Origin of the sequence: Paenibacillus sp. FSL H7-0690 (genome assembly GCF_037980415.1) — a bacterium.
Classification (GTDB): domain Bacteria; phylum Bacillota; class Bacilli; order Paenibacillales; family Paenibacillaceae; genus Paenibacillus_AQ; species Paenibacillus_AQ odorifer.
On record NZ_CP150281.1, the window covers coordinates 3344946 to 3402616 of the forward strand.

Genomic DNA, 57671 nt, shown 5'->3' on the forward strand with positions numbered 1-57671 from the left:
GGATCCGCGTTTCCGGCATATCGCCGCTGCGCATGCGGAAACGGTAGTTGAGCATTTTTTACGTCCGGATGGATCAAGTTATCATATTCTGGAGTTCAACCCGGAATCAGGCGAAAAAATCGGCGCTATGGCCGGCCAAGGTTATGCGGAAGAATCCGCTTGGGCACGGGGCAGCGCATGGATGATTTACGGTCTTACTTTGTCTTTTCACTATACCGGAGAGAATAAGTTTCTAACGGGAGCTAAAAGAGCTGCGCACTTCTTCTTAGCTAATCTTCCGGAGGATCATGTACCTCACTGGGATTTCAGGGCACCTGATGCAGGCGAAAAGCCGCGTGATACCTCTGCTGGTGCATGTGCGGCATGTGGCTTGATTGAGCTGGCAAAGATCGTACCACAGGCGGAAGCCTCTTTTTACCTGCGAGCCGCAGAACAAATCGTTCGCTCACTTTATGAGAATTATGGGACTTGGGACATTCCGGAAGAGGAGGGATTGATTCTTTCTGGAACATCCAATCTTCCAGGGGGTGTGCACATTGATACGCCACTAATCTATGGCGATTATTTCTTCGTCGAGGCTGTATCTAAACTCCGCGGAGCTGTTCTTCAGTTATGGTAAGGAACGGAAAAACAACAGAAAACCTTCTCGATGATCCGTATAGTATACAGTCGGTCGAAACTCCGATAGATAATGAGCAGGCTCGGCGTATGGAATGGTGGCAGGAAGCCAGGCTCGGCTTGTTTATTCACTGGGGCCCTTATGCCCTGCCTGCGGGTGAATGGAAGGGAAAAGAAATACAAGCTTCTTACAGTGAGCATATTATGCTACGCGCGAAGATCCCAGTGGCTGAATATGAGGAAATGGCCGCAGCGTTCAATCCATCAGCTTTTGATGCAATGAAGTGGGTACGGACTGCCAAGCGTGCTGGCCTAAAATATATCATCTTTACAGCTAAACATCACGACGGCTTCGCGATGTATGACTCAAGTGTATCCGAATATTCGATCGTCAAGCACACCTCATTGGGCCGTGATCCCCTTCGGGAACTAATGGAGGCATGTCGTGCGGAAAAAATGGTACTCGGAATTTACTACTCTCATGCGATGGATTGGCATGATCCAGACTCTCAAGGGAATACCTGGGATTATCCACTGAATATCGGCGCTTACGATGACGTTCAAACGTGGATAAATGATACCGATAAACGCACCCGCTTTGAACGATATTTGCACAGCAAATCAATCCCTCAAGTCCATGAGCTGCTGACGGACTACGGCAAAGTTGGTTTAATGTGGTTTGATTGCGGAGGCAAACTGACCCGTGAGCAAGGAGAAGCGTTTTTGGCGGCGGTTCATGCAATTCAGCCAGAATGTTTGGTCAATAGCAGAGTATGGAAAGCACCACTTGGAGATTATTCAAATACATCTGATAATCAACTTACGACTCGTAACCTTGGTAAGTACTGGGAGAATATTATTACGTTAAACGACTCATGGGGGTATAAGAGATCCGATCACCATTGGAAATCCCCTGTAACTATCATCCGCCAGATCATCGATGTTGTAAGTAAAAATGGAAATCTGGTAATCAATATCGGCCCAACAGCAACAGGGGAATGGGATCCGGTATCCGAATCCATTTTGCTTGATGTAGGAGATTGGTTAAATACCAATGGGGATAGCATTTACGGTGCTGGAGAATCGCCCACAGCCAAACCGTCATGGGGCAGATGCACTTTGAAAGGAAACACATTATATCTGCATGTTTTCGATCTTAAGAAGAGAAATAAGCTAATCGTCCCCGGTCTGAAGACCGCTGTTCAAAAGGTATTTGCTTTAGATGGAGGGGATGAGCTGATTTTCACAAAGCTATCTGAGCAGGATCTGGAAGTCGAACTCCCCAGCTTACCGAACTTTGCCGAAAATTCTAACAACATGCCGCTGGTCATCGCAATTGTCTGTGCAGAACCTGTAGAAGGTAATCCAGTCCGATTATTGGAATTTGGAGAAGATACCTTACAAGAATTAGGGGTATTTGAAAGTGAGATCGTTGGTCCAACCCTCCGTTACGATACAGGAAAAAAAGACCATGATAATCTGTTGGACTGGAAGGATAGAGAGGATACCGCAATTTGGCATGTCCGGACATTAGGTCCGGTAAGATTTCAGGTTAGTATCGAATATCGCAGCGAAGAAGGAGAGAATGGTGGTGGCGGAGTCTACCTCATCAAGGCAGCGGATCAAATTTTACAAGCTAAAGTTCATTCTACTGATGGGGTTAGTAATTTTCAAAGCTTTCAAGTAGGTGAGCTGTATTTCCCCACGGCAGGAGAATATACGATTCAATTGCAGGCAGAGGGTATTACAGGAGGTTATTTGATGCAGCCTAGATGTTTAAAACTACTGCAACTATGAGATTTTTATATTGAAATAATGCAAAAGAACTCAAATCACTTGGGTTCTTTTTTTTGTTGATTTAAGGAATGTTGTTGACATATTGCCCTCGGGTAAATATATTGTATATAAGAATAAAAGTTTACCTAAGGAAACAAATTGGATCAAAGGAATCATTGTTTCTATTGGGAAATAAATTAACAGGATGAACAGAACAGTGCTACATATGAACTTAACAGAGATAAGGAGTTTTTTTATGATTGAAATCAGAAACCTAAACGTAGATTATTTCGGTAATTCTGCACTAGAAAATGTAAATATTGATATCCCCTTTGGGTATACAATCGGAATTATCGGACCAAATGGTGCGGGAAAATCTACATTCATCAAGTCATTGTTAGAGGTGATAAAGAAGAGAACAGGATCAGTTATGGTGGAGGGAAAAGATATTTCTGAGTACAAACGGAAGATCGCATATGTGCCGCAAAAGAATGACATTGATCTTTCTTTTCCAATCACGGTAAGGGATACAGTGCTGACTGGAACTTACCCTAATTTGCGAATCTTCCAGCGTCCCGGAAAAACAGAGCGGCAAAGAGTCGAGGAATGTATGGCGATGGTGGATATAAGTGATCTTGCGAATAAACAAATCAGCAATCTGTCCGGGGGACAACTCCAAAGAGTTTTTATCGCCAGGGCACTTGCACAACAAGCAAATGTATTTTTTTTAGATGAACCTTTTGTAGGCATAGATTTAGTCAGTGAGAAAATCATTGTAAAGCTGCTAAAACAACTTCGCGAAGAAGGAAAAACCATACTCATCGTTCATCACGATTTGCATGAGGTCGAAGAATATTTTGACAAAGTCATCATTCTCAATAAGAAATTAATTGCTTTTGGTGACGTTAAAGACACCTTTACGCCAGAGAATATCCTCAGCGCCTATGGTGCCTCCTTAGGTAATCTGGTGATCAAAGGGATGGGGGCGACAGATCATGATTGATTATTTCTCAGGAGTATTAAACATTCCGATATATGCACTTAACGCGGGATTATCTGCTATCATTCTTGGAATTGTATCAGGGGTTTTAGGAAGCTTTATTGTACTTAGAAAGATGTCATTAATGGGAGATGCGTTATCACATGCGGTGTTACCCGGGGTGGCATTATCTTATATCTTAGGAATCAACATTCTTCTTGGAGCTTCACTATTTGGACTATTAGCAGCGGTTCTCATTCAATTTATTACAAGTCGCAGCAATATTAAAAGTGACACCTCTATCGGCATTATTCTCAGCTCATTTTTTGCGCTAGGTATCGTCCTAATTACTTTTGCCAAAAGCGGGCTTGATCTAACTCACATTCTGTTTGGTAATATTCTGGCCGTCCCACAGTCGGAGTTAATGCAATCCTTTATTATTATGATTGTTGTTATTGCCATCATTTCATTGCTGTATAAAGAGCTTTTAATGAGTTCGTTTGATCCGGTTGTTTCCAAAGCCTATGGGTTAAAAACAGGGTTCTATCATTATTTATTGATGATGCTCCTATCTGTGGTTACCGTATCTTCGTTATCTCAAGTAGGAATTGTGCTTGTGATTGCAATGCTGGTTATTCCGGCTGCTACATCCTATCTCTGGACGAATAAGCTGTTCCACATGATTATCCTGGCTTCTACAATTGGCGCTGTATCAGGGATTATAGGTGTAATTGTAAGCTTTAAATTCAATTTACCTACAAGTGCCACGATTGTTCTGGTCGGCGTAAGCATGTTCGGAATTTCATTTATAATCTCACCCAAAAATAATTTTTTCAGGAAAGGGTTGAAACAAGGATGAAGACCATAAAAATACTCTCTTTGACAATGTTTATCGTACTTCTTACCGCATGCTCAAAGGTTAGTGAAGGAGATGCAGACCATGATAAGCTGCAGATTGTTGCAACATACTCCATTATCGCTGATATGACCGAAAACATTGTAGGGGAGAAAGCTGAAGTTTACAGTATGGTACCCATCGGAACAGATCCGCATATGTACGATCCATTACCCAAGGATACAAGTAAGGTTTCTAGCGCAGATTTAGTGTTTTATAACGGTTTGAACCTAGAAACAGGTAAGGGATGGTTTCAAGATCTTCTAGATGTGACTAATAAAAAGGATGTTGCTTTTGCAGTCTCAGATGAAGTATCTCCGATGTACCTAACAGAAAAAGGCAAAGAAACTCAGGTAGATCCTCATGCCTGGCTGGATATACAGAATTCAATAAAATATGTAGATATCATCACAAAACGTGTAATCGAAAAAGATCCCGACAACAAAGAATTTTATCTTAATAATCAATCGGAATTTGTTAAGAAACTGAATGAATTGGATCAATATGCAAAAGAAGCAGTCGAAAAAATTCCACAAGAGAAACGTATCCTTGTTACCAGCGAAGGAGCATTCAAATATTTTTCTAAAGCTTACGGATTTGAATCAGCTTTTATCTGGGAGATCAATACGGATAGTCAAGGAACGCCTGAACAAATGAAAAACATAATTAAGATCATTGATGAAAATCAAGTGCCTGCATTATTTCTGGAAACTAGCGTAAATCCAAAAACAATGGAAACTATCGCAAATGAAACGGGAGTACCGATACACTCTAAGATTTTCACCGATTCTTTAGCTAAGAAAGGCGAAGAGGGCGACACATACATTAAGATGATCAAATGGAATATTGATAAAGTTATAGAAGGTTTATCACAATCCTAAATGCCGGCTCCAAGCCTATATTAACCGACCTAAGATTCAGTTTTTTAGCTGATTCTTATGTCGGTTTTTTATTGAATAAAATCTACATTCGAGCCTCGAAATAATACGTTTACGCCTTGGGATAACCTGCTACAGGAAATATCTTCTTGTCTACTTTTCAAAAAAATCTTGGTAAGGTAGAGGCTAACACTTAATAAGAGGTGAAGAGTTGTCATGATTAAGAAACACTGTTTGTTCTGTGATGAGATTGTTTCCATTGAACCAGAAGGCGATAACGATAGATATATAGGCTGTTCTTGTTCACCAGGCGGGTTTTATAGTCTACGTAGAGACAGCTACGAACCCATTAATTCGCTCCCGCATCAAAAGAAACGCGACATGCTTCATGTAGTATCTGCTTACATACGTGAGCTGACTGATTGTGATGAAAAGATCACTATATGTGCTGATGATTTAGAGTCCATTGTAAATTCACCCAAAATACCTGTGAGCATTGAAGATAAAGGAAACCGTCTACTGCAATATTTATATAGACATTCTGAAGGCCCGGGGGAAGCGGTTGTCATTCAACCCCTCTCTAGCAGCTATAACTTGACGTATTCTCCCAATCTGCAAGAGCTGGTATACATCATAGACAAGTTGATAAGTGATCAGCTTCTGATCAGGGAAGGCATGACCTTTAAGCTTACTGAAACCGGCTGGAATGAAGCTGCGGAAAGCGCTGGAGGTAAAAAACTAAAACCTTGTCTCGTGCTCGTGTCGGATGAAGAAAATTTGTCTACAACATGGCTGGAGAAGTTATTGCCCAAAATAGAACAGTGTGGTTTCCTGCCGCGCTTATTAACACATACGAAAACTCAAAACGGCGAAAAATACGAGTTGGATCAAATCGCAGAAAGCAAACTGATTATCGCAGATTTAACGGGGCAATCCCCAGAGGTGTATTTTTCAGCGGGATATGCACTTGGTTTAAACATACCCGTATTATGGACCGTAAACAGTATTGAGGCGGATAAACTTTTTGTACAGCTTAAGGATATTCGTCCTATTGTGTGGGATTCAGCAGAAGAGCTAGCAATTATACTGCAGCAGAAGTTGAGTTAACCCGCAAATTTCTTGCCATGACTCGTCAAACGAAGCTGAAATTTAAACAGGTGTCTTCTTAAATGAGGACGCCTGTTTCGTATGTTACTGTAAGAACACTATCAAATTTTCTTAGGAAGTGATATTGTAACCGATATAAAAAAATGAGCAAATGTATGTAAATGTATGCTTCAGTTAATATTAGCTCATATTCATACTCTGGTTAAGAAAGAGGGATACAATTGTTTTCAAAACGGCAAAAAGAAATACTTTTATACTTAATTAATTCCAATCAACCTGTCACAGCTGCATGGATTGCTAAAGAACTGAATGTTAGCGATCGAACGATCCGTAATGATTTGAAAGAGTTACAAAATATATCCGCCATAGTAGGACTAAAAATAGAGTTAATTCGTGGGAAGGGCTTCGTTGTAAGAGTCTTCGATAAAGATATATTTTCCCAAAAATTAAATGAGTTAACTAATGATAAAATCAATCCTTCTACAGTAGACTTTTCTGAACAAGATAATAGGGTTCTTTATTTGTTGAGTCGGTTTTTATTAGAAAATAAGTATATCAAGTTGGCCACTATTGAAGATGAGATGTTTGTATCTAAATCGACAATCCAAAACGATCTAAAAGAAGTGCGTAAGATACTGGAAAAATACAACCTGAATTTAGTTAATCGGCCTCATTATGGCCTGTTTATAGAGGGCGATGAATTTAAGAAACGAATTTGTTTGTCTAATTTTTTATACAAAAGAGAAGAAAACTCCGATCCAACTTTCGATAACTTTACTTTGTTTGACAAAGAGGTATACACGAAAATTAAAGAAATAATCATCGGCAAAGTAAATAAATACAAAATTGAGATTTCAGATATTTCCTTGGAAAACCTCGCTATTCACTTAATAATAGCTTGTAAACGTATCGAAGAGGGATTTTTAATCGAACAACCGTCGGTAAATCTTATGGAAGAGTATCCTTTTGAAAAAATTGTTGCCCATGAAATTGTTAAAGACATAGAAGAGTTCACAGATCTGCTCTTTTCCGATTCAGAGATTAATTATATTATCATCCATTTGGTTGGAACAAAATTGCTGCCGAAAGAAAATCTAACGGAGTACAGTAAGTTCGATGAAGTGGACTCCATTGTCAGCTGTATTTTAAAAAGTTTACAAACTGAGTTGAATTGGGATTTTGGCCATGACCATGAATTTATTCAAGCCCTGACCCTTCACATTAGGCCTGCGATGAATAGATTAAGATACAACATGAATTTTAGAAATCCTCTGTTAAATGATATTAAGACGAGTTTTCCAGCCGCATTCGAAGGAGCACTTATTGCGAGTAAATGTATTAACTACTATTTGGATTCAGAAGTTGGAGAACATGAAGTTGCTTACATTGCTTTGCACATTGGGGTTGCTTTAGAAAGAATGAAAAATAAAAACAAAAAAATAAAACGAGTTATTCTTGTATGTGCGTCTGGTGTTGGAAGTGCCAAATTACTTTATTACCGATTGATCAATTCATTTGAGAATCTATTGCAGATTGTAGACACAATTAGTTTTTACAAATTAGCAGAAACGGACCTCTCCTCGATTGATTTTATTATCAGTACAGTTCCGATCAATGAAGATATAGGTATTCCCGTCTATGTTGTAAATACCTTTCTAGAAGCTAAAGACCTCAAAAGAATCAAGGACGTCTTACTGTCTTCAGAACAGGTGGCAGAAACTCATTCTTACCTTGACGCATCTAGAGTATTCGTGAAAAAAGAATTTACCACAAAGGAGAGTGTGATTCATTTTTTAAGCAATGAGCTAACAAAACAAGGACTTGTACCAGAGCATTATGAATCCTTAGTAGTTGAAAGAGAGTCCTATGCACCCACTAGTTTTGGAAATCTTGTCGCTGTTCCACATCCTTCACTTCCTGTTACCTCGGAAACCTTTTGGACAATCTGTACGTTAAAACGTCCTATTCGTTGGAATGATAAGCAAATGGTGCAATTAATTTGTTTATTAAACATTAAAGAAGGAAACAATGTCGACCTAGATAAAATGTATAAAAAGCTAGGATCATTGATAGAGGATAAAGAGATTGTTGTGCAGATCCTTGCTAAGGACTCTGTGGAAGAAATTATACAATTACTAAACTAGAGTGAGTGAGAAATTAGGTACTGCCTTACTATTTGCAATGTAACCGTTTCCTGTTGATTTGGAAAAAGGTTAGCTTAAAAAGAAAGCGATTTAAGTTTACACTAAAGGTGTTCAATAAATGATAATTTTAGGGGGAAGTCAATATGAATACAATTATGTTAGTGTGTTCAGCAGGAATGAGTACAAGCCTTTTAGTAACAAAAATGCAGAAGGTTGTTGAAGAAAAAGGGTTGGATGTCGATGTTTTTGCTAAATCAGCATCTGAAATTGATATTACTTTGCAAGAGAAAAAGGTTGATGTCTTATTGTTAGGACCTCAGGTGAAATATATGAAAAAGCAATTAGAAACAAGATTAGCAGATAAAAACATTCCTATAGAAGCTATTGATATGTTGAATTACGGAATGATGAACGGTGAAAAAGTACTTGAACAAGCCTTGCAATTAATTGAAAGTAAATAGAGATAAGAGAGGAGTAGAGAGAAATGGTAGATGAAGTGAAAGAGGAATACTATACTGTGGCTTTTAACATTATCAGTAATGTAGGCGCAGCTAAAAGCTTAGTAATGGAGGCGCTTTACGCAGCCAAAGAGGGAGAATTTAAAGAGGCACAAGAAAAATTAGAAGAATCAAAGCAATTTTTTAGAGAAGGTCATAAAATGCATAAATCATTAATCAAAAGAGAAGCAAATGGCGAACAGCTTCAATTCTCACTGATCCTTATGCATGCTGAAGACCAACTAATGAGTGTAGAGACCATTTCTTTACTTGTTACGGAAATCATTGAACTTTATAAGCTTTCAAAATAGGATCAAAAAGAAGTGGCATCGCAATAAGAAAATACTTCTTCGGGAGCGTGCAAGAAACTATGGATAAAATAACGAAATTTTTAGAAGATAAGGTAATGCCAGTTGCAGGTAAAATCTCTGGTCAGCGGCATTTACAAGCGCTTCGCGATGCAATGGTTTTAACTATCCCGTTTATTATTATCGGTTCCATTTTTTTAATCTTAGCAAACCTGCCAATTCCAGCCTATTTAGATTTCTTGGTCGCCCATCCAAATATTAAAACAGCTTTACTATATCCGTACAATGGTACATTTAACCTTGTCGCATTAGTTGCAACATTTGCCGTGGGATATAGACTCGCAGAGAGCTATAAAGTGGATCCGCTTTCTTCAGGGGCTGTGGCATTATGTTCATATTTTGTAGTCACACCATCAACTTCTTTCACAGTAGATGATGTTGTCACAAAAGCAATGAACGTGAATTATTTTTCGAGTCAAGGTTTATTTGTAGGATTATTAACCGCAATCTTCGCAACAGAAATATATCGCAGAATCGTACAAAAAAATATAGTTATTAAAATGCCGGATGGTGTGCCGCCAACAGTTGCTAAATCCTTTACAGCGATTATTCCTGGTTTCTTTGTTATCGTGAGTGTCTGGGGAGTTCGCCTACTTGTTGAGAACTTTACTGGTTTTGATAACGTGCATACCATTGTTGCCAAGCTTCTTCAACAACCATTAACCACTGTTGGAACAAGCTTAGCGGGAACAATTGTTGTGTTCTTGTTAATCAACTTATTATGGGCAATCGGATTACATGGTTCCACCATTGTAGGTTCTGTCATGTTGCCTATCTGGTTGCAATTGACCTCAGAAAATGCTGCAGCCTACGCAGCGGGTTCACCCGTCCATAATATTGTTACAGCAGAATTCAGATATCTTATCTTTATCGGTGGATCTGGTGCAACTCTAGGACTAACGATTGCTATGTTATTCTTTGCGAAGAGCAAACAGCTGAAACAAATGGGTCGATTGACGATTGGACCAGGACTATTTAATATCAATGAGCCGTTAATCTTTGGGATGCCTATCGTATTAAACCCAATGATGTTAATCCCATTTCTTATAACACCGATTGTTACTGTTTTGATAACCTATCTCTCCATGGATTTTGGATTAGTAGCGTTGCCAATAGGTGTACTGCCTCCGGGAACAATGCCATTAATTATCGGCGGATATTTGATGACAGGTAGTATCTCGGGAATGATCTTACAAATTGTACTGTTTGCAGTAGCGTTTATTATTTACTATCCGTTCTTTAGAATAATGGATAATCAAAAATATAAAGAAGAACAAGATGCCCTTATCCAACAGGTTTAATCCATAGCATATGTTTTATTTAACAACAAGGAGGGTTTACACATGTTTGAATTGAAAACGACATTTCCAGAAAACTTTTTATGGGGAGGAGCAGCAGCTGCCAATCAACTAGAAGGAGCAAGTAAAGTTGGCGGTAAAGGGCTTTCTCTAGCAGATGTATATATTTTTGACGAAAACACCCCTAAAAAAAACTGGTCTGACCAGTGGCACCTCATGACTCATAAACAAATAGAAGAAGCACAAGATCCCGCAAGTGAAAAGTATTATCCCAAAAGACATGGGGTGGATTTTTATCACCACTATAAAGAAGATATTGCTTTATTGGCCGAAATGGGTTTTAAAGCCTTCCGTATGTCCATTGCTTGGACTCGTATTTTTCCAAATGGGGATGAATTAATCCCTAATGAAGAAGGTCTTGCATTTTATGATCGTGTGTTTGATGAATTGAACAAATATGGAATTGAGCCTATTGTTACTTTATCCCATTATGAAATGCCACTTCATCTAACAACTAAGTATGGAGGTTGGGTGAACCGGAAAGTTATAGATTTCTTTGTTCGCTATGCAACCACTGTAGCTGAAAGATACAAGCATAAAGTGAAATATTGGATGACTTTTAATGAAATTAACTGTGTAGTACACCACCAATATGTAAGTCTAGGGGTTATCGAAGAAAATCATCCGAATATTGAACAAGCAATGTTTCAAGGAGCGCATCATCAATTTGTCGCAAGTGCACTTGCAACCAAAGCCTGTAAAGAAAGTAATCCTCAAGCAATGGTTGGATGTATGGTTAGTTATCAACTTCTTGTTCCTTATAGCTGTGATCCTGACGACGTTCAAGCCACAGTTGATAAACAACGTACCTCTTTATTCTTTACTGATGTACAAGCGAGAGGTTACTATCCGGCTTATACCGCTCGAATGTTTGCAGAAAAAAATATAGTTCTGAAAACAGAGCCCGAGGATGAACAAATCATGAAAGACTATCCAGTGGATTATGTATCGTTTAGCTACTATATGTCTGGTGCAGTCAGTGCACATCCAGAAAAGATAGAAGGCGCAGAAGGGAATTTGCTTACAGGCGGAGTGAAAAATCCTTATTTACCATCGAGTGATTGGGGTTGGCAGATTGATCCTAAGGGTTTACGAACTGCAATAAACCAATTGTATGACCTCTATCAAAAGCCGGTACTTGTTGCAGAGAATGGCCTAGGTGCCTTAGACGTATTACAAGAAGGCGATGTTATAGAGGATGATTACCGAATTGATTATTTAAAAGAACATATTAAGCAAATAAAAGAAGCCATTGCAGATGGTGTAGATGTAATGGGCTACACAAGCTGGGGTTGCATAGATATGGTGAGTGCAGGAACAAATCAAATGTCCAAACGTTATGGTTACATTTATGTGGACCAAGATGATATGGGCAGAGGTACAAAACGTCGTATAAAGAAAAAATCATTTTATTGGTACAAAAATGTTATCGCTACTAATGGAGAACAATTAGATTAATTATTAAAGCGTACAACGAAATGATTTATCTGGAGGCATTATCAAAAGCAGTCCTAAGCTGGACTTGCTTTTGGTAATGCTTTTTTTACTGAATTGTTGACATGTGACCATTTGGTGTCTTATAATCAATTAGACACCAAATGGTGTCCTATTAGGTAATAATGATGGATACTAGGTGACATTACAGGAAATATTACGGAAAAGGTGGGGGTGGTTGTGAGCGACAATAGTCAAGTGAGGGATGTTTATGACGCTGTTGCGGATCCAACAAGACGAAAACTTCTTCAAATTCTGGCTGATGTTGATGAATTACCTCTGTATGAGATAACGATTCATTTTGAAATGGGTCGTACAGCCGTTTCGAAGCATTTAAATATACTTAAAGATGCTGGTCTCGTAATTGCTCGGAAGGTTGGCAGAGAGACGAGGTATCGGTTGAATGCCAATCCTTTGAAAGAAATTCAAGATTGGGTATCTTTTTATGAAGGATTCTGGAAACAAAGAATTGATAAATTAAAACTTATATTGGAGGAATAACTATGAAACCAGATGTATCATTAGATTTTCAATTTACAAGTTCGATCGAGAAGGTATGGAATGCTTTAACGGATTCGGATACGCTTGCGAAATGGATCTGGAGTAATGATTTTAAACCCGTCGTTGGTCATAAATTTCAATTCCGTGCTGAGCCAAATGAATGGTGGGATGGAATTGTAGATAGCGAAGTACTCGTCGTGGATGAGCCGCATACGTTATCTTATACTTGGAATAGTGCGGGAGAAAGTACTACTGTTACTTGGACTGTGAGTCAAGATTCAGAGGGGAAGGTTAACCTCCATCTAGATCAATCAGGATTTAGTGAGGAGACGAAAGCCCGCCAAGGAGCTATCGAAGGTGCTAAATATGCTTGGACAAATATGGGTGGTCAGCTCGAAAAGGCATTAGCAGAATTGTAATTTCAAGAATAGGGCGCTTTTCTGGAATAAGGAAAGTGCCCTTTTTAATGGAATAAATCATGGCAATACTAGATGAAGAGAATGGAGATGAGATGAGCTTACTATGAAAATAAATCAATTAATTGCGAACAATATTAACAGATTAGAAACGGTACTGCCAGTTGATGAGTCGTTAGGAATTGCTGGTTTGTCTGGATCTGGTAAAACAACTTTTTGTCAAACGATTGGGGAAGAATCAAAAAAACGTCTCGTTTCCTTACTGCCAAAAGCTGAATACCAGTATTTATTCCCCAATATTATGGAGACTAATTTCAGTGCGATCAAAATGGAAGCAATGCCACTTGTTCTTTTTCTTGGTAGATCATCCATATCTTCAAATCCTCGGTCAACCATTGGCACACATACAGGTGTGTTTACTGAAATCCGTGTCACTCTTGCTGAACAATATAATCTCTCTCCAGAGGTTTTTTCATTTAATAATGAGTTGGGTTGGTGTCCTGATTGTAAGGGTCGTGGAACTACAAAAAATGTCGAGTGTAAAAAGTGTCAGGGGAAACGCTATAATCAAGCAGCTGAACAATATAAAATTGAATTATTGGATCAAGCAAAGAGTATTTCTGATCTAAACGACTTAAGTATAGAGACCATTTTATCACAGGCAGATATTCTAAAAATAAGTGAAGGTAAACAACAAATTCTGAAAAATATAATCAATATGAATATTGGTTATTTAACATTAAATCGTATTATGGGTACATTATCAGGCGGAGAATTAACACGACTTTACCTGGCAGAATTCATGGCAACAAGTGAAAATACCGTGATTATCATTGATGAAATCTCCGTGGGTCTCGATCACCAAACGCTATTGAAGATTTTAGCGGAGATTAAACAATTGGGATATAAAAATCAAATTTGGCTCATTGACCATTCTGACACGGTGCTGGACACAGCGGATAAACACTTGTTCTTTGGACCTGGCAGTGGCAAATACGGCGGGAAAATAGTTGAGGAATCACCACGTCCTGAGCCCATCAATAGAGAACTAAATCAGGCAGCACCTGCAGAATATTATCAATTTCATGATCTTTATTGTCGTAATATTCAAATGGCCGAGATTCAGATTCCCCAGAATAGACTGGTAACTTTTACAGGTGAGTCCGGATGTGGTAAATCTACACTGGTTAATGAGTGTATGGTCAAAGATTTTCTAAAGCGTTATTCCAAAGATAAGCTGGTGATCGTAGGGCAAGATCGAAATCAGTCGATTACCAGTCGCTCGACCGTTGCCACTTTTCTTGATATTAAAAGGAAACTCACAAAGTACAGTGAGGATATTGATGATATTTTTGAGCGCTCGATTGAAGATATTATTGTTGAACTGCCAAATGAGGACATTGCTCATAAAAGACTAAGCTTATTGATCAAGCTTGGACTTGGTTATTTGACGTTGGAGCGAAAAACACAGTCCTTATCCACGGGTGAATTTCAATGTGTCCATTTAGTTTCTGAGCTGTTTGCGGGCTCAAGAAATCCACATACACTTTTTATTTTTGACGAGCCTTCCAAAGGTTTATCACAAAATATTTTAAATCAATTCATTGACAGCATTAGGGACATTCTGCAGGATGAATCTGTCTCCATAATCATGATTGAACATAATTCTTATATGTTAGAGAACTCTGATTTTATCGTTGATTTTGGCAAAAGACAGCTTGCACCTGTGGAGCATCTTGATGTTCTCAGTCATGATGATTATTATCGTCAACAAAATCCTGCTGATAGTGTGGCACCTGCGCACATTTCTTCAACACTCCAGCTACAAAATGGAATTGACTATTTAAAAGAAAGTCAGATCCCCTATTTTAAAAATGCAGAGAACATCTATAAAGGTGGCATCTTAAAAAGCTTATCCTCCATGGCCCGCCTGATTTATGGTGAATATGAATCGGATACGATTGCGCCTGTCATCGCCATTGATCTGGAACGACACTTGTATAGTCAGTTTACTTTCCTTTATGAAATGGGTGGCTTGATCAACCATATTGTGGCAGCGCATCCCACTAATAAAGATACAAAAAGCTTTGATTTCTATCAATCAGACAATCATTGTCCAAGCTGTAAGGGCCGCCGTGTGATTGAAGAATTTGATTTTGATATTGTACTTCAGGACAAGAACGTACCCTTTTGGGACGGCTCATTACATCCAGATGCGATGGAGATTCTGAAATTCTATCAATTGCCAAAAATAAAATTCATCTTTGATGAGTTAAAGAATGAGCTCGGACAGGATATTAGCAAAAGTTATAATGAGATGACAGAAGCTGAAAAACACACCTTTTTATACGGGTATTGGGAAAAGTCCTTCTATGATAAAGCAGCTAAAGCCTCGAGAACTTGGGAAGGCTTTAATACCATTATCGGGAACTATATGGTTATCTCGAAATCGATTATTAAAGAGCATATTAAAGCATCCAAAAAAATGATTACCTGTCCAATTTGTCAAGGAACGGTATTAAATCATCATAAAAAGCTTAAATACGGCGACACTGATATTCGTGAGATTATCGGGATGCCCCTTGATCAAGTTATTAGCACTGTTGGCGAATTACAGGTACTAGAAAAAATGAAAGCCATCGTGGGCGGCGATATGGTTTTGACAGAAGAGGTCTCTCTATTACCTAGGGAAACACAAGTCGCTCTAAAAATACTTGAACTAGAGTTAGGAAGTTTTGCGCAATATGAAATGGTGTTACAAAATGCCCTGCCATTCTGGGACAGCATTAGCGGCAGTATCGAAACCATCAGCATGAAAAACCGGATTACGATCTGTGATTTTGCCAATATCCACGAAACAAGAGAAAATATCATAGATAAGTATTTCACTAATGGAAAATATAAAAAGCTGACTTATGTCTATGAAGCGTTTGGTTACAAAAAAATCGTCACCTTAATTAATAAGGTTAAAGCAAGCCATCCCTGTCCATTCTGTAAAGGAAAAAAAGTTATCTCGGAAGATGGACTTCATGATGGTGTATATAAATTAACTATTCCCTGTGTGAGTTGTTATGCGAGTGGAATCAATGATGAAGGACGTAAGGAAGTCGTTGAAGGTATAGATGTTCAAACTTGGCTAACGGGTAAAGTAAGTGACGTTATTTCTGAAAGCTTAAATATTGAAGCTGTTGCTGAGATTCCAATTTTCAATCGTATTCGTGAGTTGAATAAACAAGAGATGATGGCAGTTTACCAATTTCTTGAGCAATAAAGTTTAGTTTTCTTAAAAAGACGATATAGAAAAGAAACGCATCGAGTCTATAGACTCGATGCGTTTTTTTATAATTGATTATAAAGCTCATCATCAACAGGTTCTAACCATTCTGTTTCTCCGGGTGAAATGGCTAAGTGGACAAACCAACTGTCTTTTGTAGCACCATGCCAATGTTTTACGTTCGCTGGAATATTCACAACATCCCCGCTTTGGAGGAATTGAGCTGGTTTGCCTTTTTCTTGATACCAACCCTCACCACCGGTAACTAATAATACTTGTCCGATTTTATGGAAGTGCCAGTTATTGCGAGCTCCCGGGGCAAAGGTTACGTTCCCAATAGGCGCATTCAAAGGTGTCGCATCAGTATAAATCATCTGCAAGTATGCATCACCTATAAAATTAGCTTCAACCTTTTGTCCGAGTGGAAAGATAGTACTGTTGCTTAGTTGCTCATTAGCCATAATAAAAAAACCTCTTTCGTTTAATTTTTATAAATTTCTTTGGCAATATTAAATGCCGACCAAGCTTTAGGCCACCCTATATAAAACGAAAGGTGCGTGATGATTTCCGCTACTTCATCTTTTGTGACTCCGTTTGCCTTTGCTTTATGCAGATGTGGAGTTAATTGTTCAAAGTTTCCTCCTGATATTAATGCTGAAACTGTAATCATGCTGCGGTCACGTGCAGATAATTCTTTCTCTCTTGACCACACTTCACCGAATAAGATATCATCGTTCAGTTCAGCAAATTTCGGAGCGAATTCTCCTAACAAGTCTCGTCCTGCTGTTTGTTTTTCAGCCATATAAGAACATCCCTTTCATCGATGATTAACTGCTTTAAAATGAAGTATAGACCTTAAAGTACACTTTAAGGCAAGCCATAAAAATGGATTCATACTCCGACATTTGGTTTTTTATTAATTTAAGTATATCCTTTGAATAGAAACAAAATTAGAAATGGAGGTGGGGATCATGCCTTATTCCATTGGAGAATTTGCAGAAATCGTCGGTGTTAACAAGAGCACGCTTAGATATTATGAAATGGAAGGCTTACTTACTCCACATCGAAGTGACAATAATTTACGCGAATATACAGATCAGGATATAGGTTGGGTTCAATTTTTGCTTCATTTAAAAGATTCAGGAATGACGATGGCAGAATTGAAGCAATATACCGAGTGGCGGGCTATGGGGGACGAGACAATTCCTGAACGGAAAAATTTACTTGAACAGCGTAAGCAACAAGTGGAACAAGAAATTAAGGCGTTGCAACAAAACTTAGATATACTGAACCGTAAAATTGTATTTTATAATGATCAACTAACGGGGAATAAATACGAATTCGTCCTTTATCACAATGAAAAGAAATCACATCAAGAAGAAAAAGTAGATTCCTAACAAGTTAAGAGGCAGATGAACAACTTTTGATTATCAAAGGTTGTTCATCTGCCTCTTCTAATTTCAAAACTTGAAATCGAAGATGAGAGTCTATTTGTGTAATCATATTGCATGATCCGGTCGAGATATTACATTCTCATTTATCCGTTTATTAATTATATTGAAGCTGTATTCGTTTAAAAAAACCAGAGTAAAGGAGAAATTACTTTTGAGAAGAGAACTGAGGAAGGTTTTGTCTTTTTTGTTGGTTTTAGTGACAGTGGTTGGCACAGGGATTAGCTTTGACGGCGATATTGTAAACGCTTTCGGTCCTAATGTCTTATATGTACCACCAGCAGATTCACCATCCTATGGGGCTTTATCACCTAGGGCAATCCAGCTTAAATATAGTGGCATCAACAATAATAAAATGTATGCTACATTTGAACAAACCTCTAATACCACCCCTGTTTTTCCTATTTATGAAAGCGTTGACAATGGTGTCACTTGGAATCAGGCTGGAGAAGTGGAGGATACTCAAAACGGTTGGGGAATGTTAAATTGCCCTGAATTGTTTGAACTCCCCCAATCTATAGGTAACATGCCTGCGGGTACTATGCTTCTTGCAGGAAATTCTGTGCCAAGCAACAAAGCAGCTACCAAGTTGGAATTATATAAAAGCAATGATTTAGGTAGAACATGGACATATGTAAGCACCATTGCTGAAGGTGGACGAAACGATATTGGTTACGATCCCATTTGGGAGCCTTTCTTTTTGGTTCACAATAACAAACTCATTGTTTATTATTCAGATGAACGTGATCCTGCCCATGCCCAGAAGTTAGTTCATCAGACTACGTTGGAGGGTACGAACTGGGGACCTGTGGTAGTTGATGTGGCATTTGCAGACAGTAAATTACGTCCAGGAATGCCTACAATCGCTAAGCTGGGCAATGGCAATTACGCAATGACCTATGAGATGGTCGGATACCCGGGCGTGCCCAATTATTTGAAAATTTCAGCAGATCCTGAGAGCTGGAATCCAACTGAAGTAGGATCTCTTGTAGGGTACGGAGGAAGTCCCTATATTTCTGCTTTGGGAGATGGGAGACTCGTATTAAACGTTGCAGGAAAAAAAGAAGTGCTGATCAACTCTTCTAGAGTGGATGCATCCGGAAGCTGGGTTCCATATAATCCGCCCGTAGATGCAGGGTATAACCGCCAACTACTGCCGCTTAGCAATGGCCGCTTATTTATCCCTCAAGCCGGATTTTTTAGTGGGAAAAACACGGTGAAATATGGTGATATGTCCGTAGGTTACTACAAATTAATTAATGTGAAGAGTGGGAAGGCTTTAGGTGTATTGGAAGGTGGAACTGCGAATGGCAATCCGCTCGTCCAATGGAGCAGCGGGACTAATTCTTTGGATCAATATTGGCTCATTTCCACAGCGGAAAGTGGTTATGCTCCTAACGGTTACAAATCCATTGTGAATGCAAAAAGTGGAAAGGTCGCCGGAATATTAGAAGGATCAACAACAGAAGGAGCTAAAGCCGTTTTATGGACTGAAAACCATTCCGATGACCAGCAGTGGACTTTACAAGCCTCTGGTAACTACTACAAGATTGTTAACCGTAACAGTGGTCAGACGTTAGGTATAGCGCAGGGTTCTACTGAAGAGGGTACCCAAGTTATACAGCAGACTGATGCAGGCAGCACTGATCAGCTGTGGGAGTTGGTTCCAGATGAAGGACATATTATGGTGGACAGTTATCGAATGGTTAATGAGAACAGTGGTAAAGTGTTGGGTATCTATCAAGGTTCGATGGCGGATGGAGGGAAGGCGGTTCAGTGGACCAGCGGAATTTCATCCCATGACCAAAATTGGTTTGTAGTCAGCACAGCTGATGGTTATACGAAGCTGGTCAATACTAATAGTCGTAAAAACCTGGGCATTTTAGGAGGTTCATTAGCTAACGGTGCTCAAAGTGTACAATGGAATGATAACGGATCGAATGACCAGCAGTGGACTTTGGAGTCCTCAGGTGATTTTTACAATATTATTAATCGTAACAGTGGAAAAGCTCTGGCAGTAGATCAGGGTTCGACGACAGAGGGGGCAAATATTATTCAAACAAATAATACAGGTTCTGCTGGCCAGCACTGGAAACTAGTCACGAATAGATAATTTATGTAACAAAAAGTCATCGACCTTAAATTAAGGGTGATGACTTTTTGTCGATATAAGCTTTGAATGACTAAATCGTCACCTTCAGTGTCACGGGAATGTCACTTTGGAGAGATATACTATTTCCATCGACATATGGAGGGAATTGTGAAGTTATTATGGGAGTGAAATTACGAAAGATTCTTATTATAGGAACTATTTTGTATACACTGTTGATCTTATATTTTTTGTTTTTTGCTTTCAATAGAGTAGAGCATGCAACAAGCCAGTATGAATATACGTTTATGTTGATTCCAGAAAGTGTTCCGCTTCTTTTTCCTGATCTCTTTGACCTATCCTTTTCTTGGTTTTATGACTTTGGGAACATCGCTGCTTTTATTCCTTTTGGCGTATTATTCCCTTTGCTGTATCGTACACATTTTAAGAAGTTTATTTGTTTGTTTATCTTAACAATTTTTGTGCTGGAAAGTCTTCAAGCTTTAACTTTTTTGGGTTCCTTTGATGTAGCCGATGTCATCTCCAATACGTTAGGGGCAATGATCGGATTTTGTGCATATAAGATTGGATTTTCCCCGGAAATCACCAGGAGATCACTTTTTACTTCGGCATTATCTGTTGTTGTGCTATTGGTTGGAATCATGGGAATCTCTGAGATTATTGATTTAACTCTGAAGAAAAGTGAAAGACCTGTGCAGGGATTACAAACGTTGGAAAAGCTTACGGGAAGCATGCCTATCACGCATAATCTTCCCAGTTTCACTATCGCAGGTGAAAATATAATACCAAAAATGAATTTGTACAGCAGTGAAGGTGAAGAAATTAAAAAATACACCTATACTTTGGGTGATAAAAAAGAGGTATGGTTATATTTCAGCTTTGGATTCCCGCAAAATGAAAATTCTAGCAGTGAACTAATGATTATAGCTGATGGTAACATGATCCTTCAATCCAGTGAACAATATAGTTCCCATGCTGAACTCAACAATACGGCATTAGTTACCGTAAAAGAAATAACCTTTATCCTTAAAGGGAATGTGAAGTTATGGGATGTAGGATTTAGTGAAATGAAGCATTGGTGGGAATGAGGAACTAACCCTTCGTTAATTTTATTAACGGAGGGTTTCTTTTGCTGATCTCCTCATATACATATTCCGATATACAGCCGGGGTGAGGTTCTCGTATTTTTTGAAGGTTTTAATGAAATAGCCCGTGTCGCAAAAGCCCAAATCATCACTGACTTGATTGATCGGGGAATCCGTGGATTCCAGCAGTTGCTTAGCCCATTCAATCTTGAGTCTAGCAATGAAGATGGAGAAATTCTCTCCAGTTTCTTTAGTGAAAATACGGCTGAAATAACTGGGGCTGATATGACAAAGCTTAGCCATCTCTTTGAGGCTGAAATTCTCATTTTTGTGAGCATAAATGTAATTAAAAGCAGGCTGAAGCACAGAATTTACTGAGACGAACTTTTGTACACCATTCTTTAATTTGGTCTCGATCAAGGCCCCGGATAACTCCTGCTGTATGGATTGGATTTTTCGGTACGTACGGTCTGACTCGTCCATTGCTTCAGCAGAAGTGGGTTCTTCTATATTGGTGGTCAGAACCTTTTTGTACAAATCCACAGTAGTATGCTTTTGAATGGCTTCCTCCACGATATAGGTACTTAACTGCAGCAGCAGCTCAACACACTTTGTTACTTCATCGTAGGATAAAACAGGCAGTGCCTGGTAATCCTCTTTGAGTGTTTTAAATTTCATGTTCGTCTCCACATTCGGCGGGCGAGAGACAATTTGCTCCAGTTGTGGCACGTCAGGTTCACGAAGCTTGAGCTGTCCGGCCATAATTGCACCTAGATATTGATTATCTATAATGATGGGAATCGCGATATCTATAATATTGAAATGACATAAATAAATAAACGGTTTGTTCTGGCGGACCGCTTCAATCCCAGCGCGGGCATCACATTTTTGACAATATTGTGAGAGATGGGAGTCCTGGCGCACACCTTGACAGAATGGCTGGCAATAGCTGTGCTTGGTCACAGGAACACCCTTGTAATCAACAGTAAGAATAGCCATTTTGGTTACAAGAGATAAGGAATCCTGGAGCTTTTCCCATTTCTTCAAGTCAATAATTTCTTCTAGATTGAACCGGGATTTTGACATCACAAAATTCTCCTATGTAAGTTATAGAATCTTAATGAACATTATACAGAATAATTCAACACAATGACATGAAAGTTCGATTTTTCACGATTATGACAAAAAAATACGATAAGAAAACGCTTTAATAAGCTTTTATTGTTTCATGTTTCTTAAATTAGAGCAATCTATAATGATAACTATAAACAACTGAGGAGGAACGAAAAATGAGAAGAGCATTTATCAGTCCGACGAAATATGTACAAGGTGAGAATGAATTATTGAACTTAGGTTACTTCGTAAAAACATTTGGTGATTCTGCTTTGTTAATTGCCCATCCAGATGATGTAACACGTGTGAAAGACAAACTGGAGTCAACTAAACAGAAATTTAATATAACTCTTGTTGAAAGCGGCTTCCACGGGGAATGCTCAAGACAAGAAGTCGCCAGATTACAAGCGCTAGCCAAAGAACATCAATGTGCATGTACGATTGGCTTGGGTGGAGGTAAGGCGATTGATACGGCAAAATGTGTAGCTGAAGGAGAAGCGCTGATTATCGTTCCAACGATAGCAGCAACTGATGCTCCGACAAGCCACTCAGCGGTGCTCTATACTCCGGAAGGTGAATTCGATGATTATGCTTATTTCAAGCAAAGCCCGAGTGTAGTCATGATTGATACAACAGTTATTGCCAATGCACCTACAAGATTTCTTGTGGCAGGTATGGGAGATGCACTTTCAACCTATTTTGAAGCAAGAGCTACTGCAAATTCTTACTCCAATGTGAATGCAGGTTTACCTTGCGGAGTTCGTGAAGGGGTTTGCGGTGAAGCTAAAGGAACAGTAACTGCGTTGGGACTTGCGAAGCTCTGCTATGAGACATTGCTTGAGAATGGATTCAAGGCGAAGCAAGCTTGCGATCTGAATATCGTAACCCCAGCTTTGGAGAATATAATTGAGACGAATATTCTTTTATCGGGTCTTGGGTTTGAAAGTGGTGGTTTGGCAGCGATTCATGCGATTCATAATGGGTTAACTGCTTTGGAAGGAACTCATCATTATTATCATGGTGAAAAGGTTGCCTTCAGCACGATTGCTCAATTGGTTCTTGAGAATGCAGACCGGACTGAATTAAAAGAAGTGTTGGACTTCTGTCTTTCGATTGGCCTCCCAGTATGCTTAGCGGATATTGGTGTTGAGCATGTAACCTATGAGGAACTGCTTGAGGTTGCTAAAAAAGCTTGCATTGCTGAGGAATCTATCCATTCGATGCCGTTCCCAATTACGGAGGATGCGGTTGCATCAGCAATTATGGCAGCCGATCAATTAGGCCGTCAATATAAATCAAGTAAGGAGCTTTAAGATGAAAAAAATAATAAACAAGCCGGAGACTCTGGTTAGGGAAATGTGTAACGGGCTTGTCTTGGCGCATCCCGAGCTGGATTTCGATCCTAAATTCAAAGTGATTTCTAAGAAAGAGATCAATCAAGATAAAGTTACCCTGATCAGTGGTGGCGGAAGCGGGCATGAGCCGGCTCATGCCGGGTTTGTAGGAACCGGGATGCTGGATGCAGCTGTATGCGGTGATGTGTTTGCTTCTCCATCCCAAATTCAGGTTTATCAAGCGATTCGCCGCACAGCAAGCACCAAAGGTTCGCTGCTTATTATCAAGAATTATAGCGGTGACATCATGAACTTTAAAAATGCGGCCCATCTAGCAACTGAAGACGGTATCGAAGTGGATTATGTCAAAGTAGACGACGATATTGCCGTTGAAGACAGCCTTTATACAGTAGGGAGAAGAGGCGTAGCCGGAACAGTGCTTGTTCATAAGGTAGCCGGAGCAGCAGCAGAAGCTGGATTGTCCTTAGCGGAAGTGAAAGAAGCGGCGCAACATGCAATTGATCATGTGCGCAGCATAGGCTTCGCCTATACCTCTTGTACCGTTCCTGCCAAAGGTACTCCGACATTTCATATTGAAGAGAACGAGATGGAATACGGGGTTGGCATCCATGGAGAACCTGGAATACGCAGGGAGAAAATTGTACCCGCAGATGAATTAGCACAGCGAATGGTTACCTCTTTGCTAGACAACTTCCAAATGAATGATCAGAAGCAGGAGGAAGTAGCCGTATTAATTAATGGTTTTGGCGGCACCCCGCTGCAAGAGTTATATTTGCTGAACAATTCTGTCATCCGCGAATTAACCGCTAAGAATAAGCAAGTGTTTAAAGTGTTTGTTGGTAACTACATGACCAGCATTGACATGGCAGGTGCATCGGTGACGATAATGAAGCTGGATGAGACACTGAAGAAATGGTTATCTGCGCCTTGTGATACACCAGCCTTGTCGATTAAAGGCCCTTTTGAGCCTGTGAACTATACTGAAGTAATCCAAGAAGAGAAAGCAGACAGCAATGTATCCTTTAAGAATAATACGGATGCTGCTGCAGCGGTGATTAAGAACAATCGGTTTACTTTGCAAAATATCGTCTATCTGCTCGATCAAATGAGCCAGGTTATTATCGAGAATGAAGTTCCGTTCTGTGAGCTTGACTCCCACGCTGGAGACGGCGATTTCGGGATGAGTGTAGCTAAGGGCTTTAAACAGCTGAAAGTCGAGTGGGAAGATATTTTAGCTCATCATCTCACTAATATCGGTGAGTTCCTTGACGCCTGCTCCATGGTCATTATGGAATATTGCGGCGGAGCATCCGGACCGATCTGGGGATCAGGCTTCCGCGCAGCGAGTAAAAATGTTCAGCAGAAGGAAGAGCTGACCATTCAGGAGTTTGCTGATATGATGCAGGCTGTTGTCAAAGGGATTCAAGATACGGGTGAAAGATCTTTTGGCAGAGGGGCTGTCGTCGGAGACAAGACATTGATTGATGCGCTTGTACCGTTTGCAGATGCCTGGACCCAAAGTGCAGAACAAGGCGACGATATCAAAGTGGCGGCAAATAAAGCAGCGGAAGCAGCTGTCCAAGGTTCTAAAAATACTATAGAAATCGTTGCCCGTATGGGAAGAGCCGGCACAGTGGGGGAACGCAGCATCGGTTATCCAGATGCGGGTGCTCATGCGCTTGGGGTTATTTTCACAGAGCTGGCAAAAGCAATGAAATAAACAAGATTAACTGGCGTATCACCTAAAATTTAGAAAAAACGTACTGCATTAGCTGCAGTACGTTTTTAATTTAAATCATAAATTCAACGATGTATTGTTGGCAAATGAGTTCATATCCCAGCGATTGATATAGAGAAATGGCTCCTACATTCTCCTCAAAAACATTCAAATATACGTTAGCTGAAATGGCATGTCCTTGGCGTGTTAGCTCTGCACAGACTTTTTTACCATAACCATTTCTTCTCCAGGCCACATCTGTTCCGATATTTCCTAGTTCAACGTAATCCTCACTATATATATGGTATCCTCCTACAGCAATCAGCTCGTCTTGTGCCATCACACCATAGAACGGATTCTGTAATTCTTCTTTTGAAAAAGCCATGGTTTGCAGCTCGTTCATCTTTGCTTCAATTCGCTGGAAATGAGCAGGTCCTAAGTGCATAACATGCTTGTCCGCTGTTGGTAGAACATCTTCATGAATATGTTTCATAAGAAGCAATTTTTGGGGAGGGCTGTAGAACTCAAGCTGAGAAGCAAAGACCTGCAGCTCTTGTTCGTTAATAATAAAGCTACCCACCGCATGGTTATGTAGATGTAATTCATCTTTCATGAACGCCAACATTGAGCTGAGACAAAAGGATTGCTGAACTGGATATACAGAAAAAGCATTAAACGGAAGGCCACTTAAAAAGGCTAATACTCCAAGCAACTCGCCCTGGTCAGAATACTGACCGTAATGCACTGTGTTTTGTCTGCGAAAAGTAAGGTATGAATAATATAAAAAATGCTGTTCCTTATTAATCGAGCTTAATATAACATCTAACTCTGCTGCTGTTAATTTTCTATACATATACGACCTGCCTCCATTAACAATTGCTGTTGCTATTTCCTCTTGCCGAATTTGCACAACCTTTTCTAATATATCATAAATCAGAACTTTGTTTGCTTTATTGCTGGGTTGAGCCAAGTATGATACTATTGTCCCCTTAGAAACATAAAATGAGATATGAAGGTTTTCTTGAAAGGATGATATATATTAAGGCAATCTTAGTTCGGTACTTCGGAAATCCGCAAGATCGAACCGCCATGTTCAACGCTGCTTCCTTAGTCATCGATGCTTTTATTGGTATAGGCAAGTTAATTCTTGGGTTATATCTATTGTCCGGATGGTTCATCACAAATGCACTTTATTATCTGATCCTGTGTATAGCCAAAGGACAGGTGCTTCATAAATATACATTAGCTAAAAAAGTCAGTTCAGCACAGCAAAGGTATTCACTGGAGCTTTACGTTTATAAGCGTGGCGGTGTTTTTCTTTGTCTTCTAGGGGTTTCTTATCTGTTGGTCTGCTTGCGGATTTATCTAGTCGGAGACGCTTTGGTTTATGAAGGTTACATTGTATATTTGGTAGCACTGATCGCTTTTACAAAACTTGGTTTTGCCATTCATGGAAATATTGTTAACCGTCATCTCAAAAATCCCATTATATCAACATTAAAAATGATTAGCTTTACTAATGCCTTGGTCTCCATTGTTGTCACTCAAATGGCTGTGCTTACAATGAAAGGCTCACCTCAGGCATTAAACGCCAGCGCGTTGTTTGGCATGGGATGTAGTGTTTTATTTTGTCTGGGGGGGATCTGGATGATGCTCCGTAAGACAAAGGCTCCAATGAAGGAAGTAGAATTAATTAAAAATTAGATGATATCATAACTTCCCCTTATCCCTTAGGATGAGGGGTTATTTGTATTTTTATGTCATATTATCAGCGTTGAATGCCGAAGCTTATAGAAAATTATATTTTTATGCAACCTAAACACTTCTTTTCCTACTTTATAAGTGAATGCTTAATCAAATCGAACGGAAGTGATGGAGTGGAAGATAGTGAAATCATACAATTGTATTTTGCACGTAATGAAAGGGCAGTAGAAGAAACATCGAAAAAATATAGAAATTATTGTACTCGGATCGCTCATAACATTTTGTCTAATGCTGAAGATTCGGAAGAATGTGTTAACGATACCTTTCTTGGTGCATGGGAAGCAATACCGCCGAAGTCTCCTGCAAAGCTGTCCTCTTTTCTGGGGAGAATCACACGAAATATTGCTTTGAACAAATACGATTATTACATGGCTAAAAAACGGAATAAAAAATTCGATACGATTCTTAATGAATTAAACGATTGTTTATCCTCTTCAGACAACGTTGAAACCCAATACGAGGAAGCACAAATAGCCGAATCTATAAGCAAATTTCTACACAACATTAAGGAAGATCAGCGGAATGTTTTTTTGAGGCGTTACTGGTATTCTGATTCTTTGGCCGATATTGCCGCACGCTTCTCAATCAGTGAAAGTAAAACCAAATCAATTCTTTTCAGAACACGCAAAAAACTCCAAATATATCTTCAGAAAGAGGGTTATTTCCTTTGAATAATAAAGAGCTCTTCAAAACAATCGGTTACATAGACGAAAATCTGATAGAAAAAGCCAACTCCGCGAGACGCACTAATAAAAAAGCTTATGTAAAGTGGGGCTCACTCGCAGCTTGTGCTGCATTGGTGTTAGGTGTGGCCGTTTATAAATTTCCGCAGACTCCGTTGCCTAATTCACCACAAATATCACAGCAGACACCAGTCTCGTCTCCCACAGGGGTTCGCAAAATTCTGAATTACAATGGATACCGTTATGCATTCGTAGCAGATGGCGCTCAGTTTAAGTTCACAGGTATGGAGCCTGACAAATCGCTTGGTGCATTAGAGTTTGATCTCAACCAAGAGCCCGGAAAGAATGACGGGGATAAGAATGCGGAAAAAGATTATGCCGCTACGTTCGCTATGGGTGGAAAGCTGTATGAAATCCCAACATACCCATCCCATTTTCGTATTGCAGTTAAGGATGAGCAATATTATTATCTAGCTGAAATTGTGGCGAAGGTAGACGATTCTGCAATGAGCGCGAAGGAGTATCTAGATCTGGCTAATCTGAAGGAGCATGCAAAAGATATCTATATTCTGAATCATGTGGGGAATGACGTGCAAAAGACTATCACTGATCATCCTATTGTTGAGTCCATTATCGAAGGTTTGTACAGCGCAAAAAAAACAGAGCTAAGCATTAAGGAATATGAAGCTCTTGCAGCGGCGCAATCCCAAGGAAAATCATATCAATTACAGTTCAACCTCAAAGACGGGACTTATATCGCCATGTATATCATTCCCGAATTAAAGGTGGTGTCTATGGGTGATGCTTATTATTATTTGCCTGATACCTTTTTTGATCAAACCAGCGACCTCTTTTCAGGGCTGACACAAGAAGTGCTACCGCTTTACTGAGAAGGCGGAGATAAGAGATCCTTAAAAACTGTACATTGCAGGTTATCTAATATCTCGCATATAATGATCTAAATGATAATCGTTATCATTTAATAGAAGAGAAAAGGTGATCTGCTCATGATAAAACATAATATTGGGATTACGGAGTGCAGCTTACCTGCTGAGTGTATAACAGAATGACAAGTTCATCTATTCATAACATCTATAACGGGTATTTCGATGCTTTGTTTGAGGCTCCGTCTATGAGGGGCACTACAGAGAGGAAACATTTTGCACAATCCAGTACCCAAGGATACGTCGATAGAGTGATCACACCCTCCGGGATCGAAATTGTTGATAGTGATTACCGTTTTGCTGATGATCGCCTAGTTCGGGTTCAATCCGAAGCGGCGATGATTGAGTTAAGCTTTTGTCTGCAGGGAAGCGGGGAAGTTCATGTAACAGATACCAGCCATGAGTTAATGCCCGATAGTTGTTCATTGCAGTTCATGCAGGATTTCCAAGCGGAATTTCACTATCGGAGTGCTGAACCTATCCGTTTATTGTCCATAGGTGTACCGGTTACACTATTCGATTCATGGATGGCGGATCAAAGCTCTTCACATGCTCGCAGCTTATCCGGGCTGTTAGATTCACGTGCTTTTCGAATGTTCCGTATGCCTATTCTTCCAGAAACCACCCGATTATTGGTGCAATTGAGAGACTGTCCATATCATACCTCCATGCGCCGGTTGTACGTAGAGGGGAAGGCATTAGAACTCCTATCTGTATATTTTGACGCATTTCTTTTTGAGCAGAAACATACTAAACGGAGTTTGCATTTATCACGTAGTGACCGAGAAAACATTCGGAAAGCCAGGGATATCATCCTTGACCACATGGCAAACCCACCTTCGCTAATCGAATTGTCCAAGCTGGCAGGCATTAACGAATACAAATTAAAAGTTGGATTTAAGGAAGAGTACGGAACAACTGTATTTGCATATTTACGGAACAAACGTTTAGAAAAAGCATGGGAAATCATAAGTACCGGGGAAATTAGTGTCAGCCAAACGGCGACGATGGTAGGTTACAACAACTTTAGTCATTTTGCCGAAGCTTTTCGGAAGCAGTATGGAATTAATCCTTCAGAAGTAATTAAAAAACGATAAAAATTAAATAAATATCCGCCAAACCGTTATTCAATCCCTCTGCCGGTAGTTCTATCCTATTAGCAGAGTGTATGATCGGACTTGCTAGAAGTGAGAATGATTATCAGTAGATTGGAGAGGGTTGGAAAAAATGTTCAGTTTAAAACAGATCTCTTTTGTGGGAATCGCCTTAATCATGATGGTGATGCTGTACGGGTGTGGGAATTCAGGTCAGGAGGCTAAAGTAGAAAATTCTCAACCTGCGGTAAATTCAGAACCCGTCGCTACTAATTCGACCGAAACACGTACCCTCAAGGATGCTAAAGGGGATATTGTAATACCGGTGAACCCGGTTAGAATTGCCGATGTATCCGGCTCAACGGAAGAACTTCTGGTGCTTGGATATAAACCTGTTATTACTGGGAATACAGATATGGCTAATTCATTAGAAATCACTCCTATTCTCAAAAAAGAACTGCCTGATGTAACTCCCGCTGGATGGTTTCAGACGGAAGTCAACTTAGAAGCGATCATTGCAGCAAGCCCTGATTTGATACTGGCAGGACCTACCCAAGAAAAAATCTATGATCAACTAAATATGATTGCTCCAACAGTGAGGGTGCCTTATGGTTTTAACGCTTTTAGAGAGCGATTTACATTTGTTGCGGAGGTGCTTGATAAGAAAGCGGAAATGGAAACGTGGCTGAAGGCCTATGATCAACGTGCTCTACTACTACATGATCAAATCACTGAGATAACCAAGGAAGAGACGTTTGCGGTAATCGAAGCTACAGAGAAAGAAATACGCATCTATTCCCGCACAGGTATTGCGGATATGATTTTTAATGATCTAGGATTACCCATCGCGCCAGGTACTCCGGAGCCAGATCCATGGGGAGGGAAAGTGACAAGTCTAGAAGCACTGTCCACCTTTAATCCAGACCATATCATTTTATTATCCGATAATGACCAGAATGTTCTTGACCAAAGCAAGGTCTGGAGCAATCTGAAAGCTGTAAAATCGAATAATATATATCGTATAACAAGCAGACAAAATTATAATGAGGCTTTCTTTGCTTTAGGAAAAGAAGCATTGTTGGAGCAAATATCCGAACAAATCAAGGAACATATCAAACAGTAAAGGATAATTTAATCTTTTCTCGAATATTCTCTGAGTTGCAATGATTATTATTTGAAGGGATGATTAAATTGAAGCAAGGGATATTAGTTTTTCTAAATGGAACTTCAAGTTCCGGAAAGACCTCCATATCGACTGAACTGATAAAACAGAAAGAGATTCCTTTTTATCATTTATCAATTGATGATTTTTTTAATAATTACAATGATTTTATTAATAATAAATTTCCAGATGAACCTCCAAGAGAAATAGATCATCAAGTCGTTTCCCAAATATTAGATGATTCCATATTCTCAGTGTACCGCTCGACAATTAAATTGTTAATAGAAATGGGTTTTAATGTAATAGTAGATACCGTAATCGACAATGATAAGAGGTTTAATGTGTTTCTTGAGCAATTTTTCGATCAGCCTACGTTATTTATAGGTGTAATATGCTCGAAAGAAGAACTCATAAGAAGAGAGCAAACAAGAGGAGATAGAAAGATTGGACTAGCAGCTTCACAGTTTAGCAAAGTATATTGCTTTGATGAATATGACCTCGAAGTAAATACGGAAGAGATGAATTCAATAGAATGTGCCGAAAAGATATTAAGTTTTATTAAGTCCAATAAGGAATACTCGGTATTTAAGAAATTAAGTAAAAGAAATGTTAGTGTTTCCTAGATGGCGTATCCAGATAACACCATATTCAAGCGGGTCAAAAAAGAGAGGATCCTTTATAATGATGAGAATGGTTCTCACTATTATGAAAACTTGATCGGAGAGCGGTAGCAATGACTGGAATAGATTTTCATCACAATTTCAATCTTTTTTTCGATGGGCTTGAGCTGCCGCGGCAGAATAGAGATCGTACAGAGCACATGGCACTACATTCGCAAAGGGGAGAAGGGTTCGTTCGTCGATTCGTCCCACGCTTTGATATCAATGTGGTGGTATCCGATTTTACCTTTCGCCAGGATTACAGCGTGCCTCTCGTAACCAAAACAGCAATGGTTGAGCTTAATTATTGTTTGCAAGGGAAAAGAGAAGTCTCTGTTGATGGTGTCCAGTATGAGTTTGTTCCGGGAAGCTGTACGCTACAACTCATGAATGAAGTTGGCTCTCAATTTGAGTTTCAGGGGAATGAATCTTATCTGATGTTAGGCATAGGTATTCCTGTTTCGACTTTCCATCACTTCATGGAAGAAGGCGGGGGTGGGAGATCCGCTGATTTTGACCGCATTCTTGGCCAAGCATCTTTTCGTGTTTTTCAGGAAACGATGCAGCCGTCTACTGCTATCGTGCTTGAGCGAATGCTGGCAGCTCTTCAAAACCGCAGCACCAAAAATCTGGAGATCGAATGTAGTACATTAGAGCTTTTGTCGTTGGGCTTTCAATCGATTCTAACAGAAGGTACTTCTGGGACAACAAAGCTGTCGAAAAGCGACATGACAAAAATTAGTGAAGCGCGGGACATCATGATGCAACGGATGATAGATCCGCCAAGCCTGTTGGAGCTCTCCCGATTGATTGGCATGAATGATAACAAATTAAAATCTGGCTTTAAAGAAATGTTCGGAACAACTGTATTCGGCTATTTGCGGGATATAAGGCTGGAGAAGGCTCTACACCTATTGCAGCAAGGTGATTTGAACGTTAATGAGACATCCTGTGCTGTGGGTTATTCCAACTCAAGTCACTTCTCGGAGGTGTTTCGGGAGAAATACGGGATCAATCCCGGCAAGCTTGTGAAACAGTTTGCTTCTTCTGTACTGATGACTTCAAAACACGAATCGAACCTTTAAAGAATACGGAGATAACAGTTGCAAATAACCCACCAGTCACGACTGGTGGGTTATTACATTTACATATGAAGAGAAACGCAAAATCCCTCAGAATTTATTCTATCTCTCGACTACTGTTTCTCCTTCAATTAACACAGGTTGATAATAAGTATTGTTGGGAAGATCCTTTTTTCCTTGTAATTTTTTAATGACCCAATCCGCTGCATCACGGCCCATAGTTTCTTGGGGATGTGTTAAAGTGGTCAGTTTGATGTTTGCATTTTGGGCAATATAGGAGTTGTCCTGGCCAATAATTGATAATTCCTCTGGTATAGAAATGTCTAGCTGTCTGCAAGCATTGACCACTTCCAGACCAACCTCGTCATTGTAGCAGACAATCGCAGAGAGGGTATCTCTATTTTTATTTAGGAAATCCTTCAAGTTCGTAGCTAAGGTTTGTTTGGTCTCGGTGTTGAACGAAAATATTTGCTCTGGATAAAACCGCAATTTAGCTTCTTCGAGGGCTTTGATATAACCCTTCATTCGATATTTGCCTTGTAAATCATCCATTTTTGCGATAAGTCCAATTTGAGAGTGGCCTTTGGAGATCAATTCTTTTGTTGCCAGATAACTGGACTGCACATCGTCAAGACAAAGGAAGGGGAGCTCTATTTCCTCATAAAAAGCATTAATCATAATGAGTGGAATATCTTGCTCCTTAAACGACAGATAATACGCAATATTGGGATTATACAGATTACTTTTCGTAGGTTCAATAATTAAACCATCTACGCCGTAGGACAACATCATTTCGAGAGCTTTTTTTTCTTGCGCAACATCGTTATTGGTACTAGCCAATAGTAGTGAATAGTTATCCTCATTCATTCGGCTTTCAATCCCCCGGATAATAGAAGGGAAGATGTAGTCAGAGATATAGGTCGTAATTACACCGATCGTCTTCTTATGGGAACTCCCGCCGGTCTTTGTGCGATATTGGTTGCTGACATACGTGCCAGAACCTTTTTCGCTGCGGAGGAATCCTTCGTTGGATAGCTCTAAAATGGCTTTTCTAACAGTCTGTCTGCTAACCTCGTACAAGGACTGCAAGGCAGACTCCGTAGGAATTTGTTCGCCTACATTGTAATCTCCTGAAAGGATCTTGCTTTTTATATCCTCTATAATCACTTGATACTTTGGTTTCATGTAATTCCTCTTTCCATACTTGTTCGCTTTATAATTCGTACATTTCGTTAAGTTGTATGTACAAATTATAGCATGACTACGAATTAAATATAAAGGGGCTCTTTTTTTATGAAAAATGTAAATATTTCGTACCTTTAGATCATCATAAACAAACTAAGTCCGGAGTTAAATTATTATCTTCTCCATATTTGTATGTATATATAACTATTTTATTGACAAATGTACGTACAAAAATTTATACTAAAGCTGTCAATTAAGAAAGCGAATTCTTTTATATTAAAAAAGCGCTGTCAGAGAGGTGACCAACGTGATATCGAATCGATTAAGCATCGAAGAAGCAATCAATAAGGGAGAAACTTCGCTAGGGATTGAATTTGGATCCACGCGTATTAAAGCAGTACTTATTGATCATAGTTTTCAAACGATCGCTTCTGGAAGTTATGAATGGGAAAATCAGTTGAAAGACGGCTTTTGGACGTACAGCCTAGAAGATATTATCAAAGGTCTACAAGATGCTTATCGTGAGATGAAGCAAGAAGTTCAACAAAATTACGGAATCACCCTCCAAACCGTTGGTTCAATCGGGTTTTCTGCAATGATGCATGGATATATGGCTTTTGACGAACAGGATCAATTGCTCGTCCCGTTCCGGACTTGGCGTAATGCAACAACGGGTAAGGCAGCCAAAGAACTGACAGATGTATTTAAATTCAATATTCCTGAACGTTGGAGTATTGCTCATCTTTATCAGGCGATCTTAAACAAAGAAGAACATGTGCCGCAGATTCGGTTTGTTACAACGTTAGCAGGATACATTCATTGGTTATTGACCGGCAACAAAGCACTTGGTGTTGGAGATGCTTCAGGTATGTTCCCGATTGATGAATCCATAGGAAATTATAATGAATCTATGATACAACAGTTTGATGAGCTTATTGCTGGCAAAGGTTATTCGCTGAAGACCAGCGACCTTCTTCCTAAGGTGTATGTTGCCGGTGAGCAAGCAGGTCTATTAACCGAAGCAGGAGCCAAAATTCTGGATCCATCATTGCAATTACAAGCTGGGATTCCGCTTAGTCCTCCAGAAGGGGATGCAGGAACCGGTATGGTTGCTACCAATAGTGTAAGAAAACGTACCGGGAATGTCTCCGTAGGAACCTCTGTTTTTGCCATGATCGTATTGGAAAAAGAGCTTTCCAAGGTTTATCCGGAAATCGATATGGTGACTACGCCAGACGGAAGTCCAGTAGGTATGGTTCATGCTAATAACTGTTCAAGTGACCTTAATGCCTGGCTCGGATTATTCCGTGAATTCTATGAAGCGATGGGGCAAAAGGTCGAAGCTGACAAATTGTACAGCGTACTGCTGAATAAAGCTTTGGAAGCAGACCCAGATGCCGGTGGATTGCTCAGTTACGGTTATTTCTCGGGTGAGAACATTACGGGGTTAGAAGAAGGTCGTCCGTTATTTGTACGTTCGCCTGAGAGTAAATTTAATCTGGCTAACTTTATGCGTACACATTTGTTCAGCGCCTTTGGTGCTTTGAAAATTGGAATGGACATTTTGACGAAAGAAGAGAATGTAGCCATAGATAGTATTTTAGGACACGGCGGTATATTTAAGACTCCGGTTGTTGGCCAAAGAATGATGGCAGCTTCACTGAATGTTCCTGTTTCCGTAATGTCGACAGCTGGAGAAGGCGGCGCATGGGGAATGGCTATTCTTGCCTCCTACATGATGAACAAAAATCAGGAAAAAAGCTTGGAAGACTTCCTCGATCAAAAAGTGTTCAAAGATGTAAAGGGAGAAGAAATTCATCCCGATGCAACCGACATTAAAGGTTTTGAAACCTTTATCGAACGTTATAAAAAAGGTCTGGCGATTGAGCAATCCGCTGTTGATAATTTAGTCTGAAAATGGAGGGACCAAGATGTTAGAACAACTTAAAGAAGAGGTTTTTCAAGCCAATCTGGAATTGCCGAAACATGGACTAATCAAGTATACATGGGGAAATGTGAGTGCAATTGATCGCGAAAGTGGATTATTCGTAATCAAACCTAGTGGTGTAGATTATGAAACAATGAAAGCCAGCGATATGGTAGTTGTTGATCTGGATGGCAATGTGGTTGAAGGGGAGATGAGACCTTCCTCCGATACACCTACTCACGCAGTACTTTATAAACATTACTCCGAAATTGGCGGAATCGTGCATACACATTCCACTTGGGCGACTATCTGGGCACAAGCAGGACTTGACGTTCCTGTAATGGGAACTACGCACGCTGATACATTCTATGGCTCCATTCCTTGTGCGCGTTTCTTGACGCAAGAGGAAATCGATCGGGGTTACGAAGCGGAAACAGGTAATGTAATCATCGAAACCTTTGAACAACGCGGGATAGATATTATGGCGGTTCCCGGTGTTTTGCTTAAAGGCCACGGACCCTTTACTTGGGGGAAAAATGCAAAATCCGCTGTAATGAACAGCGTAGTGTTGGATGAAGTATCGAAAATGAATTTATTTGCTAGAGAGTTGAACCATTTTGCGGAAGAATTGCCACAACGTATTCTAGATAAACATTACTTGCGCAAACATGGGAAAGACGCTTATTACGGTCAAAAATAATCAAACCACAAAATTATGAAAAGAGGATGAATATGTCAACAGCAGTAGCAAAAGAATTTTGGTTTGTCGTAGGTTCGCAACATCTTTATGGGGAAGAAGCATTGGCTGAAGTTAAAGCGCACGCACAAACGATGACAGATGCTTTGAATAAAAGCGGAGTTTTGCCTTACCCACTAGTATTGCAGGATTTGGCTGTCAGCGCAGATAAAATCACCAACATTATGAAAGAAGTTAACTACCGTGACGAAGTTGCCGGTGTCATCACTTGGATGCATACTTTCTCACCTGCAAAAATGTGGATCCGCGGAACAAAAATGCTGCAAAAACCTTTGCTTCATCTAGCTACGCAATATAATGAAAGTATTCCATGGGCAACAATTGATATGGACTTCATGAACTTGAACCAAGCAGCTCATGGTGACCGTGAATATGGTTTTATTAACGCCCGTTTGAACAAACAAAACAAAGTGGTTGTAGGCTATTGGGAACGCCCTGAAGTTCAAAAGCAAATTGCAGAATGGATGGACGTAGCCGTTGCTTATAACGAAAGCTTCAATATCAAAGTTGCTCGTTTTGGTGACAACATGCGTAACGTTGGTGTAACTGAAGGAGATAAAGTTGAAGCCCAAATTCAATTTGGCTGGACGGTTGACTACTTTGGTATTGGTGACCTGGTTCAAGTCATTAATGAAGTTAAAGAAGAGGAAATCGATGGTTTGTTTGCTGAATATGCAGAGCTGTATGAATTCGACTATGGCACTAACAGCAAAGAAGCTTGGGAAGCTAGCGTAAGAGTTCAAGCAAGCTATGAAATTGCTATCAAACGTTTCCTTGATCAAGGTGGCTACAATGCCTTCACCTCAAACTTCGAAGATTTACATGGAATGAAACAACTTCCAGGACTTGCTGTTCAACGTTTGATGGCACAAGGATATGGTTTTGCTGGAGAAGGAGACTGGAAGACTGCAGCTCTCGACCGCTTGCTTAAAGTGATGAGCCATAACCAATCGACTGGCTTTATGGAAGATTACACTTATGAATTGACAGTTGGACAAGAATCTATTCTTCAATCCCATATGCTTGAAGTAGATCCAACTTTGGCAAGTAACAAACCAAAAATCATCGTGTATCCACTAGGTATTGGTGGTAAAGACGATCCAGCCCGTTTAGTATTTGACGGCAAAGCAGGAGACGGTGTAGTGGTTTCCATGGCTGACTTCGGTACGCATTACAAACTTTTGATTAATGAAGTGACTGCTTTTGAACCAACTGTTCCAGCTCCAAACCTTCCAGTAGCTCGTGTGCTTTGGAATGTTAAACCAAACTTCCAAGACGGAGTTAAAGCTTGGATCGAAAATGGTGGCGGTCACCACACCGTTGTTTCATTAACTCTTACAACAGACCAAATTATTGCTTACGCAAAACTTGTTAACTTGGAATATGTAGTTATTAAATAATAGCAAAGCTTTATTACGATTAATAGGACTCCATTCCTCGGCTTTTTGAGGAATGGAGTCCTATTGTTTTGTTCGATTTACTTCAATAAATGCGATAGTTTCCACTTAGGGCCAGTAAACTAAAGAAGTACAGACAGTTATCATAATAACGACGTTGTCCAGTTCGCAAAGGTGTATCCCAAAACAAACGGACAAAATGCTCTGCCTCCGGGCCATCAGAAGCAAGCGAAGCCATAGCGTTGGTCGCCAAAAGGCCTACCGGATGCAGCGCCGGTTCGTCGAATGCCTGTCCCTCAATGGTATACCTCCGGTAATTGGAAACTTCGATATTCCTAAAAAAAGCTTGAATCCGGTTACATTGATCGACCTGCCAGCTGTCCTTTTGGAACCATGCCCAGTCCAAACCGATATTAGCCGCAACCCGGTAAGCATCACTGAAAAAATGACTGAAATCACCATGAGGCTGGGGTTCTGCCGGGGTGCCGTTAAAATTAGCATATTCGGGAGCGAGACCAGTTATAGGATTACATGTAGTGTGTAGATATGAGCGGCTGGCTTCCGCCGCTTCTCGCCAAAACATGTGGTCACCTGCATCAGCCCACAAAGCGAACAAATCATAGAAATGGGGGAGATGGTAAGATGGATCACTGAAGGTGGATTCCGGTACGAATTTAATCAGTTTCGATTCCGCGTCCCACATTGAGTCACCAGCGCCTGTTTCAGTTTTATGTACACAAGCACGCAATATTATTCGAGCCTGCTCGGAATAATTATAAGGTGCCGGACCGTTCCCCCAACGTTTTGAGGCAAAAAACAAAGCCATGGCGAAAAACTCTTCCCCGTCCGGTGCGGGTCCTTGAGAAATTCTTGTACCGTCAGGCTTGCAGTGCCAAGCAAAGTAATCGGCATAACGGCCTTCTTTGTGCTGCATAAACGTCTTAGAGAAGTTCCATAAACGATCAAACTCATCTTTTTTATTCATTTGAACAGCCATCATCATCCCGTAGGACATTCCTTCAGACCTAACATCCAGATTACCTGTATCCAGAATATAGCTTTTATCCTCGTCCAGCGGATAGTAGATTCGTACGTTCGGATCTCCGTAAAACAAATCACTCCAAGTTTCTTCGAGTTTAGCGTTGATTTCATCTTCAGAAAAGCCGAGCTCCTTAAATAAATTGCGATATTTCCCCGTATAAAAAGCACCTTGTTGTGTTATTGGCATGATATTTCCCCTCCTATGCACTACAGCATGCACTCCATTTCAATAAAAACTAAGGATGGATGGTTTGAATGGTGCCATCATCGTTGTATTTCAGCTCCGTATATTTTACAGAACGCTTGTTGTCAGCACCACCAGATAAAGAACTATCATGATAAAATAAATACCATTTCTCTTTAAACTGAACAATAGAATGGTGTGTTGTCCAGCCCAGGACGGGTGTAAGTATTTTTCCTTGATATACAAAAGGCCCAAGCGGATCTTTACTGATAGCGTATACAATATTATGGGTAGTACCCGTGGAATAAGAAAGATAATAATAACCGTTATATTTATGAACCCAAGGACCTTCAAAATATCTTCTCTCTTCATCTCCAGCAAGAATCGGATTTCCGTTCGTATCGACGATGGATATTTCTCTAGGCTCACCTTCAAAGCTCAGCATGTCCTCGCTCAGCTCCGCTACGATAGGTCCTAGAGCAGGTGCTGTTTCAGCCGGTCCCTCTGCATCCGCAACAAATGAGCCGGTTTGCCATTTTTCAAGTTGACCGCCCCAAAGACCCCCAAAGTATATATATGATTTGCCATCATCATCAACGAAAACAGCGGGATCAATGCTATAACTGCCGGGAATGTAGTTCGGTTCAGGTGTAAAGGGTCCCGAAGGTGACGCTGAGGTTGCAACCCCAATTCGGAAAATATCGTCATGGTCTCGGGCTGGGAAAAACAAATAGTAGGTATTGTTTTTGTATGCTGCATCCGGAGCCCACATTTGCTGTTTAGCCCATGGGACATCCTTCACATGAAGCACTTCACCGTGGTCGATACAAGGGGAGCCATCTCCATCAATAGACAGAACATGGTAATCCTCCATATTATATTGGTCACCGTTGTCATTAGAGATCATATCGTGATCCAGGTCATGAGAGGGATAAATATAAATCTTGCCTTCAAATACATGAGCTGAAGGATCCGCAGTATAAATATGAGTTACGAGAGGTTCATTGGGTTGCACTGGCTTTGTCAAGTCATTTCCTCCTATAAAGTTAATCGCTTACAAAGTTAATGGTATAAGAACTTTAGGACTCTGTATATATAGCAACTATAGTTTATACCCCACAAAGTTTAGATGTTGCTTTCTTGACCTTGCAGACCCTTTCCCATTTATGCTGCCTCGCAATATTTTCTCTAGATAATCTGGTACAATAGAAATCTCCAAACTTTGTCCTTACAAATACAATGAGGTGAGATTAACATAAGGGAATATAAATCATAATTTTACACAAGAATGAATGTTAGAGCGAAAGACACCAAGTATTCTACATTATATTTTTAAAAAGATGAGGTCAGCTTAATGCAAAAAATTCAAAATTCCAGAATCTACTTTATAGGTATACATGTGCTTTTATTAATCTTATTGTTCACCTCTTTGTATGCTTATTCCCCCTGGATTCGCATTAAAGTAAAGGAAATTATCATGCCTGCGGATAAAGTATATACCATCGCTCACCGTGGTGCTTCAGGATATGCTCCTGAGAATACAATACCTGCATTCGAGCTAGCCATTGATATGAAGACCGATTATATCGAGTTAGACATTCAGTTAACAAAAGATCATGTTCCTGTTGTTATTCACGATGGGACCGTAAATCGTACCACGAATGCTAAAGGGTATGTAAAGGATTTTACTTTAGAGCAGATCTCAAAATTAGACGCGGGTTCATGGTTTAATGAACAATATCCCATGTTCGCTAGAGATAAATATGTAGATTTACGTATTCCGACATTAAAAGAGGTATTTGAAAGTTTCGGAAAAGAAGTGGACTATATGATTGAGATTAAAGATCCCACGTCGAATTCGAACATCGAGGCATTGTTAAACGAAGAAATCTTAAATTATGATCTGTCGGCTCATGTTGCTATTCATTCATTTAGTGAAGCGAGTTTGCGTAGATTCCATTCCATAAATCCAGCAGTCCCTCTTTATCAAATTGTATGGTATGATTTCCCTGTTTATAAAATATCAGAATCCTATGTGAATAGATTAAAAACTTATGCGGTAGGCATAAGTCCTAACTTTCAAAAAATAAATGCGGCATATGTCGCGCAGGCAAAAAATTCAGGGCTAAAGGTGTTTCCATATACTGTGAATTATCAAGTGAATATGGATAAAGCCGTAATTTGGGGTGTAGATGGTGTACATACAAATTTCCCTGACCGCTTTAGCGAAGTAATTAAGAATAATAAAAAGTAAGGGATGTGAAATCACCCTTTTCTGGACATAAATAAAGCTGTCGAGACTTTCTCGACAGCCTAAGAACCTTTATCCAAAGGTTCTTTTTTTACGGAAAATCAATTATTTTTGTTTCTTCTTTCTAATGAAGTCTTTTCTCGTGAAATTGTAGATGAAGCTCCCGTACTTGTTCTGCAAGATCGGGTACAGGGCCATCTACGAACGCATCGTAAATAACCTCCTGAATACTTAAATTACGGACGGGTGATGCTGCAATTCCCATATCATTTAACCACGCCGATAATTGCTTCGAGGAACTGGCATATACAATTCGTCCTAAATGAACCCACCCGTGTGCCGCTGCACACATAGGGCAATGTTCTCCGGAGGTATACACTGTTGCCTGCTTACGTTCTTCCAGTGTCATATTCTGAGCTGCCCAGCGGGCTAAAGCGAATTCGGGATGCTGAGTATGGTCACCGCTACCTACATGGTTGCGGTCTTCTGCAAGCACTTCTCCACTTGCTGATACAAGGACGGAACCAAAGGGTTCGTCCCCAGCTTCGAGTGCAATTTGGGCAAGTTCAATACAACGCTTAAGATGTTTGATATCCGTGTCGTTTATCATGATGGTAGAACCTCCTGAATTTTAATTTATTGATAAGTTTCATGAATAGTAGGCCTGAGCCTGTTTGTTCACCACATTCTTCTATGTTAGCATGTAAAGTATTCGATGAAAAATATAGCATGCAATATCAAGCTAGGGAGGATATATAAAAATGAAGCATCCATTTATATTGAACGCCGTATGGAACGGTGGCCGTAACAGTGATGGAACTATTGAAGCTGGACAGCTTAAGACTCAAATTTCCATTCCGAAGGAAATGGGAGGACCCGGAGTAGGAACGAATCCGGATGAGATGCTTTTGGGAGCAGCAGCAACCTGTTATCTCATTACACTTGCAGCAATGCTGGAGCGGGCAGGGCTTACGACTTCAGAGCTGACGTTAGCATCAGAGGCGACGGTCGATGTAACGAATAACATTTTTACATATGAAGCCATCAAACATTCACCCCTAATCACCCTTACCAAAGATGCGTCACAGGACGATATCGATAAAACCATCCGAATTGCCCATAAAGCAGAAGGCTCCTGCATGATCTCCAGAGCCGTTGCAGGAAATGTAGAAATCACGACAGAGCCAACGGTGCTGACTGCAAGCCTATAAAATTGAGTCCTAGGTAATCAGAGAGGAGACGTTAACTTTGAACGTTGAGTTATATAAGGATTTGATCAAGGATGAGCGCGGAAATTATTACGTGGCTGTACAAAAAGAGGGCAATGAGCTGACTTTGGTAAACGCAATGCTAGAGCGGTCTTACCAAGAACTGTGGGAATTTAATGAAGCTTTCAAAAAGAAGTACGCGGAATACGAGCATCAGTTCATCGGCAAAATGATTATGGATAAGCTGCGGCACGATGTTGTTTTTGCCTCCAAAGAAGACGGCCATGGCCGAATGTATGATCTGGCCGCGGTTGCAGTTGATTACAAGCTTATTTTTATCGATATGATCGAATTTTACCGAAACCCTCGAGTAGGACTTAACCATGACAACAACATCCATTAAGCTTAGTGTATTAGATCTTGTACCTGTTTTTAATACGGTGGATGCTAGTACCGCATTGGGACAAGCAGTGAAGCTGGCTCAGACAGCAGAAAGACTGGGATATACTCGTTATTGGGTTGCTGAACATCATGATATGCCGGGATTAGCATGTACCTCTACGGAGGTGCTTTTATCGCATATTGGAGCGAAAACAGCACACATTCGCCTTGGCTCAGGCGCTTTATTGCTGCCACATTATAAGCCGCTAAAGGTGGTGGAAGCATTTCATTTGCTGGCCAGTTTGTACCCGGGACGCATCGACCTTGGATTAGGCAGAGCTCCCGGCGGTACTGCTGAAGTAAGTTTAGCACTGAGTGGAAATTTTCTCGAAAATGTTTGGAAAATGCCAGAACTGCTTAAAGGCGTCACTGAATTATTGCAGGGTAACTATTCCTATGAAGGACGTTCAATAACCGCCCGTCCGGTCCCTCCCGTATCTCCAGAGCTATGGCTGCTGGGTACAAACAAGAAAAGCGCGGCATATGCTGCCGAGTTTGGAGCAGGTTATGTGTTCGGCCAGTTCATGAGCGATGTAGCAGGGGAGGAGGTTTTGCAGGCTTACCGTGAAACCTTTACTCCTTCTTCACTTTCTCCTGAACCGCAGGCCATGGTTGCTGTTGGCGTCATTTGCGCCGAGACTGAGGAAGAGGCAGAGCGATTGGCCTCATCTGGTACGGCATTATTCCAACAAGAAGGTTCTGCCGAAGCGAAGTCTGTGCCCTTGGAACGCAAGCTGCTGGTAGGTACTCCGGAAAGTGTTAAAGGTAAGTTGGAACGGTTATCTCTTTTGTATGGAGTTAATGAATTCATTATCGTTACCATGATTCCAGATTATGAGAAACGGTTACATTCGTTCGAACTGCTTGCCCAAGCGTGCTGGAGTTCTTAATAAAGGAGGTCCATATGTATGAAGTCTCATACCTCTGATCAAATTAAAATCCCACCAGGATTTTGGGCTGGATTAAGTCAATTAGGAATAACTGCACAAGATGTAGCCAGCAAAGCAAATCTTCCACTTAGCCAGATCACAGAGTCAGAAGTCACCACCGCCCAATATTTCGCAGTCTGGCAGGCATATTCCGATCTCATTGGGGATACAGCCGAAGGAATCATTAAGCTTGCAACCGTCTTTGAAACCACACAATATCCGCCTACGGTCTTAGCAACATACCATGCTAAGGACTATCGCGATGCTCTTAAGCGAATGGTACGATACAAACAAATGTGCCCTCCTGAAAGCTTGCGTTTTACTGAAGAAGGCGAGCTATGTACAATCGAATTGGAATGGCAGCATCCCGGGCATTTTGGTCCACCGCTGCTACTAGGCCTCACTTTGGCATTTCTTCTAGAGCTTGGGCGGCGAGGCACAGGTCTACCTTTGACAGCACAGCTTGTCGAGTTTTCACAGCCTATAGGAAATGTAAAGATTCTTGAAGCTTATTTCGGCTGCCGAATTCAGATAGATGCTCAATATAATCGTTTGACGTTGCGTCGAAATGATTTGGATCGGCCTTTTATCTCGTACAACGAAGAGCTGCTGGAGATTCTGACTCCCGTTTTGGACCGGACGCTTGCTGAACAGAAGGGCACTCGCTCTATAACCGAGAGGGTCAAATGGATCATGAAACGCAGCTTCAGCGGAGGACGCCCTGACATTCAAGCTGTTGCGAAGGCATTAAGTATGAGTGACCGTACGTTGCAACGCAGGCTTACTGAAGAAAACACAAGCTTCAAGCAATTGCTGACACAAGCTAGACATGAGCAAGCACGAGAGTATCTGGCAGATCCATCGCTTGATATTAAAGAAGTGGCTTTCTTGATTGGATATGAAGACCAGAACTCGTTCTACCGTGCCTTCCGTCTTTGGGAAGGTGATACTCCTTCAAATTGGCGTACTGAACATTTAGGTTTAAACTTGATACCCTCTTCATAAAGACAGTATTTTCAGAGATTTATCATTGGCGTGTTAAACAAGAACTTTGGCGCAATCCGCTAGTTACTGAACAACCCCGGTACGATAATATAATCCTAGCCGGCACACAGGACTGTTCTTAAAATGACAACTACTCAGCACGCCGTGATAAAAGGAGAAATGTAATATGGATATGGGATTAAATAATAAAACAGCTTTAATTACAGGATCAACAAAAGGTATTGGCAAAGCAATCGCCTTTGAACTTGCTAAAGAAGGAGTTAATGTACTAATTAATGGACGGAATTATGATCAGGTAGAACAAACTGTAAATGAAATAAAGTCAAATTTCCCGGCTACCTCTCCACAAAATGCTACAGCGGATATTGTGAATATTGAACAAAGAGAAGCCTTATTCGAAAAATACCCTAATATAGATATTTTAGTTAATAATATGGGTATCTATGAAATTATGAAATATGAGGACGTTGACGACGAAATATTCGAAAAATACTTCCGTACTAATGTCCTTGCTGCGAATGGATTAACAAAATTCTATTTACCTAAAATGTTACAAAAAGATTATGGCCGCATTCTCTTTATTGCTAGTGAAGAAGCCATTATGCCTTCAGGCCAAATGCCTCAATATGCAATGACCAAATCAATGTTATTATCATTGTCAAAAAGCTTATCTAAGTTAACGATAGGAACTGAAGTTACAGTCAATACAATCATGCCAGGACCAACACTTTCTGAAAATGTGCATCAAATTATTGATGGGATATACTCCAATGAAGATATGACTTTTTCAGAAAAAGAAAGAAAATTCATGACTACAAATCTTCCTCAATCTGAAATACAACGATTTATTAAACCTTTTGAAATAGGCAGACTAGCAGCATTTGTATGCAGTCCTTATGCCTCTGCATTTAAAGGTTCTCCAATTCGCATGGATGGGGGAATGGTGCCGACTATTTTTTAAGCTTACTCTAAAAGGAAAGAGATAACGATACAAAAAAGCCGCTCCTTATGGAGCGGCTTTTTTGCTTGAAAAGTTATCACTGTCCTCTGGTACAACAAAGGATACCAAGGTGCCTTCTCCAGGCTTACTCTGGATCGAGAGACCTTGACCATATAATTGACTTAACCTCCTATGGGTGTTGGCCAGCCCGATGCCACCTTTGCCTTCCATCAATGGCTTCAGCAGTAAAGAGAGGGTCCCGGAATCCATGCCTTGCCCATCATCCTCCACTTCAATCTTTACAGCCTCCTTGTGCAGACGGATAATACGTATTTGAACAGTTCCACCCTGTTGGCGCTTAAGTATACCGTGCTTAACAGCATTTTCTACCAACGGTTGGATGGATAGAGGAGGAATTAGGATGTCAATATTCGGATCTACCTTCCAGACAACAGATATCCTTTCTGCAAATCGAGTCTGTTCAATATACAGATAAGATTCTACCAATTCCAGTTCATGGGAGAGGTTCACGAGCTCTCCGATATTTAAAAAGTCAAAACTGATTCTTAAGAAAGAAGTAAACGCGCCAATGAGCTCCTGCATTTTTTTAGTATCCAAATCACTGAGTGCGGCAATAGAGTTCAACGTATTGAATAAAAAATGCGGTTGTATCTGTGCTTGTAGATAGGCTGCTTCTATCCGCACCCGTTCATTGAAGGATAGCTTCATCGCAGTTAAAGCCCGAATACGGTATTTAAGCTCCACTGCATCTACAGGTTTTGTGACATAATCATTGGCACCGGACAAAAATCCAGTATAAATATCCTCAGGCTGACTACGGGCAGTAAGCAGTAGAATCGGAAGCTCATATAAGGAGTAACGAGTACGAACCTTCTGTGTTAATTCGTATCCCGACATCTGTGGCATCATAACATCGCCAATAAGTAAGTCCCAGTTCCTTTTATCCAACAATTCCAATGCTTCATGGGCTGAGTTGACGGTAGTTATGATATAAGGTTCGGTTTCAAGAATACCCTTTAGTACATTCAGATTGACAGGATCATCATCTACCACCAGAATATTCACCTTAATCTCTGTAAAAAGCGGCGGAATTTTTTCAGAGTGATTACTTGGCTGATGTTCGGAAATTCCCCACTCAGTCATCTGTCTATGAATCTCATCTGCCATATACGAAACTGTAGGTTCCGTCTGTTTTATTATCTGTTCGCTGTAAGAATCGGCAAGAGAGAGTGTGAAACTAAAAGTTGAACCTTTACCAAGCTCTGATTGAATGCTTAGGCTGCTTCCATGCAGTTCTACCAGCTGCCGGCATATGCTTAATCCCAGCCCAATTCCACGCCCGTCATTTATTCCGTGAGGGCCTTGCTCATAGGGTAGAAATATCCGTGCCATAGTCTCTTCAGTCATGCCTACTCCGGTATCTGTCACATAGATAAGAACCTGTCCGTCCTGTTCCTCAGCCTTAACAGTTACAAGTCCTGCTTCGGTGTATTTGAGCGCGTTGTGCACCAGATTTAATAAAACCTGCACCAGTCTTTTCTCGTCCGCACGAACTGGCGGCATAGCTTCCGGGATATCCATAGATAGCTGTACTGGCTTACCTTCAATCATATATTGAAGCATACTAATCACACCGGGAACTACCGATTGAACCGAAATAGGTTCCTGTTGTAAAATAACACGATGCTCCTGAAGACGGACCACATCCAGTAGATCACCAAGCATATGAGACATACGGCGGCTGATTGTAATCAGCAGTTCCATATCTTGACGGCTACTTTCGTAAAGTCTGTCCTTTTCTTTTGTGACAATATTTTGCGCGATATTCATGATTCCGTGAAGCGGTGTACGCAGCTCATGTGAGGTATTAGCGAGAAACTGGTCCTTAAGTTTGTCTGCTTTTTTCAGCTGCTCATTTAGTTCCATGTTCTCTTTAGCATTTTGAAAATACTTTTTAAACCAATAAGCTGAGAAGCCCACGATGGCTGCGATAATATCCAAAGGATAATAGACAATTGAATAGTGTCCGTTACTATCCCACAAATTCCATAACAAATTAGAAACGATCGCCGCACCTGATAACAGCAGAAAAACAACATCTTTATCATCTTGCTTTTTGAACAATAAGCGCCCTAAGCTATAGAGCAACCAAATGAAGGGAATATACTGGAACACTTGAATGATTCCCAAATGAATGGATGTGCTGACTAAATAAGCAGGGACAATAAATATAAACAAGGTATAAAGGAAAAGACACCATGTGTAAGCACGTAACCACTTGTTGACTTTGGCACCTGAGGTGAATTTCCTGAAAACAAGCAGAATAAAAAGGTTTTGCCATAAGAAGGCGATCAAACGGATTTTTAAGGACCAAGTATAATTAATCGGCAGTAATGAAAGCACTAAGTTGTCATTTCGAGCTAAAAGGATTACAGCTACAGATAAGGTCATTAACCCTACAAGAAACAGAGCACGTTCTTTAGGATTAAATAAGTACAGAATACAGGCATAAAGCCCATGCAGTAGTAAGATAATTGCTGTAAGCATTTGAAATCCGACAGTGTAAAAGTATGTCCGGTCAATGAGTTCCTGAGAGCCAAAGAAAATAGGGCCTTTTATACCGCCCTTATAGGGGTGATCAAAGTTAGCTACGTGAATAAATACATCTATCACTGTGGTGTTTTTTGAAAAATAAGCTGCTGTATATGAGGTGGTTTTGGGTACATATGTATCGGCATCAAGAGCTATTACCCCATTATTGAGAATAGGAGTGCCGTTAATCTCCACACTGGAAGCGGAATAAATTTGTTTGATCCAGAAAGAGACAGGTTGCTGAAGCGGGTCTACCAAAATTCGCAGACGATACGTACCATAACCATAAGAAGAATTCTGATCGCTTCCCATAACATGGCTCCAATTTCCAGGAACTTGAAGCGAGTGGGATAGCTTTGGTATAGTAGAAGTCTTCGATGAAACGAATTGCGAAGGATAGAAGCTCCATTCACCATCCAGCCTGAATAAGTTAGCCTGCTCCAGATCCTGGCCGCGTAAATCCAGTACCCCATTGTTAATCACAGGTATAGTGTTGGAAACCTTAAATATACTCAACCAAATGCAGCGTAGGCCAAAGAGAATGCTTATAAAAAGTAGAATGATAGCTAATTTGTTTAGAATAGTTTTATTTTTCATGAGAACATTATAGCAAATAATTCTAATCTAGAATCTAAAATGAAGATTATTTACATAAGAAGGAGAAGTAATGAGCAACGGACACCGCGTGGAGCTAAGAGGAATGTTCTCCACATGGAAGATGCATGATGTATCTCCTTGAACATTTGCGTACTCGAACACATGGATACTTAAATACTTGATTAGTGCTTTGCTGTTGGGCGTCTGTATTACCGAATGTGCGACTATGCTGCTTGTTTGGTGTCTGTGATACCGGATGTGCGACTATGCTGCTTGTTGTGCGTATTGTATTCCCACACTCTCTCTTCACCATGAGCGATCGGACTCAGATGCAGCTATTCGGCTGAATTTTGGCTTTTGAGAAGTGTTTCGGACCCCAGAGGCGTTATTTGTTCCAAACATGCGCGATATGAGGGCTTTTCGAGCCAATAGCGACTATAGAGTCCGATAGGTTCTCAAATGAGCCGGATTATGGTTAATAGCGACTATAGGGTCCGATAGACTTCACTCCTGCTTCTAATGCCATTTGTTATATGCTTGGCTTCTCGTTTATTGTTGAATGTGATATTGAATACCCGTTGGCACTACCATTCGATGTATTGAGAGGAGTTTAACGGTGGATTCTCCTTAATCCTAAAGGGTATATTATTAGAAAATTCAATGCAGACAGGAATGTAGATACGATGATTAAAGGTTTCGGAGGAATATTCTGGAGGACTAAGAATCTTGAAGCTACAAAAAAATGGTACAGTGAGGTGTTGAAGCTTGACATTGAGAATTGGAATGGGACTGTGATAAAACCTCAAGTGGGAAATGAGACTATTTTTTCTTTCTTTACCGAGGATGACAGTTATTTTCCAATAGAACAACAAGTGATGTTAAATTTCCAAGTGCATGATCTAAACGAGACGATTAAACATTTTGAACAGATTGGTGTACCTCTTGCAAAGAAAATAGAGATTAATGAACTTGGAAAGTTTATTTGGATTGAAGACCCAGAAGGTCGACTGATCGAGCTTTGGGAGAAGTAAGGAGTTGCAGATTATTGCTATTGAGCTAACAGGTGCGTTTTTTTATAAAAGCTCAGTTCAACATCTAATTGTAAATGTATTAAGGGAATAAAGTTGTCAAATCCGTGGGGAATATTTCTTCAAAGCTTTCAGCTCCCAGAAAGAACTTTAACTTCTATATTCTGGGGTGCGGCGCTTGCACTGCATCCACGGCCAACGAAATACTATTGTCAACCCAAATAGGGAGCATACCGTCGAGGTGTACTCCCTATTTCATTGAAGGAATTGGAAAATTAGTGCAACATTTCACCTATAACTTATGTCAATAAATAAGTTATGTAATAAAATCATAAGAGTAGGTGGTAAATTGAAACTTCGTTTAATCACGTTAATATGTTTATTCACATTCGCATTCTTTATTGCAAATGGACAAGATGCTAAAGCTTTATCCTGTGTCGAGTTAGGAAGTCCCCAAGAAGCCCTAGAGGTCTACGGTGGAGCAATTTACGGTGAAGTAAAACAAATAAAGGTCGATTTGAAACAAGAAGGATTTACGGGGCCAAAAGAGAAAATCAGATATTTATTAGTGGATGTTGAACGAAGTTGGAAAACTGAAGTTGACTCTCAAATTATTGTGAGAACAGACTACACTTGGGGTTTTGATTTCAAGGAAGGTAATAAATACTTAATATACATTAGCGAAGTGGATGGCGAATCAAGCAGTAGTCCATGCAGTTCAACAATTGAAATGAATAACCTTAACCAAGCAACAGAACTATTCGGTGAAGGACTTCGACCCAAACAGCAAGTACACCTAGAATACAAGATGTGGTTAATGTTTGAGCAGGATATTGATTTGTATATTGTAATTGCAATAGGACTAATAGTGATTTCGGTCATTACCTGAGAGCAAGAAGGAAAAAGGGCTAAGTGTAATTTTATTACACTAATGGTTAGGATAGTTCAATAAAATTAAGAATAAGATAGCTGAACTAATTACTATTCATTCATAACATGTGAGGTGCGAGTTGAATTTAGTAGAAACAATCATAAAAAGATTTAACCTTAATGTATTAAGTATAGATAATGTTCCTGAGTCCTTTAGTTCACAAGTATACAAGCTGAATCTTACTGATGGAGAAACGCTGTATGCGAAGATCCCTTATAACAGGGATAAACTATATCGCGAATATCGTATGCTTGAACTGTTGAGGGAGGTATTACCGGTTCCAAAGGTGTTAGACTTCTGGAGTGGGGATGACTTAATTTCTGGTGCATTACTTTTATCTGAGATTAAAGGTATACCATGTACAGGTGCTATTGACGATGAATTAGCATTTCAAATTGGAGTACTTCACGCAAAGCTGCATGAAGTTAAAATGCCGGGATATGGTGTGGAAGGATTAGACGGTTTTCAATTTTTTAATCAGAACAATTGGAGACTTTATATAAGAAATAGCTTTGAAAAATTTATAGAACCTTGCAAGGAAGTCCTTGAGAGAGGACTTTTCGAAAAATGTATTAATTACTTTGAGGGTGCTTTCTCAGTTTTACCTCCTCCTGATGGCCCGTGTGTTGTTCATATGGATTTTCGACAAGGTAATATACTAACAAATAATAATATGGTTGTTGGAATTATTGATTTTGAGAGTGCACGGGGTGGATCCTCGGAAATTGATTTCACAAAAATTAACCGATATGTTTGGGAAGTGAATCCTCAAAGTAGAATTTCGTATAAAGAGGGATATTCAACAATTCGTCCTCTAATGGGTTTGGAAACAATACTACCCTTTTATGATTTTTACGATGCTTTTGGTGCTGTTGTCTGGTGTAAAAATAGAGGGATTGAAAAGAATAGGGCGTTCCTAAAGGAAAGTATTTCTGTATTGCAGAAATCCGTAGGTTGTTGAACTGACGGACACGTTAGTTTGCGAAGGATATTCCTTGTTTTACGGAGGAGATGATAATCTGAAACTAATTATTGAATGGCTAAACCGCGATCGAATACGTCGATGTGAAGCCTGTAACACTGAGCTTAATATTTATTCATATTTCTCCGATGAATCGCAGATTTTGTACTGTGTTGTATGCAATAAGTATTATATTAGGGCGGACAAAAGCTCTCCCATATTTAAGTATGAAGTTTCCGAGGGGCTTTTAAAGATATGGGAAATGGACCCTTATCATAGTTATTATACAGGGATTCCAATTAGTGAAGCATACGAGCCGAAGTGGATTAAATTTCTCCGTAGTATATTAAGCTAAAGGGAAACAATAGTTCAATAACAGTTTAAGACGAGGAGCTACCTCCATGATGGATAGCTTTATTACGTTAAAGGACATGATATTGAATAAAGGATAGAATAATGGAAATGGTGAATATTTGATCGGCAGTATACTGTAAAATTATTATGATGCAATCATGAATACAATAGCTTATCGTGATATATGGATCATCAGAACTAATAATGAAAAAATCGAAAACCCAAAAAACGTAATGGAAGTGTGTTTATGGAAAATATATATAACAAATTACATACAGCGGAAATACTGAGCCGTATCGAGAATTTAAGTCCAAATTCAAACCCACAGTGGGGAAAAATGAATGTTTCTCAAATGTTGGCTCACTGTTCAGCATTTCAAGACATCGCAAATGGAAACTCCTTTCCTCCTAGAAGTTGGCTAGGAATATTAATAGGAGGGTTTGTGAAATCTATTTTTTACAATGACAAGCCAGTACCACATAATATGTCAACAATTCCGAACATACTTATTTTAGATGATAGAGATTTTGGAAAAGAAAAAGAAATACTGAAACAAAAAATTATAACTTTTCAAAGTAACGGTCCGGAGAATTGTTCATCCCATCCACATCCTTTTTTCGGAAAATTCACTCCGGAGCAATGGGGTAAAGGGATTTATAAACATCTAGACCATCATTTAAGACAATTTGGTGTTTAGTATTTTTCCGCAGTGAATAATAATTGTTTAACGTCGCCAACTTACATATTTTTTATTGACATAAAATCCCTATTACTTTATATTGTATCTAATTACATTGCAATCAAATGCGACGAAGAGGACAAGTAAATCCGGATATGTCGATCAGAGAACTGCCGGTTGGTGCGAGGCAGAGGACACCCGAATCGAACAATCGCCTCAGAGCTGGCTCCCGAAATCATAGTAGGCGGGCCCGGGATTCTGCCGTTACAAAGAAGCATCGTTGTTGGACGATGGCAGCAGAGAGGGTGTATTCATAAATACACCAATCAGGGTGGTAACGCGGAATCTACTCCGTCCCTAATGGGACGGAGTTTTTTGCGTTCTTATAAATAAATAAGGAGGAGTAACAATGTTTCAAAAAATCAATGTCTCCGATCGAATACTTAGCCAGGATATGTTTATTGCTGATGAGGTTCAATACAACCTGATTCACCTTATTTGCGAGTCGAAGAGTTCTACTTGCTTAAAAGATTCTGATGAAACAATGATTTATGCCCAGTCAACGGGACATAACGCATGGCTTTGGAGTTCTAAGGATATTGTCGAGGATAAGAAGGCCGTTCTCTACGAAGAACTTATAGAATTTCTTAAAGAGACTACATTACCGGGAGTATCTGGAGAACCAAAAACAACAGAACGTTTTGCACAGCTGTATTCTCAGGCAAATCATCTTCAATATGAGTCCACGATGACTATAGAATCTTATTTCTGTACAGATCCAAAGAAACCTTTGAACGTAAAAGGCATAATGCAACAAGGAACGAGAAAAAATGTGGCCATTGTAGCAGAGTTTTTGGCGGGTTTCTCAGAGGGGGCTTATGGGGTTAGGGTGAACCCAGAAGCTAAAATTCTAGATGCCAAGAGGATGATTGAGACAGGGAACTTGTATATATGGTTTGTAGACGATAAACCTGTATCGATGGCGTACATTGCACATAGGTCGGCAAGATATTCCAGAATAAATGCGGTATACACACCACCGTCTTGCCGGAAAAAGGGTTATGCAAGTGCACTAGTAGCAGAGTTATGTTCCGTTCTTTTATCGGAGGATTTAGTGCCCATGCTTTATGCTGATTTAAAGAATCCTGACTCGAATAAGGTTTATCGAAATATTGGTTTTGTGGAAAGCGGGAAGATTGTTGACATCAAGTTCAAATAGGCACAAAAGGGCTACCGCAAGGTAGTCCTTTTTCTATGATCAATATGTTACTCGGCATTACTTTTATACAATTTCACATAGTTTGTAAGTTCAGCTATCGCGAAAAATTGCTTCATTAATTGAGAATTCAATTTTTGTAAGGCAAGCTGAAAGGATATCTCCACTTTTTTGTAGTTATGTGTTTCTATTTCATTCAAAAGCTGTTTCATATTCTCGATATAATAAACAGTTTTCCTTAAACTGCTGATAAGAATAATTTTTCTTAATTCCGTTAAAGTGAAGACTCTGTAGCCATTATCTTTGTTCCTATTCGAAGAGATTAGCCCTTCTTGTTCCCAATGCCGAATAGCTGATGGATTAACTCCTGCCATTTGTGCAACTTCACCAATCGTCATTGAATCTGATACAGTTAAATCTTTGTATTTAGATAAATCAACATCCCGAAACATGCGTAAGACTTCCTCTAACCTTTCTTTTTCCACTTGGGTCTTATGTTGCTCTTGATTGATTGCCCAAAGAGCAGACTCCATCTGCTGGCCTTTTATCTTCCTCATCACATCGTACACAACCGGAATTTCATATCCCTGCAATAATGCCCGAATGGTAATAAAAGCTTGCACATGGATGGAAGTGTAACATCTGCGGTTGCTGGCGGTCCTTGGTACATCTGGAATTAAACCTTGATCTTCGTATCTCCTTAAAGTAGTGGTACTCACATTTAATTGCTTAGCTATCAGTGTAGGTGTATATATCTCTTTAATAATCATCATCACCCCAAAACATTAAAGTTGAACCTTCAAGTGCTACAACAATATTAAATCGAATTTAGGTAGATATATCAAGGGAGGTAGAGGGATAAACCGAAAGATTGCATGAATGTTATATGATACTTTTATAGAACACAAAGGAGTGAGTTCATTGAAAAAGATAATACAATTAGCAAACCAATCAGAAATAGAAGTAGGTATGGCAGGACTTCCAGATTGTCCAACCCTCATGTTACCCATCGCTAAAAAATCTGTGTACAATCAGGAAGCAGAAAACTTAAAGCTATGGGGAGTAGATCCCGAATTAGGTAAACATTTTGTTGAAGGATTAGCGGATACGTTTCAAGTGCTTTATTTCGATTATGAAGGTCATCTATTTCAATATCCAGAGGAAAATCTAACAGCAGATCATATTGTGAAGGATCTTCTCCACATTGCGGATGAAATGAATGTTACAAGCTTTAGTTACTACGGTTATTCCTGGCTTGCGTTGATTGGATTGCAAATGGCTACAAGAACAGATCGCTTGGAGAGTTTGGTAATGGGAGGTTTTCCACCCTATAATGGCCCCTATCAAGAAATGAGGGTTGTGACCCATAAAACACATACACAAGCTTTGAGTAACCAAAATGAATCTGTAGAAAGCCCAACAGGATCGGAGAATCCAAACGAAATGGATTGGGACAATATAAAGGTTACCATAGATACCCGTGTTACAGCACAATTTGTCTCTCTATACCAGAGCCTCACAGCCTTTGATGATCGCAGTATTCAACATTTGCTTAGTCTCCCTAAACTAGCTTTTGCAGGTGGAAATGATACGATCGTTTACGGTGAAAATTTCGGGAGCGTTACCGTTGACATCGTCGGGTTGTTAAAAAAGAATAAGGAGCAGTTGGCGGATTTAGGCTGGGATGTTGAAATCCTTTCGGGAGCCCAGATGGACCATACAAAAGCTATGCAACCAGCAGTAGTCTTACCACTGATTAAGCCTTGGTTTATGAACGTGTTACTAAAAAATACTGGATTGTAATTGTGGCAGATACAAAAATCCAGTGAAAAAGGTATCCCAAAAGAACAATACTTTTTAGGGTAAAAGCTTTAATTTGAAGAGATTAAATAGTAAACGATCTATGATAAAATTCCATATGTAATCGCTTACATTAATATATATGGAAGGAAGTGGTGTTGCGAATCTGCCCCAACAAGGAATTGCTTCGACTACTAGAAATACAGACAAGCAGTATGTAGGTATGTAGTGACAAAAAATTTCAGGAGGTAGATTATGTTTAAATTTAACAAGAAAATCGTGACTGTAATTATGGCAGCTTCAATGAGTTTCAGCTTGTTTGCAGCAACCTCAAGTGCAGCGACAGACTATTGGCAAAATTGGACCGATGGTGGCGGGACAGTAAATGCTACTAATGGATCTGGTGGGAATTACAGTGTTACATGGTCAAATACTGGTAACTTTGTTGTTGGTAAAGGTTGGAATACTGGATCCCCATCTAGAACAATAAACTACAATGCAGGCGTCTGGGCACCATCCGGCAATGGGTATTTAACTCTTTATGGGTGGACGAGAAACTCCCTCATAGAATATTACGTCGTTGATAGCTGGGGCACTTATAGACCTACTGGAACTTATAAAGGTACCGTGACCAGTGATGGAGGCACATATGATATATATACGACTACGAGAACGAACGCCCCTTCTATTGATGGTACGGCAACCTTCACACAGTTTTGGAGTGTAAGACAATCCAAGCGAGCAACGGGAAGCAATGTTGCGATCACTTTTGCCAACCACGTTAATGCTTGGAAAAGTTACGGAATGAATCTGGGCAGCAGTTGGTCTTATCAGGTGTTAGCGACAGAAGGATATCAAAGTAGCGGGAGCTCAAACGTAACAGTATGGTAACTTGAGCATCGGACCAGCTCAGGCATCTCCAGATGATTAAAATAACTATTAATCACTGTCATTGCTAAGGTTGTCGGTCCACAGCCGGCAGCCTTAGATCATTCTAGATTATTCAACAAATGATACTTAACTACATACCAGTGGTTGGAAAGGAGATATATCCATGAGAAAACTATTAATTTCTCTTTTAATAGTAGTTGTTATCAGCGCTTGTTCGCAAGAAAAGCCTGAACAGAAGGATACTTATGTATTAGTCAAAGGCGGGGCTTTCATTAACACAAATTCCAACTACAAAAGTACAACTATATCAAATTTTTATATCGGGCAATATGAAGTTACTCAGAAAGAGTGGGTTGAAATAATGGGAAGCAACCCTTCAGCATTCAAAGGCGACAACTTGCCAGTAGAAATGGTTAATTGGTATGACGTAATAGATTACTGTAATAAAAGAAGTATAAAAGAGGGGTTCAAACCCTATTACAATATAGATAAAAATAAAAAAGATCCGAATAATAAGAGTGATAACGATAATTTAAAATGGACAGTAACGCTCAATGCAGGAGCTAATGGTTACCGATTGCCTACTGAAGCAGAGTGGGAATATGCTGCAAGTGGAGGACAGTTGAGCAAAAGTTACACCTACAGTGGAAGCAATAAAGCAGATGAAGTAGCATGGTATTGGCAAAATGCTGGAGACAAATACTTATCAGGAGATTGGAACTGGCCGATCATAGAAAACAACCACAACAAAACAAAATCTATCGGTGGCAAAAAACCTAATGAGCTAGGTCTTTACGATATGTCAGGGAATG

53 protein-coding genes and 1 other annotated feature (2 of these 54 cut by a window edge) are annotated in these 57671 nt (G+C 40.0%); of the genes, 43 read left to right on the forward strand and 10 right to left on the reverse strand.

The window, feature by feature from the left end:
- From MHI32_RS14805 to MHI32_RS14870, 14 genes are all read left to right on the forward strand, one after another.
- A protein-coding gene (locus MHI32_RS14805; RefSeq protein WP_076190378.1) for a glycoside hydrolase family 88 protein crosses the window boundary here: on the forward strand, positions 1 to 619 show its 3' portion. Its footprint begins 548 nt before the window's first position; 619 of the gene's 1167 nt are visible here — the last part of the coding sequence; its start codon lies beyond the left edge, outside the window; its stop codon occupies positions 617 to 619.
- Complete coding sequence (locus tag MHI32_RS14810; RefSeq protein ID WP_340012634.1) at positions 613 to 2415, forward strand: alpha-L-fucosidase; 1803 nt, start codon at positions 613 to 615, stop codon at positions 2413 to 2415. Before MHI32_RS14805 ends, MHI32_RS14810 begins: the two co-directional genes overlap by 7 nt.
- Positions 2416 to 2653: 238 nt before the next feature.
- Positions 2654 to 3397, forward strand: a complete 744-nt coding sequence (locus MHI32_RS14815; protein ID WP_280753002.1) for a metal ABC transporter ATP-binding protein — start codon at positions 2654 to 2656, stop codon at positions 3395 to 3397.
- Complete coding sequence (locus MHI32_RS14820; protein ID WP_036677866.1) at positions 3390 to 4232, forward strand: metal ABC transporter permease; 843 nt, start codon at positions 3390 to 3392, stop codon at positions 4230 to 4232. The genes MHI32_RS14815 and MHI32_RS14820 overlap by 8 nt, the downstream gene beginning before the upstream one ends.
- Positions 4229 to 5149 (forward strand): zinc ABC transporter substrate-binding protein, encoded by a 921-nt coding sequence (locus tag MHI32_RS14825; RefSeq protein ID WP_340012636.1) that lies wholly within the window; start codon positions 4229 to 4231, stop codon positions 5147 to 5149. The genes MHI32_RS14820 and MHI32_RS14825 overlap by 4 nt, the downstream gene beginning before the upstream one ends.
- A 213-nt stretch (positions 5150 to 5362) precedes the next feature.
- Positions 5363 to 6253 carry a hypothetical protein gene (locus MHI32_RS14830; protein ID WP_339174258.1) on the forward strand — a complete coding sequence of 297 codons (891 nt, stop codon included), beginning with the start codon at positions 5363 to 5365 and terminating at the stop codon, positions 6251 to 6253.
- Positions 6254 to 6474: 221 nt separating this feature from the next.
- Positions 6475 to 8397 (forward strand): BglG family transcription antiterminator, encoded by a 1923-nt coding sequence (locus MHI32_RS14835; protein WP_339174261.1) that lies wholly within the window; start codon positions 6475 to 6477, stop codon positions 8395 to 8397.
- A gap of 143 nt (positions 8398 to 8540) precedes the next feature.
- Entirely contained in the window at positions 8541 to 8858 is a 318-nt protein-coding gene (locus MHI32_RS14840) for a PTS sugar transporter subunit IIB (protein ID WP_036677859.1), read from the forward strand.
- A gap of 23 nt (positions 8859 to 8881) precedes the next feature.
- A complete protein-coding gene (locus MHI32_RS14845; protein ID WP_051490993.1) occupies positions 8882 to 9205 on the forward strand; it encodes a PTS lactose/cellobiose transporter subunit IIA in 324 nt (107 codons plus the stop codon).
- 59 nt (positions 9206 to 9264) lie between these two features.
- Entirely contained in the window at positions 9265 to 10563 is a 1299-nt protein-coding gene (gene celB / locus MHI32_RS14850) for a PTS cellobiose transporter subunit IIC (RefSeq protein WP_038571015.1), read from the forward strand.
- A gap of 42 nt (positions 10564 to 10605) precedes the next feature.
- A complete protein-coding gene (gene ascB, locus MHI32_RS14855; protein WP_340012638.1) occupies positions 10606 to 12078 on the forward strand; it encodes a 6-phospho-beta-glucosidase in 1473 nt (490 codons plus the stop codon).
- Positions 12079 to 12294: 216 nt separating this feature from the next.
- Entirely contained in the window at positions 12295 to 12615 is a 321-nt protein-coding gene (locus tag MHI32_RS14860; protein WP_038571021.1) for a metalloregulator ArsR/SmtB family transcription factor, read from the forward strand.
- Positions 12616 to 12617: 2 nt separating this feature from the next.
- Complete coding sequence (locus tag MHI32_RS14865; protein ID WP_076184590.1) at positions 12618 to 13034, forward strand: SRPBCC domain-containing protein; 417 nt, start codon at positions 12618 to 12620, stop codon at positions 13032 to 13034.
- 103 nt (positions 13035 to 13137) lie between these two features.
- Positions 13138 to 16302, forward strand: a complete 3165-nt coding sequence (locus MHI32_RS14870; RefSeq protein WP_340012639.1) for an ATP-binding cassette domain-containing protein — start codon at positions 13138 to 13140, stop codon at positions 16300 to 16302.
- Between the two features lie 68 nt (positions 16303 to 16370).
- On the opposite strand, the gene MHI32_RS14875 is transcribed toward MHI32_RS14870, so the two are convergent.
- Positions 16371 to 16766, reverse strand: a complete 396-nt coding sequence (locus MHI32_RS14875; RefSeq protein WP_076184592.1) for a cupin domain-containing protein — start codon at positions 16764 to 16766, stop codon at positions 16371 to 16373.
- Positions 16767 to 16786: 20 nt separating this feature from the next.
- A complete protein-coding gene (locus tag MHI32_RS14880; RefSeq protein WP_076125630.1) occupies positions 16787 to 17107 on the reverse strand; it encodes a carboxymuconolactone decarboxylase family protein in 321 nt (106 codons plus the stop codon).
- 169 nt (positions 17108 to 17276) lie between these two features.
- Here MHI32_RS14880 and MHI32_RS14885 point away from each other — a divergent pair, with 169 nt between their 5' ends.
- The 3 genes from MHI32_RS14885 (at position 17277) to MHI32_RS14895 (ending at position 20954) form a co-directional block, all read left to right on the forward strand.
- Positions 17277 to 17702 (forward strand): MerR family transcriptional regulator, encoded by a 426-nt coding sequence (locus MHI32_RS14885; protein WP_340012642.1) that lies wholly within the window; start codon positions 17277 to 17279, stop codon positions 17700 to 17702.
- Between the two features lie 208 nt (positions 17703 to 17910).
- Positions 17911 to 19869, forward strand: coding sequence for an RICIN domain-containing protein (locus MHI32_RS14890; protein WP_340012643.1), 1959 nt, complete (start codon positions 17911 to 17913; stop codon positions 19867 to 19869).
- Positions 19870 to 20027: 158 nt separating this feature from the next.
- Positions 20028 to 20954 (forward strand): VanZ family protein, encoded by a 927-nt coding sequence (locus MHI32_RS14895; RefSeq protein WP_340012645.1) that lies wholly within the window; start codon positions 20028 to 20030, stop codon positions 20952 to 20954.
- Between the two features lie 24 nt (positions 20955 to 20978).
- On the opposite strand, the gene MHI32_RS14900 is transcribed toward MHI32_RS14895, so the two are convergent.
- The gene (locus MHI32_RS14900; protein ID WP_340012646.1) at positions 20979 to 22037 is read right to left on the reverse strand and encodes a PocR ligand-binding domain-containing protein; all 1059 of its coding nucleotides are present in this window, start codon (positions 22035 to 22037) and stop codon (positions 20979 to 20981) included.
- A 203-nt stretch (positions 22038 to 22240) separates the two neighbouring features.
- Here MHI32_RS14900 and MHI32_RS14905 point away from each other — a divergent pair, with 203 nt between their 5' ends.
- Entirely contained in the window at positions 22241 to 23377 is a 1137-nt protein-coding gene (locus MHI32_RS14905; RefSeq protein WP_076099237.1) for a glycerol dehydrogenase, read from the forward strand.
- A 1-nt stretch (position 23378) separates the two neighbouring features.
- Entirely contained in the window at positions 23379 to 25139 is a 1761-nt protein-coding gene (gene dhaK / locus MHI32_RS14910; RefSeq protein ID WP_340012648.1) for a dihydroxyacetone kinase subunit DhaK, read from the forward strand.
- 70 nt (positions 25140 to 25209) lie between these two features.
- Here the strand turns inward: dhaK and MHI32_RS14915 are convergent, their stop codons facing one another.
- Positions 25210 to 25989, reverse strand: a complete 780-nt coding sequence (locus tag MHI32_RS14915; RefSeq protein ID WP_340012649.1) for a GNAT family N-acetyltransferase — start codon at positions 25987 to 25989, stop codon at positions 25210 to 25212.
- Positions 25990 to 26165: 176 nt separating this feature from the next.
- On the opposite strand from MHI32_RS14915, the gene MHI32_RS14920 reads away from it, so the two are divergent.
- From MHI32_RS14920 to MHI32_RS14950, 7 genes are all read left to right on the forward strand, one after another.
- Positions 26166 to 26840 carry a hypothetical protein gene (locus tag MHI32_RS14920; RefSeq protein ID WP_254848959.1) on the forward strand — a complete coding sequence of 225 codons (675 nt, stop codon included), beginning with the start codon at positions 26166 to 26168 and terminating at the stop codon, positions 26838 to 26840.
- Between the two features lie 173 nt (positions 26841 to 27013).
- Entirely contained in the window at positions 27014 to 27571 is a 558-nt protein-coding gene (locus MHI32_RS14925) for a sigma-70 family RNA polymerase sigma factor (RefSeq protein ID WP_076125863.1), read from the forward strand.
- On the forward strand, positions 27568 to 28473 hold the full coding sequence (locus MHI32_RS14930) for a hypothetical protein (RefSeq protein WP_248548270.1): 906 nt from the start codon (positions 27568 to 27570) through the stop codon (positions 28471 to 28473). Before MHI32_RS14925 ends, MHI32_RS14930 begins: the two co-directional genes overlap by 4 nt.
- A gap of 176 nt (positions 28474 to 28649) precedes the next feature.
- A complete protein-coding gene (locus MHI32_RS14935; RefSeq protein WP_076280634.1) occupies positions 28650 to 29624 on the forward strand; it encodes an AraC family transcriptional regulator in 975 nt (324 codons plus the stop codon).
- Between the two features lie 130 nt (positions 29625 to 29754).
- Positions 29755 to 30744, forward strand: a complete 990-nt coding sequence (locus MHI32_RS14940) for an ABC transporter substrate-binding protein (protein ID WP_340012650.1) — start codon at positions 29755 to 29757, stop codon at positions 30742 to 30744.
- A 68-nt stretch (positions 30745 to 30812) separates the two neighbouring features.
- Positions 30813 to 31406: an AAA family ATPase gene (locus MHI32_RS14945; protein WP_076276526.1), complete on the forward strand. Its 594-nt coding sequence runs from the start codon at positions 30813 to 30815 to the stop codon at positions 31404 to 31406.
- Positions 31407 to 31516: 110 nt separating this feature from the next.
- Positions 31517 to 32527 (forward strand): AraC family transcriptional regulator, encoded by a 1011-nt coding sequence (locus MHI32_RS14950; protein WP_076184602.1) that lies wholly within the window; start codon positions 31517 to 31519, stop codon positions 32525 to 32527.
- A gap of 99 nt (positions 32528 to 32626) precedes the next feature.
- Here MHI32_RS14950 and MHI32_RS14955 read toward each other — a convergent pair whose 3' ends face one another.
- The gene (locus tag MHI32_RS14955; RefSeq protein ID WP_076125610.1) at positions 32627 to 33709 is read right to left on the reverse strand and encodes a GntR family transcriptional regulator; all 1083 of its coding nucleotides are present in this window, start codon (positions 33707 to 33709) and stop codon (positions 32627 to 32629) included.
- A gap of 307 nt (positions 33710 to 34016) precedes the next feature.
- Between MHI32_RS14955 and MHI32_RS14960 the strand changes: the two genes are divergently transcribed.
- From MHI32_RS14960 to araA, 3 genes are read left to right on the forward strand one after another with little or no spacing between them, the layout of a single operon-like run.
- Positions 34017 to 35624 carry an FGGY-family carbohydrate kinase gene (locus tag MHI32_RS14960; protein WP_340012652.1) on the forward strand — a complete coding sequence of 536 codons (1608 nt, stop codon included), beginning with the start codon at positions 34017 to 34019 and terminating at the stop codon, positions 35622 to 35624.
- 16 nt (positions 35625 to 35640) lie between these two features.
- Complete coding sequence (locus MHI32_RS14965; RefSeq protein ID WP_036677359.1) at positions 35641 to 36336, forward strand: L-ribulose-5-phosphate 4-epimerase; 696 nt, start codon at positions 35641 to 35643, stop codon at positions 36334 to 36336.
- A 32-nt stretch (positions 36337 to 36368) separates the two neighbouring features.
- Positions 36369 to 37793, forward strand: coding sequence for an L-arabinose isomerase (araA, locus tag MHI32_RS14970; protein WP_340012653.1), 1425 nt, complete (start codon positions 36369 to 36371; stop codon positions 37791 to 37793).
- Between the two features lie 82 nt (positions 37794 to 37875).
- Here araA and MHI32_RS14975 read toward each other — a convergent pair whose 3' ends face one another.
- Positions 37876 to 39018 (reverse strand): glycosyl hydrolase family 8, encoded by a 1143-nt coding sequence (locus MHI32_RS14975; RefSeq protein ID WP_340012655.1) that lies wholly within the window; start codon positions 39016 to 39018, stop codon positions 37876 to 37878.
- Positions 39019 to 39067: 49 nt separating this feature from the next.
- Complete coding sequence (locus MHI32_RS14980) at positions 39068 to 40042, reverse strand: glycoside hydrolase family 43 protein (RefSeq protein ID WP_076190362.1); 975 nt, start codon at positions 40040 to 40042, stop codon at positions 39068 to 39070.
- 327 nt (positions 40043 to 40369) lie between these two features.
- Between MHI32_RS14980 and MHI32_RS14985 the strand changes: the two genes are divergently transcribed.
- Positions 40370 to 41269 carry a glycerophosphodiester phosphodiesterase gene (locus MHI32_RS14985; protein ID WP_340012657.1) on the forward strand — a complete coding sequence of 300 codons (900 nt, stop codon included), beginning with the start codon at positions 40370 to 40372 and terminating at the stop codon, positions 41267 to 41269.
- A gap of 121 nt (positions 41270 to 41390) precedes the next feature.
- On the opposite strand, the gene MHI32_RS14990 is transcribed toward MHI32_RS14985, so the two are convergent.
- On the reverse strand, positions 41391 to 41876 hold the full coding sequence (locus tag MHI32_RS14990; RefSeq protein WP_076218115.1) for a nucleoside deaminase: 486 nt from the start codon (positions 41874 to 41876) through the stop codon (positions 41391 to 41393).
- A gap of 151 nt (positions 41877 to 42027) precedes the next feature.
- Here MHI32_RS14990 and MHI32_RS14995 point away from each other — a divergent pair, with 151 nt between their 5' ends.
- From MHI32_RS14995 to MHI32_RS15015, 5 genes are all read left to right on the forward strand, one after another.
- The gene (locus MHI32_RS14995; protein ID WP_339174300.1) at positions 42028 to 42477 is read left to right on the forward strand and encodes an OsmC family protein; all 450 of its coding nucleotides are present in this window, start codon (positions 42028 to 42030) and stop codon (positions 42475 to 42477) included.
- A gap of 37 nt (positions 42478 to 42514) precedes the next feature.
- The gene (locus tag MHI32_RS15000; protein WP_076184608.1) at positions 42515 to 42877 is read left to right on the forward strand and encodes a hypothetical protein; all 363 of its coding nucleotides are present in this window, start codon (positions 42515 to 42517) and stop codon (positions 42875 to 42877) included.
- The gene (locus MHI32_RS15005; RefSeq protein WP_340012660.1) at positions 42858 to 43805 is read left to right on the forward strand and encodes an LLM class flavin-dependent oxidoreductase; all 948 of its coding nucleotides are present in this window, start codon (positions 42858 to 42860) and stop codon (positions 43803 to 43805) included. The genes MHI32_RS15000 and MHI32_RS15005 overlap by 20 nt, the downstream gene beginning before the upstream one ends.
- Before the next feature lie 18 nt (positions 43806 to 43823).
- Positions 43824 to 44849 carry a helix-turn-helix domain-containing protein gene (locus tag MHI32_RS15010; protein WP_340012661.1) on the forward strand — a complete coding sequence of 342 codons (1026 nt, stop codon included), beginning with the start codon at positions 43824 to 43826 and terminating at the stop codon, positions 44847 to 44849.
- A gap of 166 nt (positions 44850 to 45015) precedes the next feature.
- Positions 45016 to 45810, forward strand: coding sequence for an SDR family NAD(P)-dependent oxidoreductase (locus MHI32_RS15015; protein ID WP_076125594.1), 795 nt, complete (start codon positions 45016 to 45018; stop codon positions 45808 to 45810).
- Between the two features lie 45 nt (positions 45811 to 45855).
- Here MHI32_RS15015 and MHI32_RS15020 read toward each other — a convergent pair whose 3' ends face one another.
- On the reverse strand, positions 45856 to 48918 hold the full coding sequence (locus MHI32_RS15020) for an ATP-binding protein (protein WP_340012662.1): 3063 nt from the start codon (positions 48916 to 48918) through the stop codon (positions 45856 to 45858).
- A gap of 764 nt (positions 48919 to 49682) precedes the next feature.
- Between MHI32_RS15020 and MHI32_RS15025 the strand changes: the two genes are divergently transcribed.
- From MHI32_RS15025 to MHI32_RS15045, 5 genes are all read left to right on the forward strand, one after another.
- Positions 49683 to 50030, forward strand: a complete 348-nt coding sequence (locus tag MHI32_RS15025) for a VOC family protein (RefSeq protein WP_340012663.1) — start codon at positions 49683 to 49685, stop codon at positions 50028 to 50030.
- A 346-nt stretch (positions 50031 to 50376) separates the two neighbouring features.
- Positions 50377 to 50916 carry a hypothetical protein gene (locus tag MHI32_RS15030; RefSeq protein ID WP_340012664.1) on the forward strand — a complete coding sequence of 180 codons (540 nt, stop codon included), beginning with the start codon at positions 50377 to 50379 and terminating at the stop codon, positions 50914 to 50916.
- 121 nt (positions 50917 to 51037) lie between these two features.
- Positions 51038 to 51919 (forward strand): aminoglycoside phosphotransferase family protein, encoded by an 882-nt coding sequence (locus tag MHI32_RS15035; RefSeq protein WP_340012665.1) that lies wholly within the window; start codon positions 51038 to 51040, stop codon positions 51917 to 51919.
- A gap of 601 nt (positions 51920 to 52520) precedes the next feature.
- On the forward strand, positions 52521 to 52970 hold the full coding sequence (locus MHI32_RS15040) for a DUF1569 domain-containing protein (RefSeq protein ID WP_340012666.1): 450 nt from the start codon (positions 52521 to 52523) through the stop codon (positions 52968 to 52970).
- A gap of 103 nt (positions 52971 to 53073) precedes the next feature.
- Positions 53074 to 53314, forward strand: a binding site (T-box leader).
- Between the two features lie 47 nt (positions 53315 to 53361).
- The gene (locus MHI32_RS15045) at positions 53362 to 54171 is read left to right on the forward strand and encodes a GNAT family N-acetyltransferase (protein WP_076280621.1); all 810 of its coding nucleotides are present in this window, start codon (positions 53362 to 53364) and stop codon (positions 54169 to 54171) included.
- A 47-nt stretch (positions 54172 to 54218) separates the two neighbouring features.
- On the opposite strand, the gene MHI32_RS15050 is transcribed toward MHI32_RS15045, so the two are convergent.
- The gene (locus MHI32_RS15050) at positions 54219 to 54941 is read right to left on the reverse strand and encodes a MerR family DNA-binding transcriptional regulator (protein ID WP_340012667.1); all 723 of its coding nucleotides are present in this window, start codon (positions 54939 to 54941) and stop codon (positions 54219 to 54221) included.
- A 148-nt stretch (positions 54942 to 55089) separates the two neighbouring features.
- On the opposite strand from MHI32_RS15050, the gene MHI32_RS15055 reads away from it, so the two are divergent.
- The 3 genes from MHI32_RS15055 to MHI32_RS15065 all read left to right on the forward strand — a co-directional run.
- Positions 55090 to 55971 carry a hypothetical protein gene (locus tag MHI32_RS15055; protein ID WP_036677317.1) on the forward strand — a complete coding sequence of 294 codons (882 nt, stop codon included), beginning with the start codon at positions 55090 to 55092 and terminating at the stop codon, positions 55969 to 55971.
- Between the two features lie 252 nt (positions 55972 to 56223).
- The gene (locus MHI32_RS15060) at positions 56224 to 56859 is read left to right on the forward strand and encodes a glycoside hydrolase family 11 protein (RefSeq protein ID WP_036677315.1); all 636 of its coding nucleotides are present in this window, start codon (positions 56224 to 56226) and stop codon (positions 56857 to 56859) included.
- A gap of 163 nt (positions 56860 to 57022) precedes the next feature.
- Positions 57023 to 57671: the 5' portion of an SUMF1/EgtB/PvdO family nonheme iron enzyme gene (locus MHI32_RS15065; protein ID WP_340012668.1), read on the forward strand. 179 nt of this gene lie beyond the right edge of the window; only the first 649 of its 828 coding nucleotides appear in the window; the start codon lies at positions 57023 to 57025; its stop codon lies beyond the right edge, outside the window.

Excerpts from the sequence above, each read along its gene's own strand:
- MHI32_RS14810 (WP_340012634.1), top strand. The coding sequence starts at position 613 with ATGGTAAGGAACGGAAAAACAACAGAAAACCTTCTCGATGATCCGTAT.
- MHI32_RS14820 (WP_036677866.1), top strand. The coding sequence starts at position 3,390 with ATGATTGATTATTTCTCAGGAGTATTAAACATTCCGATATATGCACTT.
- MHI32_RS14825 (WP_340012636.1), top strand. The coding sequence starts at position 4,229 with ATGAAGACCATAAAAATACTCTCTTTGACAATGTTTATCGTACTTCTT.
- MHI32_RS14830 (WP_339174258.1), top strand. The coding sequence starts at position 5,363 with ATGATTAAGAAACACTGTTTGTTCTGTGATGAGATTGTTTCCATTGAA.
- MHI32_RS14840 (WP_036677859.1), top strand. The coding sequence starts at position 8,541 with ATGAATACAATTATGTTAGTGTGTTCAGCAGGAATGAGTACAAGCCTT.
- MHI32_RS14845 (WP_051490993.1), top strand. The coding sequence starts at position 8,882 with ATGGTAGATGAAGTGAAAGAGGAATACTATACTGTGGCTTTTAACATT.
- celB (WP_038571015.1), top strand. The coding sequence starts at position 9,265 with ATGGATAAAATAACGAAATTTTTAGAAGATAAGGTAATGCCAGTTGCA.
- ascB (WP_340012638.1), top strand. The coding sequence starts at position 10,606 with ATGTTTGAATTGAAAACGACATTTCCAGAAAACTTTTTATGGGGAGGA.
- MHI32_RS14865 (WP_076184590.1), top strand. The coding sequence starts at position 12,618 with ATGAAACCAGATGTATCATTAGATTTTCAATTTACAAGTTCGATCGAG.
- MHI32_RS14870 (WP_340012639.1), top strand. The coding sequence starts at position 13,138 with ATGAAAATAAATCAATTAATTGCGAACAATATTAACAGATTAGAAACG.
- MHI32_RS14875 (WP_076184592.1), bottom strand. The coding sequence starts at position 16,766 with ATGGCTAATGAGCAACTAAGCAACAGTACTATCTTTCCACTCGGACAA.
- MHI32_RS14880 (WP_076125630.1), bottom strand. The coding sequence starts at position 17,107 with ATGGCTGAAAAACAAACAGCAGGACGAGACTTGTTAGGAGAATTCGCT.
- MHI32_RS14885 (WP_340012642.1), top strand. The coding sequence starts at position 17,277 with ATGCCTTATTCCATTGGAGAATTTGCAGAAATCGTCGGTGTTAACAAG.
- MHI32_RS14895 (WP_340012645.1), top strand. The coding sequence starts at position 20,028 with ATGGGAGTGAAATTACGAAAGATTCTTATTATAGGAACTATTTTGTAT.
- MHI32_RS14900 (WP_340012646.1), bottom strand. The coding sequence starts at position 22,037 with ATGTCAAAATCCCGGTTCAATCTAGAAGAAATTATTGACTTGAAGAAA.
- MHI32_RS14905 (WP_076099237.1), top strand. The coding sequence starts at position 22,241 with ATGAGAAGAGCATTTATCAGTCCGACGAAATATGTACAAGGTGAGAAT.
- dhaK (WP_340012648.1), top strand. The coding sequence starts at position 23,379 with ATGAAAAAAATAATAAACAAGCCGGAGACTCTGGTTAGGGAAATGTGT.
- MHI32_RS14915 (WP_340012649.1), bottom strand. The coding sequence starts at position 25,989 with ATGTATAGAAAATTAACAGCAGCAGAGTTAGATGTTATATTAAGCTCG.
- MHI32_RS14920 (WP_254848959.1), top strand. The coding sequence starts at position 26,166 with ATGATATATATTAAGGCAATCTTAGTTCGGTACTTCGGAAATCCGCAA.
- MHI32_RS14935 (WP_076280634.1), top strand. The coding sequence starts at position 28,650 with ATGACAAGTTCATCTATTCATAACATCTATAACGGGTATTTCGATGCT.
- MHI32_RS14940 (WP_340012650.1), top strand. The coding sequence starts at position 29,755 with ATGTTCAGTTTAAAACAGATCTCTTTTGTGGGAATCGCCTTAATCATG.
- MHI32_RS14950 (WP_076184602.1), top strand. The coding sequence starts at position 31,517 with ATGACTGGAATAGATTTTCATCACAATTTCAATCTTTTTTTCGATGGG.
- MHI32_RS14955 (WP_076125610.1), bottom strand. The coding sequence starts at position 33,709 with ATGAAACCAAAGTATCAAGTGATTATAGAGGATATAAAAAGCAAGATC.
- MHI32_RS14965 (WP_036677359.1), top strand. The coding sequence starts at position 35,641 with ATGTTAGAACAACTTAAAGAAGAGGTTTTTCAAGCCAATCTGGAATTG.
- araA (WP_340012653.1), top strand. The coding sequence starts at position 36,369 with ATGTCAACAGCAGTAGCAAAAGAATTTTGGTTTGTCGTAGGTTCGCAA.
- MHI32_RS14975 (WP_340012655.1), bottom strand. The coding sequence starts at position 39,018 with ATGCCAATAACACAACAAGGTGCTTTTTATACGGGGAAATATCGCAAT.
- MHI32_RS14985 (WP_340012657.1), top strand. The coding sequence starts at position 40,370 with ATGCAAAAAATTCAAAATTCCAGAATCTACTTTATAGGTATACATGTG.
- MHI32_RS14990 (WP_076218115.1), bottom strand. The coding sequence starts at position 41,876 with ATGATAAACGACACGGATATCAAACATCTTAAGCGTTGTATTGAACTT.
- MHI32_RS14995 (WP_339174300.1), top strand. The coding sequence starts at position 42,028 with ATGAAGCATCCATTTATATTGAACGCCGTATGGAACGGTGGCCGTAAC.
- MHI32_RS15005 (WP_340012660.1), top strand. The coding sequence starts at position 42,858 with ATGACAACAACATCCATTAAGCTTAGTGTATTAGATCTTGTACCTGTT.
- MHI32_RS15010 (WP_340012661.1), top strand. The coding sequence starts at position 43,824 with ATGAAGTCTCATACCTCTGATCAAATTAAAATCCCACCAGGATTTTGG.
- MHI32_RS15015 (WP_076125594.1), top strand. The coding sequence starts at position 45,016 with ATGGATATGGGATTAAATAATAAAACAGCTTTAATTACAGGATCAACA.
- MHI32_RS15025 (WP_340012663.1), top strand. The coding sequence starts at position 49,683 with ATGATTAAAGGTTTCGGAGGAATATTCTGGAGGACTAAGAATCTTGAA.
- MHI32_RS15040 (WP_340012666.1), top strand. The coding sequence starts at position 52,521 with ATGGAAAATATATATAACAAATTACATACAGCGGAAATACTGAGCCGT.
- MHI32_RS15045 (WP_076280621.1), top strand. The coding sequence starts at position 53,362 with ATGTTTCAAAAAATCAATGTCTCCGATCGAATACTTAGCCAGGATATG.
- MHI32_RS15050 (WP_340012667.1), bottom strand. The coding sequence starts at position 54,941 with ATGATGATTATTAAAGAGATATATACACCTACACTGATAGCTAAGCAA.
- MHI32_RS15060 (WP_036677315.1), top strand. The coding sequence starts at position 56,224 with ATGTTTAAATTTAACAAGAAAATCGTGACTGTAATTATGGCAGCTTCA.